Annotated in this window: 35 protein-coding genes (2 of these 35 cut by a window edge); 12 read left to right on the top strand and 23 right to left on the bottom strand. The window is 39.3% G+C overall.

Translation table 11 applies throughout. The features are described from left to right. A protein-coding gene (locus PVK63_RS15050; RefSeq protein ID WP_130087718.1) for a retention module-containing protein crosses the window boundary here: on the bottom strand, positions 1–7,015 show its 5' portion. The gene continues 5,552 nt to the left of window position 1, outside the view; the window shows 7,015 of its 12,567 coding nt (coding positions 1–7,015); it begins with the start codon at positions 7,013–7,015; its stop codon lies off the left edge, out of view. 221 nt (positions 7,016–7,236) lie between these two features. On the opposite strand from PVK63_RS15050, the gene PVK63_RS15045 reads away from it, so the two are divergent. After that, a complete protein-coding gene (locus tag PVK63_RS15045; RefSeq protein WP_130045630.1) occupies positions 7,237–7,587 on the top strand; it encodes a DUF2750 domain-containing protein in 351 nt (116 codons plus the stop codon). A 65-nt stretch (positions 7,588–7,652) separates the two neighbouring features. On the opposite strand, the gene glpT is transcribed toward PVK63_RS15045, so the two are convergent. Continuing rightward, positions 7,653–9,008: a glycerol-3-phosphate transporter gene (gene glpT / locus PVK63_RS15040; RefSeq protein WP_130087717.1), complete on the bottom strand. Its 1,356-nt coding sequence runs from the start codon at positions 9,006–9,008 to the stop codon at positions 7,653–7,655. A 325-nt stretch (positions 9,009–9,333) separates the two neighbouring features. On the opposite strand from glpT, the gene PVK63_RS15035 reads away from it, so the two are divergent. Beyond that, positions 9,334–10,428: a YdcF family protein gene (locus tag PVK63_RS15035; protein WP_130087716.1), complete on the top strand. Its 1,095-nt coding sequence runs from the start codon at positions 9,334–9,336 to the stop codon at positions 10,426–10,428. A 78-nt stretch (positions 10,429–10,506) separates the two neighbouring features. Here the strand turns inward: PVK63_RS15035 and PVK63_RS15030 are convergent, their stop codons facing one another. Next, a complete protein-coding gene (locus PVK63_RS15030) occupies positions 10,507–11,148 on the bottom strand; it encodes a thiopurine S-methyltransferase (protein ID WP_130087715.1) in 642 nt (213 codons plus the stop codon). A gap of 254 nt (positions 11,149–11,402) precedes the next feature. Between PVK63_RS15030 and PVK63_RS15025 the strand changes: the two genes are divergently transcribed. Then, positions 11,403–12,773, top strand: a complete 1,371-nt coding sequence (locus PVK63_RS15025; RefSeq protein ID WP_130087714.1) for an L-cystine transporter — start codon at positions 11,403–11,405, stop codon at positions 12,771–12,773. A gap of 393 nt (positions 12,774–13,166) precedes the next feature. Here the strand turns inward: PVK63_RS15025 and PVK63_RS15020 are convergent, their stop codons facing one another. Beyond that, entirely contained in the window at positions 13,167–13,697 is a 531-nt protein-coding gene (locus PVK63_RS15020) for a 3'-5' exonuclease (RefSeq protein ID WP_130045626.1), read from the bottom strand. A gap of 90 nt (positions 13,698–13,787) precedes the next feature. Further along, positions 13,788–15,305 carry a sensor domain-containing diguanylate cyclase gene (locus PVK63_RS15015; RefSeq protein ID WP_165371210.1) on the bottom strand — a complete coding sequence of 506 codons (1,518 nt, stop codon included), beginning with the start codon at positions 15,303–15,305 and terminating at the stop codon, positions 13,788–13,790. Between the two features lie 247 nt (positions 15,306–15,552). On the opposite strand from PVK63_RS15015, the gene PVK63_RS15010 reads away from it, so the two are divergent. The 4 genes from PVK63_RS15010 (at position 15,553) to PVK63_RS14995 (ending at position 21,397) form a co-directional block, all read left to right on the top strand. Then, a complete protein-coding gene (locus tag PVK63_RS15010) occupies positions 15,553–16,185 on the top strand; it encodes a DUF2760 domain-containing protein (RefSeq protein WP_130087713.1) in 633 nt (210 codons plus the stop codon). After that, positions 16,185–18,005, top strand: a complete 1,821-nt coding sequence (locus PVK63_RS15005; protein WP_130087712.1) for an Hsp70 family protein — start codon at positions 16,185–16,187, stop codon at positions 18,003–18,005. The genes PVK63_RS15010 and PVK63_RS15005 overlap by 1 nt, the downstream gene beginning before the upstream one ends. Positions 18,006–18,139: 134 nt before the next feature. Further along, on the top strand, positions 18,140–20,956 hold the full coding sequence (locus PVK63_RS15000; protein WP_130087711.1) for an Hsp70 family protein: 2,817 nt from the start codon (positions 18,140–18,142) through the stop codon (positions 20,954–20,956). A gap of 138 nt (positions 20,957–21,094) precedes the next feature. Further along, complete coding sequence (locus tag PVK63_RS14995) at positions 21,095–21,397, top strand: hypothetical protein (RefSeq protein WP_130045622.1); 303 nt, start codon at positions 21,095–21,097, stop codon at positions 21,395–21,397. A 75-nt stretch (positions 21,398–21,472) separates the two neighbouring features. Here the strand turns inward: PVK63_RS14995 and PVK63_RS14990 are convergent, their stop codons facing one another. Then, positions 21,473–21,946, bottom strand: a complete 474-nt coding sequence (locus tag PVK63_RS14990; protein ID WP_130045621.1) for a DUF2947 domain-containing protein — start codon at positions 21,944–21,946, stop codon at positions 21,473–21,475. 231 nt (positions 21,947–22,177) lie between these two features. Here PVK63_RS14990 and PVK63_RS14985 point away from each other — a divergent pair, with 231 nt between their 5' ends. After that, positions 22,178–23,329 carry a DUF1887 family protein gene (locus tag PVK63_RS14985; RefSeq protein ID WP_130045620.1) on the top strand — a complete coding sequence of 384 codons (1,152 nt, stop codon included), beginning with the start codon at positions 22,178–22,180 and terminating at the stop codon, positions 23,327–23,329. A gap of 83 nt (positions 23,330–23,412) precedes the next feature. Here the strand turns inward: PVK63_RS14985 and PVK63_RS14980 are convergent, their stop codons facing one another. From PVK63_RS14980 to PVK63_RS14940, 9 genes are read right to left on the bottom strand one after another with little or no spacing between them, the layout of a single operon-like run. Next, positions 23,413–23,766 carry a c-type cytochrome gene (locus PVK63_RS14980; RefSeq protein ID WP_338000103.1) on the bottom strand — a complete coding sequence of 118 codons (354 nt, stop codon included), beginning with the start codon at positions 23,764–23,766 and terminating at the stop codon, positions 23,413–23,415. Then, entirely contained in the window at positions 23,766–24,272 is a 507-nt protein-coding gene (locus tag PVK63_RS14975; protein WP_274440724.1) for a TlpA family protein disulfide reductase, read from the bottom strand. Before PVK63_RS14975 ends, PVK63_RS14980 begins: the two co-directional genes overlap by 1 nt. 4 nt (positions 24,273–24,276) lie before the next feature. Beyond that, the gene (locus tag PVK63_RS14970; protein ID WP_130087709.1) at positions 24,277–24,867 is read right to left on the bottom strand and encodes an SCO family protein; all 591 of its coding nucleotides are present in this window, start codon (positions 24,865–24,867) and stop codon (positions 24,277–24,279) included. A gap of 8 nt (positions 24,868–24,875) precedes the next feature. Next, positions 24,876–25,973: a WD40 repeat domain-containing protein gene (locus PVK63_RS14965; protein WP_242511082.1), complete on the bottom strand. Its 1,098-nt coding sequence runs from the start codon at positions 25,971–25,973 to the stop codon at positions 24,876–24,878. A 49-nt stretch (positions 25,974–26,022) separates the two neighbouring features. Further along, positions 26,023–27,702 (bottom strand): Lcl domain-containing protein, encoded by a 1,680-nt coding sequence (locus PVK63_RS14960; RefSeq protein WP_130087707.1) that lies wholly within the window; start codon positions 27,700–27,702, stop codon positions 26,023–26,025. After that, a complete protein-coding gene (locus tag PVK63_RS14955) occupies positions 27,695–28,321 on the bottom strand; it encodes a cytochrome c3 family protein (RefSeq protein ID WP_130087706.1) in 627 nt (208 codons plus the stop codon). The genes PVK63_RS14960 and PVK63_RS14955 overlap by 8 nt, the downstream gene beginning before the upstream one ends. Continuing rightward, positions 28,321–28,794: a copper chaperone PCu(A)C gene (locus tag PVK63_RS14950; protein WP_130087705.1), complete on the bottom strand. Its 474-nt coding sequence runs from the start codon at positions 28,792–28,794 to the stop codon at positions 28,321–28,323. Before PVK63_RS14950 ends, PVK63_RS14955 begins: the two co-directional genes overlap by 1 nt. 25 nt (positions 28,795–28,819) lie before the next feature. Beyond that, a complete protein-coding gene (locus PVK63_RS14945; protein WP_242511081.1) occupies positions 28,820–29,305 on the bottom strand; it encodes a porin in 486 nt (161 codons plus the stop codon). Between the two features lie 38 nt (positions 29,306–29,343). Further along, positions 29,344–29,796, bottom strand: a complete 453-nt coding sequence (locus tag PVK63_RS14940; protein WP_242511080.1) for a hypothetical protein — start codon at positions 29,794–29,796, stop codon at positions 29,344–29,346. Positions 29,797–30,074: 278 nt separating this feature from the next. Between PVK63_RS14940 and PVK63_RS14935 the strand changes: the two genes are divergently transcribed. Continuing rightward, positions 30,075–30,992 carry a LysR family transcriptional regulator gene (locus PVK63_RS14935; RefSeq protein WP_130087704.1) on the top strand — a complete coding sequence of 306 codons (918 nt, stop codon included), beginning with the start codon at positions 30,075–30,077 and terminating at the stop codon, positions 30,990–30,992. Positions 30,993–31,055: 63 nt separating this feature from the next. Here the strand turns inward: PVK63_RS14935 and udp are convergent, their stop codons facing one another. Beyond that, complete coding sequence (gene udp / locus PVK63_RS14930; protein ID WP_130045612.1) at positions 31,056–31,814, bottom strand: uridine phosphorylase; 759 nt, start codon at positions 31,812–31,814, stop codon at positions 31,056–31,058. 420 nt (positions 31,815–32,234) lie between these two features. On the opposite strand from udp, the gene PVK63_RS14925 reads away from it, so the two are divergent. Then, positions 32,235–39,575 (top strand): VCBS domain-containing protein, encoded by a 7,341-nt coding sequence (locus PVK63_RS14925; RefSeq protein WP_130087703.1) that lies wholly within the window; start codon positions 32,235–32,237, stop codon positions 39,573–39,575. Positions 39,576–39,694: 119 nt separating this feature from the next. Here PVK63_RS14925 and PVK63_RS14920 read toward each other — a convergent pair whose 3' ends face one another. The 3 genes from PVK63_RS14920 to PVK63_RS14910 are packed head-to-tail and all read right to left on the bottom strand — an operon-like array spanning position 39,695 to position 44,669. Then, entirely contained in the window at positions 39,695–40,987 is a 1,293-nt protein-coding gene (locus PVK63_RS14920) for an HlyD family type I secretion periplasmic adaptor subunit (RefSeq protein ID WP_130087702.1), read from the bottom strand. Then, complete coding sequence (locus PVK63_RS14915; protein ID WP_130087701.1) at positions 40,984–43,047, bottom strand: ABC transporter transmembrane domain-containing protein; 2,064 nt, start codon at positions 43,045–43,047, stop codon at positions 40,984–40,986. The genes PVK63_RS14920 and PVK63_RS14915 overlap by 4 nt, the downstream gene beginning before the upstream one ends. Next, positions 43,047–44,669 (bottom strand): ABC transporter transmembrane domain-containing protein, encoded by a 1,623-nt coding sequence (locus PVK63_RS14910; protein ID WP_130087700.1) that lies wholly within the window; start codon positions 44,667–44,669, stop codon positions 43,047–43,049. The genes PVK63_RS14915 and PVK63_RS14910 overlap by 1 nt, the downstream gene beginning before the upstream one ends. A 140-nt stretch (positions 44,670–44,809) precedes the next feature. On the opposite strand from PVK63_RS14910, the gene PVK63_RS14905 reads away from it, so the two are divergent. Both PVK63_RS14905 and PVK63_RS14900 read left to right on the top strand, forming a co-directional pair. Beyond that, a complete protein-coding gene (locus PVK63_RS14905; RefSeq protein ID WP_274440725.1) occupies positions 44,810–47,332 on the top strand; it encodes an HD-GYP domain-containing protein in 2,523 nt (840 codons plus the stop codon). A 271-nt stretch (positions 47,333–47,603) separates the two neighbouring features. Beyond that, complete coding sequence (locus PVK63_RS14900; protein ID WP_130087698.1) at positions 47,604–50,162, top strand: HD-GYP domain-containing protein; 2,559 nt, start codon at positions 47,604–47,606, stop codon at positions 50,160–50,162. A gap of 58 nt (positions 50,163–50,220) precedes the next feature. Here the strand turns inward: PVK63_RS14900 and PVK63_RS14895 are convergent, their stop codons facing one another. The 4 genes from PVK63_RS14895 to ydiJ all read right to left on the bottom strand — a co-directional run. After that, positions 50,221–52,533, bottom strand: coding sequence for a zinc/cadmium/mercury/lead-transporting ATPase (locus PVK63_RS14895; RefSeq protein ID WP_130087697.1), 2,313 nt, complete (start codon positions 52,531–52,533; stop codon positions 50,221–50,223). A gap of 148 nt (positions 52,534–52,681) precedes the next feature. Further along, the gene (locus tag PVK63_RS14890) at positions 52,682–53,098 is read right to left on the bottom strand and encodes a CBS domain-containing protein (protein ID WP_130045608.1); all 417 of its coding nucleotides are present in this window, start codon (positions 53,096–53,098) and stop codon (positions 52,682–52,684) included. 128 nt (positions 53,099–53,226) lie between these two features. Next, on the bottom strand, positions 53,227–54,819 hold the full coding sequence (locus PVK63_RS14885) for a hypothetical protein (protein WP_130087696.1): 1,593 nt from the start codon (positions 54,817–54,819) through the stop codon (positions 53,227–53,229). A 162-nt stretch (positions 54,820–54,981) separates the two neighbouring features. Beyond that, positions 54,982–57,671 carry the 3' portion of a D-2-hydroxyglutarate dehydrogenase YdiJ gene (ydiJ, locus tag PVK63_RS14880; protein ID WP_130087695.1) on the bottom strand. It continues 343 nt past the right edge of the window, so the window shows 2,690 of its 3,033 coding nt (coding positions 344–3,033); the start codon falls outside the window, past its right edge; its stop codon occupies positions 54,982–54,984.

Genomic DNA, 57,671 nt, shown 5'->3' with positions numbered 1-57,671 from the left:
CACCGGTAATTTCAGGAAGATCGTTCGTACCTTGAATAGTAATAACTACATTATCAGTTGATGCGACACCTTGTGAATCTGTTACTGTTACCGTAAATGTTTCGGTAAGAGTATCGTTAGGCCCAAGAGCTTGAATTGCCAGTAATGAATTCGTTAAAGAGTAAGTCCATTTACCACTTGAATCCATGGTTAGCGATCCATATTGACCAACGCCATTATCAAGATTCCAACCATGGGTATCTCCGATATCAGGATCCGATGTTTGCAACTGTCCTTCAATAACGGTTGTTTGGTCCTCAACTGCCGTACCTGTCAATGCACCACTTAATACTGGCGCATCATTCGTTCCTTCTATAGTAATTTTGACTTCAACTTCTGATACTTCACCAAATGAATCTGTAACTTTTACCATGATGGTATCTACAAGTTCTGCCCCTTCTTTTAACCCATTAACAGAACCATTGCTGTTATTCAGTGCATAAGTCCAATTACCGTCTTGATCAATGCTAAATTGACCATATTGACCTGCTGCACCAATAATTTCCCACTCGAGAACATCCGTTGAATCAAGATCGCCAGACTTCAATTCTCCTGTGATTTCATTGTTTATAGCGTCTTCTTTAATCTCACCGGAGGTATCACCAATAATACCCGGTGAACTGTTTGTTCCTGCTATATCAATAATCACTTCAATTTGATTGGTGCCGCCATTTCCATCGTCCACTTCAACGACAAACTTATCTTGAACGATTTGCCCTGAAGAGATCCCGATTGTTGCAGGTCTTGAATTATCTAGTTGATATGTCCACATTCCAGTGTTCGGATCAATACTTAACGCACCGTAAACACCCTCAGGTGTAAGGATTGACCATGTATGATCATCTAAACTATCAATATCTACAGCGGTTAACTCTCCGGTTGCGACATCTTTTCCAGCTGTGCCCTCAATTGTACTGCCCGTTGTTGCACCCGCGATCGATGGTTTATCATTATCACCAATAACATCGATAATAATTTCTTTTGAGGTTGAAGAACCAAACCCATCAGTAACGGTTACCGTAAAGGTATCCTGAACTCTTTCCCCTTCAGATAATGACTGCACTGAACTTTTATCATTATCAAGAACATAAACCCATTTACCATTAGCATCTAATGTCAATGTTCCGTACGAACCTGTACTTGAATCTAACGACCATGTATGAGTATCACCAATATCTTGATCATCTGGATACAGTTGCCCATCAATCTCAGTAATCACAGAATCTTCTTCTATAATTCCAGTTAACTCACCAGATAGCTCAGGGGTGTCATTTGTCCCTTTTACTTTTACTGTCACTTCAACGGTATCAATTGCACCATATTGATCTTCGACTTGAATAATAAATTTTTCTTTTTCGGTTTGACCAGAAAGCAAGCCTTGAGTTGCTGCAAGAGAATTATCTATCGTGTATGTCCACTTACCATTAGTATCTAATGACAATGAACCATATAAACCTTGTGAATCGGTTAATAATGTCCATTCATGGGTATCTGTCGTATCAACATCACCATCAGTTAATTGCCCAGAAACTGACTCTTTATTACCATCTTCAGTAATCGTTTTTGTTGTTTTACCGCCAATAACGGGAGCATCGTTGGTACCTAAAACTTCAACAGTGATCATGATGGCGTTCGTTCCACCATTGCCATCATCAACCGCGATGGTAAATGTTTCAAATTCTTGTTGGTTCTCAGCTAATGCTTGAGTATCAGGATTTGATGGGTCTAATGCGTAAATCCAATTCCCATCAGCGTCTACCGTCATGGTTCCGTATTTACCGACACCACCCCCCTCGACAAGCCAAGTATGGGTATCTGTAAAATCAACATCAACTGCAGTTAATGCGCCCGTTGCTGTCGGTATAATGTCTTCGACTGCCGTACCTGTTGTTCTACCTGTAATCTCGGGTCTATCATTAGTGCCTATGATGGTAACTTCAACAGTATGCTGAGCATAACCGTTATTTCCATCACCAACGACTACAACAAAACTTTCAACAACCGTTTCATCTTTTGCCAGTAGCTGAGCTTCATCATTTTTAAGAACATAAGTCCATTTACCAGTAGCTGCATCAATAGAGAAATTACCTAATTTAGACTCATCTGCACCGATAACAAACCAATTATGAGTATCTGAATCATCTACATCATTAACTATTAAGGTATCTGAAATCGTTTGAACTCCGTCCTCTATGACAGTACCGGTATCATTACTATCTACAACGGTAGGTAAATCGTTAGTTCCTTCTAGCGAAATGACGATTTCTTTTTGAGCCGTTCCACCTTGCCCATCATCAACCGTGACAATGAACTTATCTTCACCCGCCTCTCCCTCAGCCAATTTTTGCGTAGCATCTAATGCATTATTTATGGTGTAAACCCATTTACCGTTTGCATCAACAGTAATAGAGCCATAGGTTCCACTAGCTGGTTGAACATCCCATGTATGAGTGTCACTTAAATCAACATCATCAACAATTAATTGGCCTTCTGTAGTTTCAATTGAATCTTCTTTTACTGATCCTGTAGCTTGTCCCGATAATTCAGGTAAATCATTGGTTCCGTTAATAGTAATTTCAATCGTTTCTGTAATGACACCACCAGCACCATCACTTAATTCCACAGTATAGTATTCTTTTATCGGATCATCACCAGCACCAAGCGATTGAGCGGCATCGTTATCTAAAGTGTATAACCAAACACCAGTAGCAGCATCAAGCGTAAACTTACCGTAAGTACCCGTATCTGAGCCAACGATATTCCAATTAAATGAACTTGTAGCGTCTTCATCTGTTGCTGTTAACGTTCCTGTTGTAGTTAGTGTCATATCTTCTGTCACATCACCAACAGTATCGCCACCAATTACAGGAACACCATTTGTACCAACCACAGTAATGACGATTTCAATTGTGTCAGTTCCACCTTGGTTATCATCAACCGTTACCGTGAACTTATCTTCTACACTTTGGCCTTCAATCAATTCTTGAGTAGCAGATAATGTGTTGTCTATGGTGTAAACCCATTTACCGGTTACAGGATCAATCGCAATCGAACCATAAGTACCGTTATTACTGTCTACACTCCAAGCGTGAACATCGATTAAGTCGACATCTTCAACGGTCAATTGACCTTCTGTTTCAGTTTGGGTAGCCGTATCTTCTTTTACTAAGCCTGTGGCTTGACCAGATACCACGGGTTCATCATTAGTGCCTGTTATTTCAATAGAAACTGTTTCAGTGGTTAAACCACCTTGGCCATCATCGACTTGAATTTGATATTCAACAGTATGAGTCTCACCATTAGCCAGCGCTTGAACTTGTGAAGCGGTATTATTCAGGGTGTATTCCCATTTGCCTGAACCGTCAGCATTCGTCGAAACAACAATAGAACCATAAGGATCTGTATTTGAAGAAAGCAGTGTCCAAGTGTGTGAATCTAGTGTATCGACATCATCAACAAACAGATCGCCGCTTGCACTCAGAACAGTCTCTTCGGTTATATATCCAGAGGTTACTGATGATCCTGCAACACTCGGAAGATCATTGGTGCCAGTCACTTCAACAGTAACGGTATGTATTACGGTACCGCCGTTGCCATCATCGGCAACGATCTCAAACGTTTCTGTTTTCACTTCGCCATTAGAAATAGCTTGGGTCACATCTAAGCTATTATCTAAGGTGTAAGTCCACTTACCTGTTGCATCAACAGTTAATGTGCCATATGTGCCTGCACCATCAGTCACTGACCACGCATGCGTATCGGTGGTATCTGCATCGGTTGCTTCTAATTGACCTTCTGCAACCCCTACGCTGTCTTCAACAACCGCACCTGTATCGGTGCCGCTAATGGTTGGGCCATCGTTTGAGCCTGTAACCGTAATAGTGACTTCTTGTGTATCGATGCCACCGTGGTTGTCTTCAACTTGAACCACATAGACGATGTCCATCGTCTCGCCAACGCCCAACGCAATCACACTCGCTGACGCGGTGTTTAAATTAAATGTCCACTTACCATTCGCATCGACGCTGAACGTACCCAACTCGTCATTACTGTTCGCTTCCACAGTCCACGTGTGCGTGTCTAATGTATCGACATCTTCTAGAGCTAAATCGCCGGTCGCACTTTCTGTTGCTCGGTGCTCTACCGCACCTGAGATAACAGAGGTATTCGTAATTTCTGGAATGTCATTGGTGCCGGTGACTTCAACAGTAACGGTATGTGTTACGGTACCGCCGTTGCCATCATTGACCACAACCTCAAACGTTTCGGTTTTCACTTCGCCATTAGAAATAGCTTGAGTCACATCTAAGCCATTATCTAAGGTGTAAGTCCACTTACCTGTTGCATCAACAGTTAATGCACCATATGTGCCTGCACCATCAGTCACTGACCACGCATGCGTATCAGTGGTATCTGCATCGGTTGCTTCTAATTGACCTTCTGCAACCCCTACGCTGTCTTCAACAACCGCACCTGTATCGGTGCCGCTGATGGTTGGGCCATCGTTTGAGCCTGTAACCGTAATAGTGACTTCTTGTGTATCGATGCCACCGTGGTTGTCTTCAACTTGAACCACATAGACGATGTCCATCGTCTCGCCAACGCCCAACGCAATCACACTCGCTGACGCGATGTTTAAATCAAATGTCCACTTACCATTCGCATCAACGCTGAACGTACCCAATTCATCATTACTGTTCGCTTCCACAGTCCACGTGTGCGTGTCTAATGTATCGACATCTTCTAAAGCTAAATCGCCAGTCGCACTTTCTGTTGCTCGGTGCTCTACCGCCCCCACAATCACGGATGTGTCTGTAATTTCTGGAATGTCATTGGTGCCGGTGACTTCAACAGTAACGGTATGTGTTACGGTACCGCCGTTGCCATCATCGGCAACGATCTCAAACGTTTCGGTTTTCACTTCGCCATTAGAAATAGCTTGAGTCACATCTAAGCCATTATCTAAGGTGTAAGTCCACTTGCCTGTTGCATCAACGGTTAATACGCCATATGTGCCTGCACCATCAGTCACTGACCACGCATGCGTATCAGTGGTATCTACATCGGTTGCTTCTAATTGACCTTCTGCAACCCCTACGCTGTCTTCAACAACCGAACCTGTATCGGTGCCACTGATGGTTGGGCCATCGTTTGAGCCTGTAACCGTAATAGTGACTTCTTGTGTGTCGATGCCACCGTGGTTGTCTTTAACTTGAACCACATAGACGATATCCATCGTCTCGCCAACGCCCAACGCAATCACACTCGCTGACGCGGTGTTTAAATCAAATGTCCACTTACCATTCGCATCGACGCTGAACGCACCCAATTCATCATTACTGTTCGCTTCCACAGTCCACGTGTGCGTGTCTAATGTATCGACATCTTCTAGAGCTAAATCGCCAGTCGCACTTTCTGTTGCTCGGTGCTCTACCGCCCCCACAATCACGGATGTGTCTGTAATTTCTGGAATGTCATTGGTGCCGGTGACTTCAACAGTAACGGTATGTGTTACGGTACCGCCGTTGCCATCATCGGCAACGATCTCAAAGGTTTCGGTTTTCACTTCGCCATTAGAAATAGCTTGAGTCACATCTAAGCCATTATCTAAGGTGTAAGTCCACTTACCTGTTGCATCAACGGTTAATGCACCATATGTGCCTGCACCGTCAGCTACCGACCATGATACCGAATCACCAGCATCAGCATCGATTGCTGTTAATTGTCCATCAGCAGAAGCGATTAAGTCTTCAACAACACGACCTGTACTTGTACCGCTAATCACAGGCTCATCATTAGTACCATTAATTGTAATAATAACTTCTTGTTGAGTAATACCACCATTACCGTCATCAACTTGAATGGTAAATGTTTCAGTTACCGAGTCGCCCACACCAAGCGCTTGAGTCTCATCACGCGAATTATCTAGCGTATATTCCCAAACACCATTATTGATAGTTAATACACCATACGTTGCATTACCACCTTCTAAAATAGTCCAAGTATGAGTATCAAGCGTATCTACATCAGCAACGGTTAATGTTTCACTCACTGTTGGATCTGCATCATCAACATCACCTTCAGTTAACTCTCCAACCGCAATGCCAGAAATAATAGGATCGTCATTGGTACCAATAATGGTTACTGTAATTTGTTGGGTTGATGTTAGGTTTCCACCAGCAGAAACGGATACTTCAAACACATCAGTAATAACTTGACCGTTAGCTAATGACTGAACTGATAAAGCACTATTATTGAGCGTGTATTCCCATTGACCAGTGGCTGGATTTAGAGAAAGCGTACCAAACTCACTTGTTGGGCTGCCTGTAATTGACCAAGTATAAGAAAGATTACTTTGAGGATTAGTAACAGCCAATTGACCTGAAGAGTCTAAAACTTCATCTTCTTTAGTAAGGCCGGAATTATTAGGACTAATGATTGGAGTTGCAGGTGGATTGCTCGCATCGCCACCACTTAAATTATCAATGTATTCTTGATTATCATAAGAAAAGGCGTTTGAAGTAGTGAAATTGGTTGTTGCGATATCTGAATAATAGCCATACTCAATAACAACAAAGCCGTTATTTGCAGAGCCGCCACCTTCACCAGCCGCCGTCGCTTCTAAGATTTCAGTCGGATCTTCCCCTGCTAAAATTGCCGCCTGAATTGCGGCAATATCTAAACCATCTGTAGGTTGTGTAGGATCGAGTTCAACCTTTCCATCAATGGGTTGTATTTGAAGGGGGTCTTCAGGTTTCGTTTCATCGAGACAGCTCATGCAATTTTTGTCAATCGTGACCAGTTTACCGTGTATTTGCACAGTAACTTTCGCCTCATAGTCAGTAAACAAGACCGAGTCTTTCTCAAGATTTTGTCCAACATTAACTTTTGTTGGAACCCCTGATTTATTTAACGAATAAGCATCGCCTTCAATTGTTTTTATTTCTACTTGAGAAGGTATAAGCGTCTCTTTCATGTTACCACCTAAAATCCATTTAACCGCATCAACAAATTAATTTCACTTTAGTATCTTAATCATAGGATACTATTTATTAGAAAGACAAAATCACCAGAGTTAATTTGTTGTTATAAATTTATTACCTGTCCGTTTTATAGCATAGTTTTTGCCAAATTTAAGTATCAAAAATCTCATATTCCTTTATTATTTACAGTGTTTATTTTAATCGAGACATCATCATGAGCAAATTAACGTCAGATACTCAAGCAAACCTAGATCTTTTCATTGCAGAAACGAAAGAAACACAGCTAGTTTGGAGTCTTTATAACGAAGAAGGTTGGATCTCTGTTGAGTCTACTGAATTCGAAAACTCTGAAGTAATGCCATTCTGGTCTAACAAAGCAGACGCTGAATTTCATAACGTTGAAGAATGGGCTGATTTTGAAGTAACAGAAATTCCACTAGATATCTTCGCTGAAGATTGGCTAGTAACATTATCTGAAGATGGTGTTTTAGTTGGTACAAACTGGAACCAACAACTTGAAGGTAAAGAAGTAGAAGCAAGTGACCTTGTGAAGCTTTATCTATAACGTTTACCTCTTAAACGAAAAGACTAAAGGGCTGTAATTATTACAGCCCTTTTTATATTTTCTAATTACATTGCAATTTTCTCTTTTACTTTATGATGTGCCTTTTCACCTATGAGAGCATAAAGCAAACATATAATAGACAAAATACAAGAAGCCACTAAAATCATGAAGCCACCATCCCAACCAAAGTGGTCAACGGTATAACCTAAGATAATATTTGCCGTTACTGCACCACCAAGATAACCGAATAATCCCGTTAAGCCTGCCGCTGTACCTGCTGCTTTTTTAGGAACGAGCTCAAGCGCATAAAGTCCTATAAGCATAACAGGACCATAAATCAAGAAGCCAATCGCAACCAAAGCAATCATATCAATCGTTGGATTACCTGCAGGGTTAAACCAGTAGACCAACACCGCAATAGTTACAAGAGCCATAAATAAAATACCGGCCGGAGCTCGGCGCCCTTTAAATACTTTATCTGAAATCCAACCACACAATAATGTGCCTGGGATGCCTGCCCATTCGTATAAGAAATATGCCCACGATGATTTATCAACCGTAAAGTCTTTCGCTTCTTTTAAATATACTGGGGCCCAATCAAGTACGCCGTAACGAATGAGATAAACAAAGGCATTTGCAATGGCAATAGACCAAAGTAACTTATTTTTGAAAACATACTTAAAGAAGATCTCTTTCGCCGTCATCTCTGTTTCATAAGATTTATCATAATCATCTGGGTAATCATTTTTATATTCTTCAATCGCAGGAAGCCCACAAGATTGAGGGGTATCGCGTAATGTCGCCCAAATAAACACAGCAACTAACGTGGCAAAAATTGCAGGAACATAAAATGCTGAGCGCCAATCGTCATTAAATGCCCATAAACCTAATAAGAAAAGAGGGCCAATCAAGCCGCCACCCACATTATGCGCTACGTTCCAAACCGAAACCAGCTCGCCTCGTTCTTTACGTGACCACCAATGCACCATCGTTCGACCACAAGCTGGCCAACCCATACCTTGAAACCAACCGTTCAAAAATAGCAGAATGAACATAGCTGTAATGCTGTTTGTTGCCCATGGCATAAAGCCAAAACAAAACATAACAGCGGCAGACATTAATAAGCCAGCACTTAAAAAATATCTAGGATTAGAACGGTCAGAAACACTGCCCATCAAAAATTTAGAAAGGCCATAGGCAATAGATACCGCAGCCAAAGCGACACCAAGATCACCACGACTAAAGCCTTGTTCAATTAAATATGGCATTGCCAAACTAAAGTTCTTACGAACAAGATAATAACCAGCATAACCAACAAAAATACTGATAAATAATTGCCAACGTAAGCGTGTATATGTGCCATCTATCTGATTAGAAGGAAGGCGTCCTATATGTGCTTGGGGTTTAAATATACCAAACATAGTTAACTCCATTATGATATTTGCGATGGGAGATAAAAGCTCGAACGAATAAATTAAACACTCGTTCGAAAGCAAGCGCATTGTGATGCCCAAGGAGAATTGTTTCTGTGACTAACCTTACAAGTTGAGGAATTATCAAAATTAATTAAGTAAAAGTTAGAGAGTAATTGATTTAATTTTGGCTGGATTTCTTATTGCTTGTGACGCTAGTTCATACAATTAACATTTGAGTCTGATAAATAAAAATAAATACGATTGCGCTCACAGCACACCATTTTATCAAGTCGTAGGATGACTTCTTCTTGTTGCTAACTTTGGAATCATTATGAAACGCACACTCTTAACCCTTTCTTTGGCGGCTATCCTTTCTAGTTCTTTCTACTCGGCACCAAGCGTTGCTGCATTAGATACGGTTCAACCACAGATTAATTACACAGAGATGACCTCTCAACGTCAGGTTGTTGACCAATTACTTAATGATGCTTACCAAATCTTTAAAAATCCGGCTCGTATCTCTCATGCTGGGTTTACGGCTAAAATGCCAAGCAACATGGAGATGATCACTAACAATTTACTTGATGCTTATAAACTTGAACCGTATCGTGTCGATTTATTGTTTTCTGCCGCGAATGCTCAAATTTATAACAGCAATGTAGACCGAGCGATTGAACTATTTACTCAAATTTTAGATGTTGCTCCTGATGATGTAGACGCCCATTCATATCTTGTTATTTGGCAAAACTTTAAAGGCAACAAAAGCGAAGTAACCAAACATTTAAATGCCCTAGAGCAATTAAACAAAGGTCGCGTTGCAGATTTGAAAAAAATCATGTCGGCCATTGATAGAATCGTTGATACTCCATTAAGCGATACAATCAAGAAACCAACCAAAGGTAATAACGCAATCATCACCCTAGGTTATGCTTTAAACCCAGATGGCAGCATGAACGACATCTTAATTGATCGACTTAATGCAACATTGACGATGGCGAAACAGAACCCTAACACTTACATCGTCGTAACTGGCGGCGTACCTAAAAACCATAAAACCGAAGGTAAGTTAATGGCCGATTGGTTAGTGAAAAATGGGATTAATAAATCGCGTATTATTGAAGATAACTACGCAAGAAGTACGGTAGAAAACGCACTATATAGCAGCTATGCATTAGCTCGCCATGATATTGACCACGCTACCATTATTAGTTCAGCAAGCCATGTTCGCCGTGGACAAGCATTATTTGAAGTCGCTAGTTGGCAGACTGGTCCTAAAGGGATCACATTTGATACGTATGCCGCTAACGATCGCCCACTCGAAGAATTAAAAATCCCAACGGATGGTGAGTTATTAGGTATTTATCGTGATGCATTACGTGTTTATGGTATGTGGAGTTACCGCTCTTATCCTTTAGAGCAACGTTAATTTCATTTACTTTCTATATAATAAATAAACAAAAGGTGACCAATTTTATATAGCCACCTTTTGTATTCTGACTATTTTCTAACTCTCAATCAACCACACTTCTTCCGCAAAGCGTGATAATCCTTTTTTGATTTTAGGATGGTTTGCATCAGCTTCATCACGCTGCAAGCGAGTAACTGTCATACCAGAAAATAGTGTACGAACTTCATCTTCTGGCACAGAGAATGGAGGCCCTGCCATTTCAGTTTGGTCATAATCTAACGTTACCAATAAGATGCGTCCGCCTTCTTTTAAGCGAGAACGTAATACTTGTACATATTCTTCACGCATCTCTTTAGGGAGTGCGACTAATGCTGCGCGATCATAAATCAGATCTGTAGCGTCAATTGGCGCGGTAAAATAATCACCAGAATAAATGGTTAGCTCATCAAATTCATATAACTCAAGAGTGCTAGTTAATGCGGTAACGGTTGGTGTATACAAGCGCTCAGCAAAAAAAGCACGTACGGCTATTTTACTTAGCTCAACACCCGTGACTGAATTATGTTTTTCAGCAAGCCAATCGAGATCCATCGATTTACCACATAAAGGAACAAATACCGTATCACTACGTTGCGGCTTTAACGCTGACCAATATTGAGTCAAAATTGGGTTTGTATCTGATAGGTGAAAACCAATTACATTACTTGCCCACTTACTTTCCCAGAATTCATGTTCCATTTACTTTTCCTTCCACTCACTTTTTATTATTCAGAAATGGTACCTCATCCCCCTATTCTGTTCTACAAATACTCAATTTATCAGCACATTGGTTTATCTATAACCGAAAAGTTAATTTATATTCCATTTCGTTATATATGATAACTTTTATCACTTATCTTACCGACAGGCTTACCGTTATTATGCCTTTAAATACAAAGGGCTTGTTTCAAATCGACACATAACGAGCGCACTAAATAAACAGGAAAAGCAGTATGTCATTAGCCGTTATCATCAATTTGATCGTCTTTATCGGTCTTATCTTCTTTCTTAATACCCAACAGCGCAAAGAATATACGTTGTCTCGCCTTGTTCTTATTGGTTTAATTGCTGGTAGTCTTTATGGTTTAGGTCTTCACGTCATTCATGGAGAAGGCAGTACTGTAATCAAGACTACTCTTGATTGGGTGAATATTGTTGGTAGCGGTTATGTTGGTCTATTAAAAATGGTTATCATGCCATTAGTATTAGTCTCTATGTTCTCTGCGGTTGTTAAACTCGATAAATCAGGCTCTTTAGGAAAAATTAGCGGCGTTACTATTAGTGTACTTTTAGTCACAACAATGATCTCTGCCTTAATTGGTATTGCAGTAACTCACACTTTTGGTTTAACTGCGGAAGGCTTAACTGAAGGCGCTCGTGAAACGGCTCGTGTTGCGGTATTAGAGTCTCGCATTGGTAGTGTTAGTGACCTGACAATTCCTCAAATGCTAATTAGCTTTATCCCTACAAATCCATTTGCTGATTTAACAGGTACTCGTTCAACCTCTATTATTGCTGTGGTTATCTTTGCAATTCTTGCAGGCATCGCTGCACGTAAAGTGAGTCAAGAGAAAGAAGAGTTAGCAGCCCCAATTAATACCTTTGTTGATGTTGCTCAATCAATTGTTATGCGCTTAGTCAAAATGATAATGGCACTAACCCCTTATGGCATCTTGGCGCTACTAACTAAAGTTGTTGCTACATCCAATGCTGCCGATATCTTAAATCTACTTGGTTTCATTGTTGCCTCTTACATTGCTATTTTATTGATGTTTGTTGTTCACGGTTTATTGGTTTCGTTTGTTGGTGTAAACCCTGTTGATTACTTCAAGAAAATTTGGCCTGTATTGACGTTTGCATTCAGCTCTCGTAGCTCTGCTGCAACAATCCCACTAAATGTTGAAGCTCAAATCACAAAACTGCGCGTTCCACCTGCAATTGCGAATTTATCTGCCACATTTGGTGCTACTATTGGTCAAAATGGGTGTGCGGGTATCTACCCTGCGATGCTAGCGGTAATGGTTGCTCCAACAATGGGGATCCCAATTGATGCTCACTTTATTCTGTCTTTAGTTGCCATTATCACGGTAAGCTCGTTTGGTATTGCTGGTGTTGGCGGGGGGGCTACATTTGCAGCATTAATCGTTCTTCCTGCAATGGGCTTACCTGTTACGATTGCTGCCCTACTTATTTCTATCGAACCGTTAATTGATATGGCACGTACTGCTCTTAATGTAAGTGGCGCAATGACAGCGGGTACAATTACAAGTCGAGTTCTTGGTGAAAAAAGTACGGATGAACAAGTAGAAAGTGCGCAAGCGTAAACAAAAACATATACTCTAGCTACAATAAAGGAAGCCAAAATGGCTTCCTTTTTTATGGTTTAAACCTAATGAATATCCCATTTGTATTCATGTTAAATATGACGAAGATTGCATTAGAAAAACTAATCTTAAAAAACAATTTTACTTGCTAGAAATAATAAAAAATTTATCTATAATGCGCGCCATACAGAGACGAAATACCTCGTTCTAATAATCAAGTTAAAAGGTGACGCTGCTATGGCTAAGAAAATCATAACTAAAATCGCAACTGCTTATCAGCGTTCATTTGTTGAATTATACAAACGTGATAATAAATAAGTTCGATTGAATCAAACAAAAAAAGGAGCTAATCAGCTCCTTTTTTAATGTATCTATTAAATAACCTATTACAATCTATAATATTTTCAATGCTAATTGCGCAAGGTTATATGCATCAACATAACCAGAATGCTGTCTGCCTTCCCATTCAATATCTAACTCTTCCATCGCCTTTCTTTGGCCCATTCGCTCATTTTTCTTACGTGATTTAATACGATAAATGGTTGCCAGATTTAAGAATTCACTGAATGGAACTTCTATGCCTTTTGCTCTACATTCAGCATCAAGAATTTGCTCATCGTGTCCCCATGCTGCATAAATTTTATTGGTTCCACCGAAATTCTTAATCATAGACTTCAATACGTCAGCTAATGGTCTACCCTGTTTTTCTATTTTTCGAGGGGAGATCCCTGTTAACTCAACACAAAACTTAGATATTTCGTCTTTTTCTGGCTTCACATAATATTGAGCACGTTTAACAACTTCACCTTTAATTAAGTCGATCTCCGCTAATCCTACTTCAATGATCTCCCCTGTTGTTCCTTTGCCATCAACATTCCAACAGCACATTTCTAAGTCAAAACAGACGATACGATTAAAGTTCATGGAGATCCTTGGTACTCAAATAAAACGGAGGCGCTATTCTACCTAAACAAAATGATAAGCGCGATACTATAAAAATCGATTGCTGAAAATTCAATCGTAAATGGTCACTTGGTTTCGCCCCTTCATCTTACTTTGATATAAAGCCTGATCAGCGGCTTTAATTAATTCCTTTTTGTCTTCACCATTCCATAAAACTCCGCCTATACTGATGGTTTGCGAGATCTCAAATTCATCAAACTGTGTTGGTGAGTTTTCAACAAGATGATGAATTTCATTTGCGATTTTCGTTAACGCCTCTTTGCTTTCAACTTTAATCACTATCGAGAATTCATCACCACCTAGCCGAGAGAATGAGGCTTTATCTTCTAAGTATTTAGATACTAATTGGCTAATATGCCGTAATACCTCATCACCTTCTGGGTGACCATAAGTGTCATTTATCTGCTTAAATTTATCTATATCAAAGCACAGTAATGCAAATGAAACGTTTTCATTAATATGGCTATTTATGATATTTCTAATTGCTCTTCGATTTAGTAAACCAGAAAGATCATCATGCATAGCCAAATAATGTAATTCTTTTGTTCTTATCGCCAATAATTTTTCAATTCTGTATTTATCTCGCGTAACCATAAAGGTAAGAGTCGCTATTAAAATAGAGATTGCGACTGAACCAATAAGCATCCAAAAGAGAGTTAGGCGTTGATAATCAGTTAATTTGTTATTGGTCTTATATTCAATTTTCCAAACACGATTTTCTATTTTTATGCTATTTGTATAAATTTGCCCACTAAAATCATCCCACTGCGCACTTCGGTGCATGATAGGATCATCTTCAGCATCAAATCCGGTATCAATAATACGCACAACTAAAGACTCACCTAATGACGTCGATGAAATAAGTTGTTCAAAATAACTCGTAATTCGGAGTACGCCAATCATCACTCCTTTTAAATTTTGTTTATCAGCAGTAAATACAGGGTGATAAACAAGCATCCCTGTTTTTATGGCATTACGATCTAAACTGTCTTGTAAAAGCCTAACCTTATCAGAGACACTTGGTTTCCCTGTTTTGATAAATTCATCAAGAACCAATTTAAAACGCTCACGAGATGAGTAAAAACCGAGTAATGGAATATTGGCTTCATCCCTTGGGTAAATATCAGTAGCGACATAAATCGGCTCATGATTTTTCATCACATATCCATAGGTTTTAGGCTGTTCTTTAGGAACGGTATAAAGCTTAAATGAGGGGAAAACATGCTGAACATTTTTAGTATGCTGCTCAATCTCACTTTCTTGAACTTTCTGCATCCATTGTAATGATATAAGGCTTTCTGAACTTGAGAGAAGAGAACTAGCAAATAGGGGAAATTGTAACCAATCTTGTTTGGATCCGGATTGATAAAAGTTAGCTCCAGCACCTATAAAATCAATGTCTTTTTCGATAAGAAGAGAAAGTAATACTGATTGACGGTCTGCTTCTTTAAAAAAATTCTCTTTATTATTGTCTAAATCAGATTTATAGACCACCCTCATTGAGAGCAAACTAAAGAAGAGCGCTAAGATAAAGCTGGTGGTTATATAGAAATAACTATTTTTAAGCACGCTTATCCCTCAAGCAGTTGATATATTGTTAATTCTAATCTTTATTAAGAGAGAGCGAAACTCATTAACCGATAAAACTAAAATTTTATTAACTTAGCGACAATCTGTTCAAAATAGCGCCAAACGGTGTCTGTTATCCATTTTTAAAGCGCTTCTTTTATCTCTTATCCCTTGAATATGCTACTATTCACCACAATTTAGTTAAAAACGTTTGGTGTATTGCACCCAAAAATATAGAGAATTAATTATGAATTTTGACGTAAATGCTATTCCTTCTACCTTTGATCTAGGTCACATTGTCCTATTCGGTACTTCTGCTTTGTTTGTATTACTTTATGCAATGAAAAAAGGGAAAACCGTAGAAGTTGAAAAGATTGTTGAAATTGAAAAAGAAAAGATCGTTGAAAAACCTGTAGAAAAAATCGTCGAAATCGAAAAAGTGGTTGAAGTTGAAAAGATCATTGAGAAAATCATCGAAGTTGAACCAAAAGTAAAAGCATCTACTCCTGAATCTGCTCTTCAATTATTATCTCTTTTACAAAAAGAAGCACGTTTTATCGACTTTATGCAAGAAGACCTTAAAGGCTTTGCTGATGCAGAAGTTGGCGCAGCGGCTCGTGTTATTCATGAAGGTGGCCAGAAAGTATTATCCGACTACTTCACTCTTACTTCAGTTCGTACTGAAGAAGAAGAATCTCGATTAACTATTCCTGCTGGTTTTAATCCATCAGAAGTTCGCCTAACAGGTAATGTAGTAGGTGAAGCTCCATTTAACGGCACACTTATCCACCGTGGTTGGAAGGTAGCCGAAGTGAAACTGCCAAAACTGGCTGATGGTTATGACGCAACAATCGTTGCTCCAGCAGAGGTTGAACTATAATGGAACAAGCTAAATACAGCATTGGTATCGATTTAGGTACAACTCACTGTGTTCTTTCTTATGTGGATTTACATGATGAAGATGCAAGCGTTCAAGTGATGCCAATCCCTCAATTAACCGCTCCTGGCCAAGTTGAAGAGAAATCACAGCTGCCTTCTTTCATGTATCAAGCGCATGACGCTGAACTATTAGAAGGTGATACAAGTCTTCCTTGGACAACCAAACCAAACGCAATTGTTGGTAGCATTGCTCGTAACCTTGGCAGCAAAACGCCAATTCGCTTAATTGCAAGTGCAAAAAGTTGGTTGTGTCATGGTGGCGTAAACCGTCGTGAAGCATTCTTACCGCTAAATAGCCCAGAAGAAGTGATCAAAGCATCACCTCTTGAAGTGACTAAGCGTTATTTAGAACATTTACAAAACGCATGGGATTTTCAAAACCCTGAACATCCTCTAAATGAACAAGATATTACGATTACCGTTCCTGCATCATTTGACCCTGCAGCTCGTGATTTAACGGCAGAAGCGGCAAATAATCTTGGCTTTCGTAACCTTACTTTATTAGAAGAACCACAGGCGGCAGTATACAGCTGGATCAAAAATAACGATGATTCATGGCGTGACCAGGTTTCTGTTGGTGATGTGATTTTAGTGGTTGATATCGGTGGTGGTACTACCGATTTATCATTAGTTGCAGTGACTGAAGAAGAAGGTAATTTAAGCCTAAACCGTGTTGCGGTAGGTGATCATATTCTTCTTGGTGGTGACAACATGGATTTAGCCCTAGCTTATCGTTTAAAAATGAAGCTAGCGCAAGAAGGTAAACAACTGCAACCTTGGCAAATTCAAGTAATGACTCACGCTTGTCGTGATGCTAAAGAAGCCCTTCTTAATGATTCAGAGTTGCGTGCAGTTCCAATTGTGGTTCCTAGCCGTGGGTCTAAATTGTTAGGCGGCACGCTGCAAACGGAATTAACTCAAGAAGAAGTACAACAGACATTGGTTGAAGGTTTCTTCCCTGTTGTTCCTGTTACTGAACACCCTGTTCAATCAGCTCGTGGTGCACTGACTCAAATGGGTCTACCTTACGCACAAGATGCAGCAGTAACTCGTCACCTAGCTAGCTTCTTAACTCGTCAACAAGCGGCAACTGATGACGTATTTGGTCAACAGAATGACGCTGATTTTATTAAGCCTACTGCAATTCTTTTAAACGGTGGTGTTTTAAAATCAAATCTTCTTGCTGAGCGTTTACTGGGCATTATTAATGACTGGTTAATTGATGCTGAAGCAGAAGATGCAAAACTGCTTGAAGGTCTAGATCTTGATTTAGCGGTTGCTTCAGGTGCTTCTTACTACGGTTCTGTTCGTACTGGTAACGGTGTTCGTATCCGTGGTGGTATCGCATCAAGCTACTATGTTGGTATCGAAAGCTCTATGCCTGCGATTCCAGGAATGGAACCACCAATGGAAGCGCTGTGTGTTGCTCCATTTGGCATGGAAGAAGGCTCTCATGCTGATGTTCCTAGCCAACAATTTGGTTTGGTAATTGGTCAGCCGGTGCAGTTTAAGTTCTACGGTTCAACGACTCGTCGTGACGACCAAGCTGGTACACACTTGGATTTCTGGATGCCAGAAGAGCTAGAAGAGTTACCTGCAATTCAAGTGACGTTACCTGTAACTGAAGGCCGCACAGCAGGTGAGGTTGTTCCTGTTCGTTTAGCGTCTAAAGTGACAGAACTTGGTACTCTTTATCTTGAAGCCATTGCTGCTGATAGCGGTGAGAAATGGCACGTTGAATTTGATGTTCGTGAAGCGTAATTTGGATATTATTCTTCGCTAGTTGCGCATCTTAAGAGTTCAGTCACCGTTATGGAGGCTGAACTCTTTTACTATATGCCCCTATATTTTATCGCTGCCGCTTTCTCTTTTATTGCAGCTTCAATGGAGTTTCTATGAGTTCTTCTAATCGTTATTTAATTGGTATTGATCTTGGTACTACTCACACTGTTGTGGCTTATACTGATATTTCTCTTGGTATTGAAACTAGCCCAATTGAAATCTTCAATATCGACCAATTAATTGGACCGGGTGAAGTTGCTCGTAAACCCCTACTTCCATCATTTCGTTACCATGCTTCACAAAGCCAAATCACTGAAAATGACCTAACACTGCCTTGGAATGTAAAAGCGATTGATGGTGAAATAAAAAACGCAATCATTGGTGAATGGGCACGTGAATTAGGCTCAAAGGTAGAAGGTCGCCAAGTAGTCAGTGCTAAGAGTTGGTTATCTCACACTAAAGTCGATCGTACCTCAGATATTCTGCCTTGGGCAGGTGCAGAAGATGTTGAAAAAGTCTCTCCTATTGTTGCCAGTGCGAGTTATTTAAATCACGTTCGTCAATCTTGGAATTACCACCACCCTGATGCGCCAATGGAACTTCAAGAAGTAGTTGTTACGGTACCCGCTTCGTTTGATGAGAGTGCTCGTTCATTTACTATACAAGCAGCAAAACTGGCAGGTCTTGATAAGATCATTCTATTGGAAGAACCACAAGCCGTTTGTTATGACTGGTATCACCATCATCAAGACACAGCAAAAGATATTCTAAAGAACATTCCGTTAATGGTGGTGTGCGATGTAGGTGGCGGCACTACCGATTTAAGTTTAATCCAAGCGCGTTTTAATAAAGACGAATTAGCACTTGATCGCATCGGCGTGGGTGATCACCTAATGTTAGGTGGTGACAACATTGATTTAGCCTTAGCGCATTTAGCTGAGCAACGCTTAGACAGCGGTAAGAAAATGACGGCAGCCGCGTTAACTAAACTTATTCAACAAACGCGTAAAACCAAAGAACGTTTACTGTCAGCTAATGCACCAGAATCTGGCCATATCACTCTATTAGGGTCTGGCTCAAAATTATTAGGTGGTAGTCGTAAAGTTGAGTTAACCAAAGAAGAAGTTCATCAAATTGCGCTTGATGGATTCTTACCACTGACTGACTTTAATGACCGTCCAAATCAACGTCAAACCGCTGTTGTTGAATTTGGCTTACCTTACGCTTCTGATCCTGCTATCAGTAAGCACTTAGCTCAGTTCTTGGATAATCATAAAGAAGTGTCAGCAAAAGCACTCGGTTGGGATGATAATGATTTAGCTGCTCATCAAGATCGTGCTATTCCTGTTGGCCTATTATTAAACGGTGGCGTATTTAATAGCCCTCTCCTTGCTGAACGTTCACTTGAATTGATGAATAACTGGAAATGTGACACTGTCACTCAGTTATCTAACCCTCATCCAGATTTAGCTGTTGCTTATGGTGCCGTAGCTTATGGTAAAGCACGTCATGGTGCACAATTAAAAATCGGTGGTGGCTCTGCGCGTTCATTCTATTTACAGTTAGAAGAGAAAAATAAACAGCCACAAGGTTTATGTTTATTGGCAAAAGGCAGCGACGAAGGTGAAGAAATTCGCATGACAAGCCGCCGTTTCTCACTAACATTGGGCGAACCTGTTCGTTTTAATTTGCTTTCAACAACAAAAGATCAGCTTGCTACCTCAGGTATGATCACTGAGTTAGCCGAACCAAGTTTTGTTAGCTTACCGCCTTATGTCGTAACACTTGAATCAAGTAAATCAAAAGATGATCTACACGCAAACCAAAAAGATCGCGTTGAAGTAACCCTAGCCTGTCAATTCACAGAAGTCGGCACCATTAAGATTGAATGTGTTTCTGTTGAGGACGATTCACAGCGTTGGTTAGTCGAATTTGAAGTACGTAATCAAGCCTCCAATAAAAGTGCTAACCTTGCGGATCAAATTAGCCTTCCCCCTCGCCTACCGAATGCTATAGCAAGTATTAAAGAGGCTTATGGCGGCAGCAAACAAAACCCAAATGCCATTAAAGCCTTTTCTAAAAACATAGAGAAGCTGATAGGTAAACGTGAATCATGGGATTTAATTACCTCACGGGAACTAGCAACCGCATTACTTGACAGTAAAAAACGTCGCCGCCGCTCTGATAAACATGAACAAAACTGGTTAAAAATGACAGGTTTTGCTCTGCGTCCTGGTTTTGGCTACCCTGCCGATGAATGGAAGATATCTCAAGCATGGGAAACCTATCAACAAGGCATTCAATTCGAGTCGAAACAATCTTGGAACGACTGGTGGACATTCTGGCGTCGTATCTCTGGTGGTTTAAGCCTAGAGCAGCAAGAAACCATTTTGGCTGATATGGCAAAATACCTACACCCGGGCTCTTTGCGTAATCCAAAAACATTAGAAGAGGCCAGTAACAAAAGTTATGAAGCTATGGTTCGTCTAGCTGCTGCACTTGAGCATCTGGATGTTGAAGATAAGACACTGATTGCCTCTTGGGTATTAGGCCATGCAAAAAATGACAACCAACCGCAAGTCCATTGGTGGGCGTTAGGACGTATTTGTTCTCGCTCTCCATTCTATGGTAGTCAGCATAATTTAATACCAGCAACCCAAGTGGCTCAATGGTTACCAACACTATTAGCTCAAGATTGGAAAATACAACCAATGGCAGGTTTTGCCGCAGTTATGATGGCACGATTGACTGGTGATAGAACCTTAGATGTCTCAGATGAACTACGTGAAAGTATTATTGATAAACTGAAGAAGAGTCGCTCTCCACAAAGTTGGATAGATCTCGTCTCTAGTCAGCAAGCATTAAGCGAAGCGGACTCTAAACGACTTTTCGGTGACGCTCTACCAGCTGGGTTACGTTTAATTAATTAAACTGTTGGCATGACAGAAATAAAACAAATGACGCTTTTTGCTTCTTTTTTGTCAAAGCTTCGCAAACTAACTAAAATTGTCTTCAAAAAAATGATGGATTGAGTATACTGAATTCATCACAATTTTTAGGTAACCTTAATGTTCCATATCGTTATTTTAGCGAGTATGGTGTTACTTTATTTTGTTGGTTGGTTTCGCTTCGGTACTCGAGAATTACGCAATGCAGCCAAGAGGTTCAGTGAAATAATTCCTGCCCCTCAAGAGCTAGTTATTGAATGGATTATGTATAATAAACAGATATTGGATATCAATGAGTTTCAACGTTTTATCATCCATTTAAATAGAGCAAGCACTGAAGATTTAAAAGCAGAGCTAGATAGTTTTTCACATTATCTTGAAATACACGCGCCAGAGTACGTGATTACAAGAACTCCTTCTTAAACTATCAGCGATATTAAACAAAAAGGCTCAAAGTTAATAACTCTGAGCCTTTTTTAATTTTATCGCTAATCGTAATTAACTTCTTGAGCCTAACTTCACTTTACCTTTCGAATTAAACCACAATGCTTGTGCTTTCTTCTTTCCGATAAGTATTGGTAAGTCATCGTAAAATAAAAAGTTTTTCCATGTTTTCTTAAATGTGCCCCAAGAGGTTTCAATCAGATTGTATTTCTCATAACAAAAATAAACCGTTACATCATCAGCCCAATCAATAAACTCTAATACTTCATCTGGCAATGCTTCATTATCACTATCCCAGCGATGCTGCCAATCAATCTCATTGCTCCATGAGCTTTGTTTCATTGGCCATTCTTTCGAACCAAAATGATCTGCAGTTGGACTGTTCGCACTAATAAAATCATTCCAAACTTGAGCAGATTTTGCTTGAGTGAATGGCTTAATTAATGACAATAATTCATCATCAACTGGCATTGATTGATGAGTAAAAATCCATTTGCGATTGTATTCATCTAAAGGTAAATAGCTCATAGTTCATTCTGTATTTAAGGCATGTGGCTCTATTCTATCGTCTTTTTTATTAAGCCCAAATAAGAATATTTAACAATGGGTTGATTTTTATCATTAAGCCCCTCATTACAATAGTATTGAATAGAAAAACCATACTAATTCTATAAACTAGTATGTACTTAAAATTATAATTATTCGGTTACGCATGCCTTCTGCTTCATTATGTGTAATCACCATTACAAGGATTATTTCATGATCACGCATGTTGGCATATTAGATCAAGACCCCGTCCGTCTTGTAACCCCTCTCCTTGATCTCTCCGTAAAAGGCGAGCATATGATTTTTATTGGCGACGAGACACAGAAAGATATGTTTCATCGCTTAGAAACCATACTTCAATATAAGGGAATTACTTCTGATTTTTATGAAATCCCAAATATTGTAGACACTCATTTAATTAAAGAATCTTTGCAAGCATTAGCCGCCGAAATGAAACATCATTTTAGCGACATTAAATTAAATGCAAGCTGTGGCCTTCGACATCGTCTTCTTTCTGCCTATGAAGTGTTCCGCTCTTATCATTGGCCAATTTTTGTTGTCGAACCATTCAGCGATAAATTATGCTGGCTTTACCCTGATGGTCGCAAACAAAAACACGTAGCTGATAATATCCGTTTAAGTGATTACCTTGCTATCTTTGGCGCACGCTGTGAGTTTTCTGAATCTGAACTTCCAGAGAGCATTGATAAACGTCTGCGTGAGCTTTGTCAGCGTTGGGCAAGTAATGCACTAGAATTAGGCCCAGGTCTTGCTACATTGAACTACTTAGCGACAACTTGTCGCAAAGAACAACGCCTTGATGTTGAGGTGACAGAGAAGCAGCAGAGTTATAAAGAACTTAATATGCTACTGACTGATCTTGTTGAAACGGGTTTAGCTACCTATGAAAACGGCACCTTAACGTTTGATTGCGAAGAAGCTCGACGTTTAGCTAACGGTGAATGGTTAGAGATATTAGTTCATAATACTGTGGTCGATATTCAGCAATATTTACCAACACTTCAAGATCACTCTTTGAATGTTCAAGTTCACCGTGAAATTGGTGATAAAGACGTTCGTAACGAGCTAGATGTGGTTAGTATCGTGAACAATAAGCTGCATATTATTGAATGTAAGACCAAAGGCATGCGTGATGATGGCGATGACACTCTCTATAAATTAGAGTCGTTACGTGACCTTCTAGGTGGCTTGCAAGCGAGAGCTATGTTGGTGAGCTTCCGCCCTCTACGTAATAATGACATTATGCGAGCGCAAGATTTAGGCTTAGCGATTATTGGTCCAGATGAGTTAGGCGATCTTAAAAAGCATCTTCTCAATTGGTTCTTAGCCGCTGGTGGTCATTGATTATTACAGCAAAAAAATAGATAAAATATTTATTATACCAACTCAAAGAAAACGTTGATTTGGTATAATAATCCAACCATTTATCAAAACGCCTTTTGTTTATTTAGATAAACCGCCATCGCCTTAATCTCCTCATCACTAAATGGTTTCATTGCAACTTCCATTGGGATATATAGTCCATTTTTACGACGATTTTCTCGATAATCAATCATCTGGTTATATAAATAGATTTCTGATTGCCCGCCAATTTTAGGATACAGTGGCATCACGGGTAGGTTCCCCTCTTTGCCATGACATTGCGTACAACCACCACGACCAGGGTTCATATAAAGTGATTCACCCAAATCGTATTGTTTTGATTCTTGCCCTGCAGCGAAGGTTATCGTTGAATAACATAGCATCGAGACAGATACAGCAATTGATAACAATATTTTCATTATAAACTTTCCTCTAAACAAACAAGCCACTGTTTATACACAGCAGCAGTATGATGTAGATAACCACTAGCGATAAATTTCACTTCCCCTTTAACCGCAACCATTGTTGCTGGCAATCCATAAATGCCCATTACAGACATTGACGACATATCCGATAAGAAACCTTTGTTAAGTTGCTGCAAACCAACATCAGCAATCACTTGAGCCACTTCTGGTGTTTGCTTGCCTATATGCACTGTATTAACCGTAATATTGTGCATTTTACTTTGCTCAAGCGTAACTAACATCGGCAACTCTTTACGGCAGGGAGAGCACCAAACCGCCCATAAGTTTACTAAGCTAATCGGTGATTGATCTAAGCTGTGTTGCATAACCATTGGTAACTGTGATTTGTCCACTATTGCAGGTTGAAATGACTCAACTAAGGGGCATTGTTGAGCTTTTGTTGGCATAGAGAAACCAAACAAGTGAATAATTACGAAAATATTTAATAATCGCCTACTCATTTATCTACTTCCTTATATCAAGCTCAATTTGAATTGCTTGGCTAATTTTCTCGGCTCCATCACCATACCCATACACATCTATCAACTCACCTTGAGGGCTATAGAAATACAAGTAAGTAGAATGAAATACTTCATATAATTCGGGAAGTGGCGGATAAATGGGTTTACCATCGCGAGAGTAGCCATACGTTGCTCGTAGAGATTTACTGACTGCTTTAGTTTGCGCTTGAGTTCCCACTAGCCCTTTAAGTTTAGGGTGAAAATACTGCACATATTTTGCTATGTTCTCTGCACTATCACGATGTGGATCGATAGAAATAAACAAAGGGGTGACATCCTTTGCTGATTCACCTAATCGATTCATTACGCCAGCCATATCCAATGTTGTTGTTGGGCAAATTTCAGGGCAAGATGTATAACCTATGGCAATAAATAGATACTGTGTTGGCCAACTTTTCTCTGTCACGGTCCCCATGTTAGCCTCACTTAATGTAAAAGTAAGCGGAGACGCTTGTAGATAGACAGAAAATAAACTGCTCCAGCTTAACAGAAAGGCACACCCACCTTTTAGCATGCTTTTGATAAACAATTTCATTATTACTCCTAGTGGCAAATAGTATTAGTTAAACCCATCGCTATTAAGTGAGGATTTTTCAAGCCGGTTTTAACGGTAGGCAGTAGCGTTTCCTTACGAAGGTCTAGCACCACTAATTGGTCACTATTACGCTGAGTTGCAAATAACGTTTTCGAATCTGCCACAACAACGACATCACCTAAAGGAGCATCCATTGGAAAATGTTTCGGTGGTTGCTTATCGGTTAAATTGAATATGTTAAGCCCGCTTTGCGTAGCAACAACACCAATCGACTCTAACCAACCTGTACGTATCTCAGTCGTTTTATCTTTAAAGTCAATGCGTTTTACTACTTCGCCACTCCAACTATTAACAACTAGCCCGTGCCCATTCTCACCGGCTAAAATAATATGTTCGCTATCAGAACTCACATAAGGCCTCCAAGGTTTAGATTCTAATGCGATTTTTGCAAACTCTTGCTCCATAAATAAATCCCAGATCGTAACACTGTTTTTTCCAAGATCACCGACCATAACTAAACGAGCATCAGGAGAGAGTGTTACTTCAGATACTTCACCACCACTTCCTAACTTGATTTCTCTCGTCGCTTCATCATGCACCCGCCACACTAACGTTCGGCCACTGTTTTGCTCTGTTATATAGAGGTTATAACCACCGGCATCAAAGTTCACACTGTAAGGTTGCTCTAGGTTTAAGATTTGCTCTAAATAGCGACCCGTTAGTGGTTCAAGCATCACTAATTTATCTTTTAGTGCCACGGCTAGCCTCGCCCCATCAGGTGCAATGATGATTGCTTGAGGGATCGATTCTACCGCCATTTTCCAATGCTTTTTTTTAACTAAATCGTACACATAAACTTGAGGCGTTTTCCCATCGATATAAAGCAACATATCTTGTACATCGGAAACTTCCATTGCAGTTGGAACTACTTGCATCTTTAACGTATCAACGTAAGCGTGCTTAAAAGTATCAATAACTGCTACATTTTCTGTGGCTTTATCGGTTATAAATGCCCAGCGTGCACCGTCGTCATAACGACCAAGCTCATAGGAATTTCCGCTAACACTTAGAAATATAAGTGATAATGCCATTATTTTTTTCAGCATAATAAAAGCTCCAAAGCCCCTAATAAATAGGGGCTAATCTATGGATTGATTAAGGATTTCGAATACAACGAGAGTAAAATTCTACATCTTTACTCATTCCTAACCCCGAGCCAATTTGATAACCTTGAGCCCAACCTTTATTCCCTTTATCTTGACGGTGATCTAACATTTCCGGCGTTTGATCTTTCTTACGCGGGGGTAATGGTCGAACAAACAACGTTGGTCCCGGCAAATCTGTCGAGCTACTCCAGAAGAAATACTTAATTGGTGTATTTGGGAAAAACTCTTCATCAATTGCTGGTGACGTCTTGTTATAGTTCACAATAGAGACGAGTTCACGAATGTTAGGCAAGCGCCAATCATCATAATTCGCATAATTAAGATTTTCACAATACTTAATTGAATCTAACCAATTACGTCGTTGGTAATCAATTTTCTGCTGCCACATACGGTCTGTTACTTTTTCCGTTACCGTACCATCTTTGTTGTCGACATAACTCATGTTGTGATATGCGGCACCATTATCTGCACGCACACAACGAACCAGCTTAGTTGATGCCGTGTGCTGACCCATGATATGACCTTCAGGGAAACCTATGTGCCAAGCGTGATCAGGATGGTCACTTACAGGGAAGCCCCACACACCTGATTGAAGACGTGGCATATTTAAGAATGCATCAGTATTAATTGCTGGGCGGAATTCACCCAAATCAGCGATACTTTGCAATTCTTTCATTAATGGATAACGCCAATCGTCATAGCCATCTAGCTCTAAGTTACTGCAATATTGCTCACCTTCTACTGCCGTCATCCAGATACGTGATGAGTCACGTTCCCACATTAGCTTGGTATTGTTATCCACCACTATTTTTCCTGAATTACTAATCGTGTAATCCATCGGGTTTTTCGGGTAATCATTATCTTCACCATGCATATCGATGAAGTTTTGAATTAGACCAGTATCTGGTAACACAAATCCTTCAACAGGTGGCATACCTTTACCTGTAATAAATTCACGCTGTTCAATTGGTGTATAGAACATTCCTGTCACGTAGGCAACAATATCAGCATAGTCATCTTCACTAAGCATTTTAGCAAACGGGACCATAACCGCAGCTTGACGGTTTGTTCTCTTACCATCACGATAAGCTGTCATTTGCTCAAATACATATGCAGGCATTTGACCTTTTAGCGGTGGATAAGCCGGGTTGGTACTTGCTCCTTGTTCACCATGACACATCTTGCAGCTTGCATCGTATTTCGTTTTACCACGGGCATATGCATCACTCGCAACCACTTCTGAACGAGGGTTCCATTTCATTGGACGCTCACTTAATACCAGTGAAACATCAGCGATTTCTTTTGGCGGAACGGTATATACCATCTCTTTCATTTGTGATGACACACCTGCTTGGCGTTCCATATCCATATCAACAAATTGGTTATAGAAATACTGCGCATCAAACCCTTCTAGTTTAGGACTCAAGGTTTCAGGAACCTCCTCGATTGCCGGACGGTGACAGCCTAAATAACAAGCATAGATAATACGATTAGCAACTTGACGTTCTTGTGGCGTTAAATCAGCAGGAGTACGTTTAATGGTATAATCTTCATAACCATTATTAATATCCTGTACCGGTGTTTTATCTGTAGCAAAACTCGGAGTAGCCATAAGGCCAAGAGCTAACAGCGTTGTTGCCAGCGTATATTGTTTACGGTGCTTATCCATGACTTACTACTCCTAGTTGAGACATCAACTCACGCATTCTCTCTTCATCTTTCATTCGCATATTACGTTTCAGATCCGGATGGGCGATATCGTAATGACAGCTTGAACATTTCCAATCTGAGTCTGTATCTTTACGAGAAAACGCCAACTGATGAGTTTGATCAGATACCGGAGAGGCCTCTGTCGCATTTTCTGCACGTTCTTCTAATGTTCGATGACAATTTACACAACCAGAATCAAACACATACTCGGTACGTTTTGGATGCAATTTGTCATAATCTAATGAGTCCATTTGTAAAACATACTCACCAAATAAATGACGCATTCCTGAAGTGCCCTTCACCCAAAGCTCATCAACCACATTTGAATCTGGAAGGTGACAAGATACACAGTCAGCAACAAAACCTTGCGAGTTGTTGCCACCGTGCACACTGTTCGCAAAAGTTTCTACTGCCGGTTTCATTGTGTGGCAAGTACCACAATATTCATTGGTACTAAAAGCATGCATGACTTCGCTAGCAGGTAGCGCTGCTAACAACCCTATACCTACACCTACCGTCAATAACACAGCAATCACAGCACCTTTAACACTACGAATAGACTTAAATAATGCTTTCATTAGTGACTACCTGCTTGTTGTAATTCTGCTGATGTTTTCACCATCGCATCACATTTAACTTCTGGCGCAAATGCTAACCAAAGCTCTACTGGATAAATTTCCCCTGCAATTGGTCGTTTTTTAAGATTAAATAGCATCACATGATTACCCCCCGGTTTTAACTCCACAGGGTGCTCTGGTTTAAGGGGTATTTGTGGAATACGTTGCATTGCCATTACGCCATCAACATGAGTCATTGTATGTAGCTCAGTGTAACTAGTTAACGTATTTACCGTTGCACCATACAAAGCTTCAGGAGCAGGAAGTCGAAGTGAATCTGTTTGCGCATCTGGCTGATACGTTACCGTGAAATAAAGTCCCGTTTTATCTGAACCTGGTGCTGGCTCACGTATTACACAATCAGAAACAGAGACAGCAGCATAAGCAGAACAACAACTCAAGCCTAGTATTAAGGCACTTATTGTACGTTTCATAATAGGGTTCCTATTTAGATTGAAATTAGAAAGAGACGATCAAACCAAGATTAATATTGTCGCTTTTTGTTATAGACTTAACGTTTAGGTTCTGATTCGGCTCTTCACTAAAAAGTGCACCCTCTGCAAATACCGTAAAGTGTTTATTGATAGCGTGACTTACATTAGCAAGTACAAGCGATTCATTATCATGAGTATTTTTCCAATCAGCATACTGGTAGCCCAAGCTAAATGAGGTCTTGTTGTAAGTGTATTTACCTGAAATCCCATATACATTGCGTTTATGGTAAGGTGCATCGTAATCGAACTCAGCGACACCGCCTAAATAGAAGTTCTCCCATTGGTAACTCGTAGCGACAACGGTACGTTGACTGTCTTCTTTAGCCCCATTCATCATCTCTTTTGATGTCAGTGATTGGTTTACTACTAAACTAAAATCACCTTGGTTATAAAGTGCACGCAAACCAATAATGTCAGCATCATTATCATTGTCATCCTTAGGTGAAACCACTGCAGCTTTAAAGTGGAAAGGTCCAAAATGAGGGGTAATCAATGCCAGTTGGTTGAATAACGTTGGCCGCCAAACAATAAATTATTACTGTGGCGCTCCATATTATTGCTTTCAAATATATCGGCCTTGCTATATAAATCGGCCCATGTACCTGTTGTACCTGAACCAATAAACATCCCACCCCATTTTTTATTCATCATGATGATGTTAGCTTCACGTACAATCAGATCGTTATCTGACGCATTTTCGACCATAGATTCTGAGTACTCTGCCTCTAACTGGTAACGTACACGGAAATCATAAACAGGAACAAAACCAATCAAACCTGCTTCTGCTTGATAAATATCCGTGGTGTAATCAGTATTCTCTTGAAGTGCAACTTGAGCACGAATGGAACCATAAAATTCAGGCTCCAAAAACGTCACCTCTTCAGCAAAAGAATAGCTAGAGCTCAACATTAACAATGCCACTGAGATTTTATTTATTTTCATATTTTTTTCCACAACTTGAAATATATCGTTGTGCGCGAGTATATAACTCAAATAATGGAAGAAAATGGGGGATTTAAAATTGCAGTTATTCAGAAAATGAATAATGTGATTAACGTAACTGGAATCGCTACTAATCATTAGATCTAGATCATAAACGAATTGAAAAAACAAAAATTCTATTCATTACTAATTACGCGTTAGATTACTTAAAACTAAGCGATCTAGCTCATTGACGTAATTTTGCTATACTAGCGAAAAAATTGTGTGATACCTTCATCATGTCTTTTCAAATCAATACCCTACGAATGTTTTGCTTGTTAGCAGAAAAACTCAGTTTTACCGAGACTGCTGATATTCTAGAAATGAGTCAGCCCACATTAAGCAGAAAAATCAGCCAATTAGAACAAGAGGTTAAGTTGCGCTTGTTTCATCGCGGTGGAAATCAAATTCATTTAACCCCTCAAGGGATCGTATTTTTAGAATCATGCCAGCGTATATTGCAAGATCTCGATGATACTATTGATGGTTTATATGACACTTCTGAGAGCATTCGTGGCGAGATAACGGTAGGCTTACTTCACCCTATGGGACGCTGGCTCAGTCAATATTTCTTTTATCAATTTAAAAAATCACAACCAAAAATACATATTAACCTAGTCACTCTTCACCCCACTCAACTACGTGAAATGGCTAATTGCGATATTATGATATCTCCATTATTACCGACAGACTTATCATTGATAGCAAAACCAATCTTAAAATATCGTCGTGTTTTCTGTGCATCACCGAAATATATGGATCGCTATGGTATACCAGAACATCCTGCGCAGCTTATTAATCATCAATGCATCACTAATACCAATTCAATTAAGCGTGAAACTGAATGGATCTATGAAGATTTACACGGAAAAATAGATATCGTTGATGTATCAGGAATCATCACAACTGACTCTGTTGATATTGCCACTAATTTAGCTATATCAGGAATGGGAATTGCGCTTATTCCAGAAGACCAAATTTCTAGGCAGCTTGCTGAAGGACGTTTAATTCAACTGTTTAATGGTAATTTTGGACAGAATGGACAAATTTATGCCGTCTATCGCTCTCGAAAATATTTGCCAACTCGCATTCGTGTATTTATGGAAGAGCTACAAAACTTTCTAAACCGTGAAGACGCATGTGACCTATTATACTAATCAAAAAAATGCCGCTGATTCATTTGAACCAACGGCATCTTAGTAGCTTTTTATGTTCTTCTATTACAGAAGATTACGAGCAGCTTCAATCACAACTTTAATTGAACGTGCTTCAGTTTCTTTTAGTGTTGCGTGATCTGGGATCTCTTTTTGTGTACGGTTAATAATTACACCCGCAACACAACCAGCACGTAAACCAGAGCTTGCACACATTGTTAATAATGTTGCTGATTCCATTTCAAAGTTCAGTACGCCCATGTCTTGCCACTCTTGCATAGAACCCTGGAAACGCTTAACAACACGACCAGAGAACGTATCGTAACGTTCTTGACCTGGGTAGAAAGTATCACTTGATGCTGTCACACCTGTGTGAACCGCTGCACCTTGATCAACAACCGCTTTACGCATTGCCGTTGCAACATCAAAGTCAGCAACTGCAGGAAATTCCATTGGAGCAAAGTGAAGACTAGCGCCATCTAAACGAACAGAACCTGTAGTCACAATCATATCACCTACATTTACATGAGGTTGAATTGCGCCTGTTGTACCTACACGTAGGAAAGTACGAACACCCAATTGCGCTAGCTCTTCAACAGCAATTGAAGTCGATGGACCACCAATACCCGTTGAACATACTACAATTTTCTTGCCATCTAGCTCAGCTAGATACACTGTATATTCACGGTGGCTTGCTAGAAATTTAGGGTTTTCCATTTGCTCTGCAATTTTTTGAACACGCGCTGGGTCACCAGGAATGATCGCCATTTCTGCACCTTGAAGATCTGCCTGTGTTACGCCTAAATGGAATACTGCTGCTGTCATGGTTAGCTCCTTGCGATTGTAGGGTCGCGTTAATTTAATTAGTTATAATTGATTCGATGAAGTTACTTTACCCAAACACCTCTTGCATTAGTGTGATTAAGATCCCGAAAGGAATGTTGATAACATGCACTCTTGCAAGGAAAATCGATTGGCATCACAGAAAATAAAGGTTGTCGATTAACTTATACTCAAGATTAACTCTACTGACAGAGCCTTACAATAATTTCAAACTCAATAAGTATAATTGTATGCCCAATATTTGAACTCACAGATGTTCTAGAAAAAACAAAATACGAACAACAAAGTTAATTTACCTCCCTCAATATCACTTTTTTAATAATTAATAACCTTAGGATTGGCTTTTTACCCTCTCATATCCTTAACTTATAATAAGTTATATATTGTATATTGAGGTCACGGATGAATAAGCAGTCAGAGAAAAATAACTCAAATAATAAAGCTGAATCACTTTTAAATTCGGAAAATGAAAAGTCACCGTTTAAACATAAAAAAAATAAAAGCCAAACCTATCTAGCAAAGAGACTCTCTCTATATCCTCAATTAATGTTAATTTTACCCAGTTTTTCTTTGTCTCAAACTCTTACATCAGAAGACAATATTGAAGAAAAAGACTCAAATATAGAAAGCGGTACATTAGATGTGTCGAATTCTCATCATAATGAATCACTCATTTCACCTCTAGATCCTATTGTTGAAAACAAAATGAGTAATATTCAACCTAACCAAGATGATGCGAATGAACACACTCCAATAGCAACGCCCAGTGCACGAAGTAGTTCCCATTTAGCCTCACACGCAATAACTCCTATTGGGATTCTTCCTACGCCAGTGCAAAACCATACAATCAACCAAGCCCCTGCTATGTTGGTCACAGCCCCTACAACATTAAGCACACCTCCTCTACAACACTTACAGCAGCAAGCTATTATTTCAGGAAAAGACTCTGCGACAACAACCGAAGACGTGACAACTCATGTTGCCGGAAAAATGACAGTAATAGACCCTGATCTTGGTGAGGCTCATTTTTCAAACACTGATATTACTGGCTCACTAGGCACTCTGCACCTCACTAACTCTGGTGCATGGACGTACGATCTTGATAATACTAACCCGACGGTTCAAGCATTAGGTAAAGGCGCGACAGCTACCGATACCATTATTGTTCATTCGGCCGACGGCACGCCTCATCATGTGACTATCACAGTAAATGGCACTAACGATAAAGCTGTTATTGCAGGGATAGACTCTGGGGCGGTCACCGAAGAATCTCAACTTCATACCTCCGGCACACTGACTGTCACCGATGTGGATACAGGCGAAGCGCACTTCTCTAATAGCAACATTATTGGAACTTTAGGCACACTACACTTAACAGATAATGGTTCGTGGACCTATGATCTAGATAACTCAAACCCGACCGTTCAAGCTCTTGGGCAAGGTCAGCAAGTAAAAGATATTATTACTGTTCAGTCAGCCGATGGAACACCCCACCAAATTGCAATAGTGGTAAACGGTAGAAACGATGCAGCTGTCATTACGGGGACAACCACAGGTGCGGTAACAGAAGATCGTATCAATGGTATGCAATGGTTGTTAACCGATGGGAAAATGCATGTCTCCGATAGCGATTCTGGAGAGGCTAAGTTTGATCCGGTGATACATGCGCATAATTATGCGGGCATTGGCTATACATCCATACTTGGTGCAGAGGTAATTGTAACTCCAGATGGCGATTGGCATTACCAACTGGATAATAATATTCAGCAGGTTCAATCTTTAGGGCAAGGTCAGTCCTATGTCGATAAAGTCACAGTGCATACCGTCGATGGCACAACGCAAGAATTACAAATCACCATTACTGGGACAAACGATAATCCAACGGTCACAGGTTCTAGGGTATTACCCGCAGGTTCCGAAGATCAAACATTGCATATCACTCAAACTCAGCTCCTAGCTGGTGCGAGTGATATTGATAAGAACGATGCTAGCACTTTGTACGTTGATGCTGTTACCGCTGATCACGGCACGGTTACGCATAATACCGATGGTTCCTTTACTTTCCATCCGGACAAAGACTACAACGGCCAAGTCCACTTCACTTATGATGTAAAAGACGCTCATGGTGGTTCAGCACAAGCAACGGCATCGACAATGCTTACTGCAACATCAGATTCAGCCATTATTAGTGAGGTATCGACTGATCATGTCACTGAAGATGGTCCGCACAGCAGACACAATGCAGGAGTAACAACCGAACTCGCAAATGGGCGGCTACAAGTTGTGGATCCTGATAGTGGTGAGAATAAATTCCAGTACAGCCAGTTTGGTGAAACAGCAGTTCACGATCCGTTTGGTGGGATGTTACGTATTGATAGCATGGGCAATTGGGGGTACAGCGTTAATAATGCTAATTTGCAACATCTTGCTCAGGGGCAAACCGAAACCGTTGTCTACCGTGTTCATAGTTATGATGGAACAGCATACGAGTTACACATTGACGTTGTAGGCACCAATGATGCGCCAGTCGTTACCCAAGTGGCACTCAGTAACGGCACTGAAGACACGCATTATCAAATGCAAGCGAGTCAGTTTGGATTTACGGATGTTGATAGTGGCGATACGCTACATTCAGTTGCAATCACAGATCTACCACCAGCAGCACAAGGTAAGTTTGTACTTGATGGACATGATGTTACATCGGGACAACAGATCCCTACAGCTGACATTAGTAAGCTTCAGTTCGTTCCTGCACAAGATTTTAATGGCGATGTTCAGTTTAAATATACTGTTAACGATGGACATACCGACTCTACAGAGGCTACCAACACACTTCATGTTGATGCGGTTGGGGATAAAGCCGTTATTACAGATGTTGATACTGGCGATGTCCATGAAGGACATGGCTATACTGCACCAGATGGCAGTATGTCCGTTGGCAGTGTTGATGATCGTTCACCTGACTATATGCACGGAAATATCGGGAAGTTGTGGAACGATGAAATCCATACCGATGGCCACCTATCGATAGTGGATGCTGATGCAGGAGAAAGCCAGGCCCAAACAGGCACTTATTACGGCACTCATGGTCGTGTCATACTTCAAACTAACGGGGACTGGAGTTACTTTGCCTCCATCGGCCAAGATGCAACCGGCAGAGCTATTGATCATCTGGGCAAAGGGGAATCACTAACCGATACTGTCACCGTTAAATCTGCAGATGGTACCACACACGATATCGTTATCACCATTCACGGCGATAACGACCGTCCGTATTGCTCTGGTGAGGTGCAACTCAACAGCGGTAAAGAAGACCTCGCGCAAACCATCACTACAACTGAGCTATTGGCAAACACCGTAGATGTAGATACGAACGACACAGGCAAACTGACGATTACGAATCTTCATGCCGATCATGGTTCTATTCTAGATAATCAAGACGGTACCTTCACTTTTACCCCAAGCAAAGACTATAACGGTCAGGTTCATTTCACTTATGACGTGCTAGATGCACATGCCGGTGTTACTGCTACGGGCGCAACGTTGCAACTTGCTGCGGTATCAGATGCTGCCCAAATTATTGCAGCTGGTGTGACTTTAAAAGAAGATCATGTTCTCAGTGGCACTACTTCTCTGCATTCAGAAGGGCAGTTTCATGTTATCGACCCTGATGGCCCTTCCGAGTCTCAATTTGCCATGGCTCCGGGACAGATAACGTCTTTCTATAAAGGCTCATTCGGTGGTGACTTACAAATAAACTCCAACGGAAATTATTTCTATAACATTGATAATAGTACCGTTGATCATCTAAGAGATGGTGAGCATGTAACAGACCGATTTACAATAAAAAGCGTTGACGGTACAACGAAGGAAATTGAATTTGTGATTCAAGGTACGAGTGATACACCGACGATTGCCCGCTCTAGTTTACACGAGTTTTCCTTTGAAGATGGAAGCGTTCTACATGGCAGTCTCTATGGACTCGATCCCGATAAAGGTGATAAACAAACTTTAACGTATGAAGCGTTAGGGAGTGCCGCTGGATTTCATTTAGATCCAGATGGTAGTTACACCTTCGACCCATCTAATTCGGCATACCAACACGCTTCATTAACTTATGGGAGTGATTTACAAATCTATGTCCCAGTCAAAGTTACGGACAGTGAGGGCTTGTCGAGTGTTCACAATATGCGCTTTACTGTTATGCCCACCAACGATGTGCCAATTGTAACCAGCTCTGTTTCCCTAAGCTCAGGCACTGAAGATCATTCCGTCGTACTGCATAGCCGCGAGTTGTTGGCTCATGCCAGTGATGTCGATGATTATGACCGATTGCATATATCCAATCTTCACGCAGACCATGGTTCGATTGCTGATAACCATGATGGGACATTTACCTTCACGCCTGATAGCAATTATAATGGTGCCGTTAAGTTTAGCTACGATGTGACGGATAACCATGGCGCATCGACGCATACCAGTGCCTCTATGACGCTGGCTGCTGTGGAAGACAAAACTGAGTTTATTGGCGTTAACCACGGGGTTGCTACAGAAGACATCCGCACCCCAATGAGTACAAATGTTTCGCTGTTAGATGCCGTTGATTGGCAGGCATTGCAGATTACCGATGTTGACAGTCCCAATACACAAGTCACGGTCGAATTTGCGGGTAAACAATACACATGGGATTTAGGATCTGATCTCGACGTTACAACACCCTATGGTAAATTCCAATTCCACACCATTACCAGTGGGCCCCATCAAGGTGAGCATTCTTGGAGTTATATTGGCGACAATAACAATGTTCACGTGCAAGAATTAAAGCACGGTGAGTCATTAACTGAATCAATAAAGCTAATAGCAACCGACGGTACTGAATTTCCTATTACGGTTAAGGTTAACGGCACAGAGGATGGGGTCGTTATCGATTCCAAATCAGAACTTGGTCATGTCGTAGAAAATGCCCAAACAGGTGCTTCAGTTTCCGGCAATGTGGTCGCACACGATGTTGATCTCCACGATACGGTGAGTTGGACACAAACACCAACCGGTGGCGTCAGCGGTCAGTATGGCACGTTCCACCTAAGTGCCGATGGTCAATGGCATTATGACGTTGACCAAAGTAAAGCTACAAAATTAGGAGACGGTGACGAGTATTGGGAACACTTTACAGTTGAGGCAGTATCTACTGATGGTAGCCACGTCTCGAAAAGTGTCTCCGTTGTTGTGTATGGCAATAATGATGTACCAACCGTCAGTGGAGAAGTCACTTTACCTTCAGGCAACGAAGATACTTCAATACATATTACTCAAGCTGAATTAATCGCTAATACTACAGATGTTGATACTAACGATAGAGGTTGGTTACACGCTCAAAACTTGACGGCAGACCACGGCAGCTTGGTATCAAATTCAGATGGCAGTTTTACCTTTAACCCTGATCCTAATTACAACGGAGTGGTCCACTTTACTTACGATGTTGCCGATAGACACGGTGGCATCGCTCATACTGGTGCGAACACAACACTTGCTGCCGTCAATGATGCTGCTGTTTTTAGTGGTGTCGATACGGGAAGTGTTACTGAAGATCACAACGTCCACGCTTCTGTACAAGGAAACTATTCTTATAAGCTTGAGACAAGTGGGACATTAACGGCGACAGATACGGATACCGGTGAGTCAGGCTTCGATTTTAGAACATTGATAACAGCTTCAACTCATCCTGAATGGGCACCTTACCAATCAAAACTGGGAGGACAGCTGGAAATAGATCAACATGGCAACTGGAACTATTACATTGATAACCGCAAGCCTGAAGTTCAGGGTTTAGGTGCAGGTGAGACTCTAACTGATACCGTCACTATCCACTCTAAAGATGGGACTCCATATGTCATTACAGTCACAATTCAAGGCACCAACGATGCTCCAATTCTCGGAGTCAACCAAACATCATCGACTACGGGTACATTAACAGAGACTGATGTAGATGTTACTGACTCTCATACCTTCTCTGTCGTCAGTTCTGCAGGTCAATTCGGTTCACTGTCCGTCGATCCAACTACAGGTGATTACGTCTACATACCAAATACGTCTATCGCAGGGATGAGTTATAACTCTGCCACCAACACCTATCATGGTGTCGATGTGTTCGAAGTAAAAGTCAGCGACGGCCATACGGAGGATTCGAAATTCATCACCTTTGATGCCTCAGGACATGTCACCATGTCCCCAACAGGTAGCTTGACCACATCAACCACAGTGCCTCAACAACCTACAGTTACAACGACACTACCAACCTTGCTGATGGTCAACACCGTCGCACCAACCAACACCGTCACTCTGGATCTTGCATCAACAAGCGATTCAGGTTCATCGAACACTGACAACCTTACCAACGACGCTACCCCAACGATTACCGGACACACTGATATTCCGTATTCGCAAGTGACCGTTTACGATGGTTCAACACCCGTTGGACACGCGCTGTCTGATGCATCTGGACAATATAGTGTTGCGGTAAGCAGCTTATCGGACGGCGATCATAATCTATCCGCCAAAGCACTGGCTCCCTCATCAGTGCTACCGGCTACGTCTTCGCTTCTTTCTGTCCATATAGATACACAGGTTAGCGTTCCTACGATTACTTTTGAAAACGCAGGGGCAGACAACTTATACAGTAAAGCTGAAATCGCCCGAGGCCATGCAAATACGATCACAGCAACCGTGACGCCTCCTGGTGATGCCAAAATCGGAGAGCATCTTGTCGTTAACGGTCAGGATCATGTATTAGATGTTCATACTCTACAGCATGGAATACAAATTGAAGTTCATCCGGGTTCTAATGTACAAGCAACAATGACTGACGAACACGGTAATACCGCAGGTAGCCAAGGTTTTGCTGCAAGCGCTATACCTGAACCTATTATTGTCAGACCACCATCGGGAAGCCACCAAGTCTCTGGCACGCTTGGGGTTCCACCTCTATTACCATCGTTAACTCCGGTACCAACAGCACAAAGCGGTTGGCGAATCCACTTACCAAATGGGCAGTATGTCACAAGTCATCATGGGCAATATGGGACATTAACCATCGATCCTCAAACCGGCCACTTACATTACCAAGAGCAAGCCCAAGTTCACACTGGTCCTCATGGCAGCGCTTCGGGAGTCGGCCAGCATGAAGACAAGTTTGAAGTGGCACTGCAAGGGACAAACCAAGATGAAGTAGTCGCCCATGTGAACGTTCAAATACTCAGTCACGGACCTGGGAATAGTGGTAAACTTACAATTGGAACCGAAGCTGTTGATATGACGATCACGCCTGTAACCCATGCATCACACCCTGCTCCACCACCACCGCCGCCAGTACAACATAATGAGCCAGACATGACTTCACAAGCGGACTTTACGGTTACACTAAGCGATGACAATTATCTAGATTTAGCCCAACACGCTTACCATGAACCAGATCAACAAAACAGCCACCATGGTGCTGCAGCTTATCTGAATGTTCTGGGCATTAAACCTGACACGGCATCGACAACGGTTCACGATCAACCTACCGATATGGACATCGTGCTTGCACAAGTAGACCAATCAGATGCAACAACACATGACCAAGCGCACTTGGATATGTCGGATGCGCTTGAACACCATGATACGAACATCAACCACAACCAAGATGATGAACATCACCATCACAATGATATAGATGGACTTCCAGATATCGACCCAAACTCATAACTTAAAACAAGCAGAAATAAAAAGGGATCACATAACGTGATCCCTTTCTATATATTGTTACTTTCTATTCGCTGATAAATCATAAGAATTAGGGCACTATATATGCACCTACTCTGTCACTACCTTTCACCAAACGCCATACTTACGTTGGTGTAAATCGGTTTCCATAGGTATTGGAATACTGACTTCTCACCAGTGGTAATGTTTACTTCACCAGTCATGCCCGGCAGGATAGAAAAACTTTCAGGATTATCTCTAAAGTATGCCTTATTAACCGAGACTGTAACCTCATAATAAATATCACCCCGTTCACTTTTACTGGTTGTCGGTGATATTTTCTCTACTACTCCTTTTAACGCACCAAAGCGACTGTAATCAAACGCATCGACTTTAATACGTGCGGGCTGCCCTATGGACACAAAGCCAATATCTCTAGGAGATAAACGAGCTTTAAAACTTGCCTTTCCATCGACAGGAACAATTTCTGCTATCGTTCCACCGGGAGTAATTACCCCCCCATTTTGAGTAGAAGGGATACTTTGAACCAACCCCTTAACTGGTGACTTAATTACAGTATCCAACACCTTTTCTTTACCAGAACGAATACGAGCTCTTAATCCGCTTAAATCAGCTTCGGCTTTAGATCGTTCTATATTAGCCTGAACTCTGGCCTCTGCCCCTAACTGTTTTAACTGAGCGCCAACGGTTTCTGCTTTACGCTTTAACACATTCTCTTGGCTCTTTGCTTTTTGGATTTCCTTTTCAATCGATGCTAGTTTCTGCTTCATTTCTAGCACTCTTAGCTTAGAGATATTCCCTGCTTTCTGCCCCTTGATTAATATATCCAACTCTTGTTTAGTCGCGTTTAATTGACGTTGATAAACGGGTAATTGCGTTTGTAATCCCTCCAATTCCGCGGCGACCTGAGCTTGCTCCTTAATTACAGCGCTTCGCTTTTGAAAAAACAATTCTTTCTCAGCTGCAAGTTGTTTTAACTGCTGTGATACTTGCCTAGGATAAAAATCGGCGTATTTCGAAAAATCAGGATCTCGTGTTTCGACTAATGAATTCAAACGTTCAATCGTTAATTCTAACGCTGCTCTTTGGGCATTCAATTCATCTAATGCGGTATTTTGAAACTTAGAATCAAACTCAACTAGAGTTTGGCCTTTTTCAACCAATTCCCCTTCGGATACCAAAATTGATTTAAGTCGACCACCAGTCTCACTTTGAATGATTTGACGCTCTCCTTCAGGGATAACAGACCCCTTTGCTTTGGCAATCTCATCAACATTAGTAAATACCGACCATCCAATAAATAAAATCAAACATATAGCAATAAAATAGGTACTTAATGACAATAAACGAGCCGTCACTTTTGATTCAACAACATCCACATTTTGCTTATTCATAGAGAGGCCTCCATTGCTATCTCTGTAGTTGAATTATCTGGTAGTGGTCCTGCATATACAAGTATCCCACCATCAAGCACTATTACTTGATCCGCCAGCTTTATTAATTCAGGATCATGAGATGAAAAGACAATGGTCGATCGCCCTCTGCGTTGCGAAAGCCATTGCTTGAAAAGATCTCGAGATGGAATATCCATTACCGGATTATCTAATAAATACAATGGATATTCATGAAGGTACAGCTTCGCTTGTGATAACACCTTTGCTTCATATCCAGATAAAGCGTGAGAGATATTCACTACAACAGATTCATTTAGCTGAGTATCTAAACCGCTAGGTAATGTTCTAAACCATGCTTCACCACCCACCTGCTTAATTGCATTAATAATAAGACCATCATCAATGCTTTTGTTATCACTCACAAATTCACGAACAGTTAGTAATAATAATTCAGGCTTTGCTGAGTAGTACCCTAACCATTGTCTGTATATTTGAGGGTCATATTGTGACAAATTATGGTGATTAACCTTAATTACCCCGTTCTGTGGTTGGCTTAAGCCTGCCAATAATTCAAGTAACGCCGTTTTCCCACTTGCCATTGGTCCTGTAATAGCCACGACTTGACCTGGTTCTATTTTCAAAGAAAGTCCTGAAAGTGCAGGTTTCATTTGTTGTGGAAAACGCAAAGTAATTTGATCTAACTCTATGGTTGGATTATCTGATGGTAATGAGTGATGTTGAAAGGAAAAGTCACCTTCCACTTTTTGATTCATTGATTGATTGATTTGTAATTTTGCTTGCTTAATTTGAGTAAAACGAGCACTACTATTAGCGAGCATTTGAGCTGGTCCCGTGACCCTTGATATAAGCATCATGGTGGCAATTAATCCACCAGAGGTCATCACTTGATTAAAAATAAGATCAATACCAAGAGCCACTACCGCCAATGTGCTGAGTAGGCCTAATGCATAATAAATTGACGTATATTTGGCTTGATGCGCATTATGAAAGAAGCCGTTCTTTGCCGCTAAAACATTCGCTTTTTCAAAACGTTTTATCCAAAACTTACTCATGTTAGCACTACGTATAAAAGCTAATTTACTATTTAATTCAAATAGTAACGAATAACGTGTTGTGCCTGAAACTGTTGTTTGATGGGAAGATCTAGCTAATTTTTTTTGACTGTGGTGAGCTAATCCATAATAACAAAGTAAAGAAATGACAGGAACGATAACGAGCCAACCACCTAAGAATCCAATCGCAATAAGAAAAAGCAAAACAAAAGGTAAATCAAATAAAGCTCCGCCTAGTGGACCTTGAAGTAACCCTTTAAAGCTTTCAGCAGTTGTGAGTCGAGACATTAAAGCAGATGATGGTAATGAGCGATTAGCTAATAATGAAGATCGAAAAACTCGATATAATACAGTTTCTGATATTTCTCGACTGATCCGATTTGAAATCGTTGTAAGTAACTGACTTCGAATTACCTTTAACAAAAGCATCATTAAAAATAATAAAGCGGCTCCAATAGCTATCCCAAGCAACTCATGCTCTGCATCGCCACCAATAACATGATCATAAATTGACATCGTAATAAAAGGAATAACTAACGCAAATAGATTAGCAAAAAAACTAACCAATAAAAGCTTAGGTAACAATGGCTTAAATTTACTAATCCGTTCACCTACCCAATCTGGTGCATTTTTCTCTTTAGGTTGTTCATGAATAAGAACGACAAGAGAAGAAAGCTGGTTTTCAGGCCAGATTTCACTTTCAAACTCACCTTGTTGATAAGCTTGAAATTCATTCAATAAAAATCGACATACTTTAATTTCATCATCATTTATATACAGTGCCGCTAAATGTGACGTTGATGCTAATGCCTTTGAATAAGGATGAACAGTATAAGCAATTCCTAACCGCTCCAATAAGGTAAAAATATCATTAACATCTTCAAGCTTATTTGATGCAATCCACTCTCGACTAAAAGCATGGACATTCGTATTTACGTCCATCGCCATCAATAAATTAATGACTTCAGATTGATAATTCTTATCCATTAACTTTCTCCTTGTAATGGCATAAGCTCAGCTCGTTTTTGAGCTAATTCAACTAAGCTAGGATGGTCTGTATTTAAAATAATGGTTTTGCCCTCTTTTGATAACAATGACAGAACTTTTGCTAACCTTGTTACAGACTCAATATCTAGAGCTATTTCTGGTTTATCTAAAAACAGTAACGGTGTCGGCTTTGCCAATTGGCACACTAACGAAACCAATTTGATAGCACCTTGGCTTAGTTGCTCTCCTAATTGAGCACCGACCTTTGTTTCCAAACCATTAGGAAGATCCGCTATGATGTTATTTAAGCCAAGCGCTTCTATTAAAGGTTCAATATCTCCTACTCTATCGACGTTGAACCCCGTCAAATTATCTAATAAAGATCCTGAAATAAGAATTGGACGACTGGTTACAAATGCAGTTTGATGGCGGTAATCATAATAATCACCGACAGATACATTGTTATTCCAACATAATTGGCCACCTGCCTTTGCATCTAATCCTGATAGGTTAGCCATCACTTGACTAAGTAGGTCGGTATCCTTACCGTTTAAGGCAATAATTTCTCCTTTCTGCACACAAAAATCTAATTGGTAACAAGAACCAAAGCGTTCAATCGTATAACCTTCAGCTGTTAAGGATTCAAACATCGGTAATTTTTCTGATTTAATTGTTTCATGTGATGCTATGTTCTCAAATAAATCGTTGACTGAATGATTTGCAACTTGAAACGAACTGTATTTCAATCTCAATCCAACCAAAGCACTCATAGGAGCAACCGCTCTTCCCGACAAAATAGAACAAGCGGCGAGTCCACCAGTGGTTAAATCGCCAGATAGCACAGACAAACTACCAATAATAACCATAACCACTGAGGTTCCTAACGCGGCGATTTGAATACACTCCTGAGCAATAGCTGTATTTCGTTCAGATTCAGCGACGGACAGCCATCGATTCTGATTTAATTGTTTAAAGTATTGAAATGTTCTCGACTCTGCTGCCTGTTTTTTCACACCTTCAAGCATAGTAAATACCACAACTAAAAAGTTCATACGGCTAATCTCATTCTCCGCAGCTATTTTTGCATGTTGATATGATTTACTTGAAAACAACCACACCAAAAGGGCCGCAGCTATCCAAACTATTATTGGAATAAAAACAAGCCCACCACCAACATAAGCAACCAATGAGAGAAAAATCAAAACAAAAGGTACATCGATTAGCCCACTTAATAATCCACCAGAATAAAATTCTTTAATTGAAGAAATCCCTTTTAATCCTTCTTGCAAATTACCGGGTTTTAGACTTAACAGTTCTTTTGCGGGCAACTCAGTGAGCTGATGCAATATATAAGAGTACATACTTTTTTCTGTATTTATTGAAGCGGCAGCTAGAATCCAAGAACGAACAAATCGTAGAAATGCATCAAGTAAAATAGCAACACTGGCACCGCAAACTAGCAATACAGCAGTGCCATAACTCTGATTTGGTAGGATTCGATCATAAATTTGTAGCACCACTAACGGGATCGCTAATGATAAAATATTGATAAGCAATGACGATGGTAAAACCTTCAGCATCACTTTCTTTTGAGTAGAGTAGTAAGAAGACAACAAATCCATTTATAGTCACCCAATAATAAAGAATATAAAACAAGTCTTGGACAAAATTCTTTAATTATCAAGTAAACAGTTGGTTTTATGTGCTTTTATGCACTAAATTAAATGTTAGATGGTCAAATCAATTTTTAAAGGAAGATATAATGAGACGGATATCATTAAAAACGTACTTATTTATTATTTTTACGACTATTTTCGCCCTGTTTTCCGCACATTTATATACCAATATAAAAAACGCCGTTACGAAACTATCAAGTGAGCACATCTCTGATGTTGCCGAACTTCACCAGCAAATAATCAGTAATAATGTAAACTTCACTATCTACCAAATAGACGCATTAGCAGAAGAGATATCTGATCTAAGCTCATTGGATATTAATAATATTCCCCCATCGCTCATCAAATTTATCTCTTCCGCTTTCTCTCACTCTCCTGCATTAACTAATGTATATATCTATGACATTGAGAATAATGGTATTAATTTAAAAAATATTGATGGCGGCATCGAAGCAGAAATAGCAACAAGCTTATCATTGGAGGAGATGTGGAAAACAAATGAAACATATACCTTTAATAATGAATATCTATATTTAAGTCGCTCTAAAAATACGAATCTCAAAATTATTTTACAAATTTCAACAGCCATTTTTTTTGAAACCACAGATCACGAACTTGTAAATAAAAGAAATGTCGGGTTTTATCTCTACGATTACCAGCTAAAAGAAATAATTTACTCTGACCATGTCCCTACACCTTTATCTTATTCGCAGCTGCAAGGCGTGCTACATGATAAGCATGAGACTGTCTCCCTAGATGGTTCTTCCTATACGGCTTTTGTCCACAAATTAAATCGTAGATCTCTGTATTTTGTATCTCTCATTCCTGAAAGTGTTATTAATCATAATTTTGATATTATATCTAATGATTTGTTTTTGAATGTCATCGCCTACATATTTCTCGCGATATTGATTATATTTTTATCCTCTTCTTACATATCAAATCGATTAGTTACATTGTTTAAAAACGCGCAAAAAATAAATCACTTCCAATTCAATCAACAAAAGAAGCAAGATTCGATTGTTAAAGAAATTCATAATCTGAGCAGCACGCTTGAAACGATGGATCAAACTATTGATGATATTTTAAAAATGGTCTTCATCATTGCAAAAAGTGGTAATTTATTTCAATTAGGAGCGATTGTTGATAAAAAAATCCATAAGATTACGACAGGTCACAGTTATCTTTATATAACGGATAACGACAATACATTAAGCAGTATCGAAGGTAAGAAAAAGATCCCTATCAAGAATCAAGATCAATCTTATTACTGTGAAGCCTCTGTCCATTACTTCAATTTACATAATGATAAGAAAAAGCTCATTGGCTGCCTAGTCATTGAAGTTCCACTTAATCATACCGTCCCTAAATACCGATTATTATTTATTGAGCGTTTAGTGCAAATAATCGCAGTATCCATTGATAAACATAAACTTCTAGAGCAACAAAAATCTCTTTTACTTTCTTTTACTAAATCGATTGCCTCTGCCATTGATGCAAAATCTCCTCATACCGCAGGCCATTGTCAACGGGTACCAGAATTAACATTGATGCTAGCAAAAGCAGCACAAGAAAATCAAAATCAATGGAGTAAATTTTCATTGAGTGATGAGGAGTGGGAAGAATTATACCTTGCTTCCTGGCTGCACGATTGCGGTAAGCTAACCACCGCTGATAACGTAATAGATAAAGCCACAAAACTGGATATGTTTACTAACCGTATTCATGAAATACGAACTCGTTATGAAGTACTCAAAAGAGACGCTGAGATCACATATTTAAAAAGCCTTATTGATGGCGAGTCAAATGCTACTTTATTACAAGAAAACTATCTCAAAACAATAAAAGAACTAGAGGAAGAATTTGCTTTTATTGCTCAATCTAACCTAGGTGATGAGTTTTATCACGATGACAATGTTGATCGTTTACATAACCTTGCTACAAGAACTTTTACTCGAACTTTGGATAAACGACTAGGGCTATCATGGGAAGAAACACAGCTGCTCTCGGATAATGATAAGCAAACACCCTCAATTGAAACGGTTTTACAAAATAACAGTAGCCATCTTATTCCTTGGGATCTAAACAGAAAAACAGATGAACAATTTAATCTACAACCGCACCCATTCAAATTTAATCATGGTGAAATATATAATCTCGCAGTTCAACGCGGCACTCTAACCAATGAAGAGCGTTTTTTAATTAATGATCATATTATTCAAACTATTAATATGCTCAAAGCGCTGCCCTATCCTGACCATCTAAAAAATATACCTCTCATTGCAGGAGGCCATCATGAACAAATGTCAGGAAAAGGATACCCTTATGGTATTCCAGCATCGGAACTGCCTATCACAGCAAGAATGATGGCTATCGCAGACATATTTGAAGCATTAACCGCTAGTGATCGTCCTTATAAAACACCTAAAACATTATCTGAATCCTTAAAAATATTAGCTTTTATGGCAAAAAATAAACATATTGACGCTTCCTTGTTTAACTTATTTTTAACAGATGAAGTTTACCTGAACTATGCAGATAAGTTTTTAAGCTCTGAACAAATTGATGAGGTAAACATTCAAGAATTAATTGAAATTTCAATATCTTGATAGTTATATTTGATTAGATGAAGTTACCTTATCCAAACGCCCTTACATTAGTGTGATTAAGATCCCGAAAGGAATGTTGATAGTATATATTCTCGCAAGAAAAACCGATTGGCATCACACTTTCTATGTAAGGTCAGAATTTTCACATACTATTTATTCTAGTGGTATCGTAAATAATATTGATGGAACTATAACCTAAAATATATAAAATAATATTTTTAGTTGTTTGAATACTGTCTTTAAAAAGATAAGGCTTTTGAAGGTGAACTCTATGCGTAGTCTTTCGTTAAAAAACTACTTGATCATTGTATTTGGTGGGTTATTTATTATTGGGTGCACCCATTTGTATTTTGTCATTAAGACATCTTCATCAGAGCTATCTCAACGTCATGTTAAAGATGTCATCGAGTTACATTACAAACTTATTAGAATAAATATTGAATCTACAATCAATCAGATTAATGATATCTCAGAGGAACTAAAAGAAAATCCAACTTTAACGTTTAACAATCCCTCACCACAACTAAGGAAAAATCTAATTAATGATTTTCATCAAGTACCTTCATTAGTTAGTATTTATTTATATGATTCAAATGATCAAGGTATCCGTATAACCTACATTGATAAACTATTAAATATCACTCCTGTTGACCAATCCTTTTTACAATCTCACTGGAGGTACGCTGAAGATAATCATTATTTACATCTAAATAACCACATCTACTTAAGTTACTTAGGAAATCATGGGAATCATCAACAAAAAATAGTGATTGAGATATCAACGGCTAATGTGTTCAATACTATTGACAGGGAGTTATTAAATAATACGGATGTTAGTTTTCATATTTATGACCGTATGAATAGTAGCTTTTTATACCATTCAAATAAAAACATCCCATTTAATGATAATGAAATCACCTCTTTTATATTGGAAAACAAGAGTAAGGCTTCTAAATATAGCGTTGATTACAACATTCAAACAAACTCTTTTAGAAATTCAAACCTTGAATTTATTACTTTAATTCCTAACCACGTAATTTTAAAAAATCTAACACCAATTCTGGATTCACTTATTAAACAAATAATTATGTATTCAATTTTTTGTTTTATTATTTTAGTCTACATTTCATACAACCTATCATCAAAGATTAACAATCTCATTGAAAATGCACATAAAATAATGAGGTTTGAATTCAAGAATCAAAAGTATAAAAAAAGCAATATCAAAGAAATAAAAAAACTTAGTGATTCTATGAAATTAATAAGTTTAACTACTGACAATATTCTTTCTCAAATAATAATTATTTCTAAAACTGATAACATATTTCAACTTGGACTTTCTGTAGTTAAACAAATTGATAAAATCACTAATGGTAAAAGTAAATTATTTACTATAAATATAGATGGAGAATTTATTTGTTATGAAGGGATTAGCAAAATAAACATTGAAGACAAAGATAAAAATAAAACTTATTACAAAAAATCATTAGAAAATGAACATATTGTGCATAATTTTAATTTATTTAATGATAGAAATAAAATTAATGGATGCTTACAGATAAATGTTACTCCTGAGAATAACCTGAGCGATGATACTCTTGCATTTATAGAGCGATTAGTTCATATAATTTCTATTTCTACCCGAAAACATAACCTTCTTGAGCAACAAAAAGCATTATTTACCGCCTTTACTCAATCCATTGCTTCCGCCATTGATACAAAATCATCGCATACCGCAAATCATTGCCAACGAGTACCAGAGTTAACTCTTATGTTAGCTAAAGCGGCTCAAAAGAACCAAGTCGAATGGAAAGACTTTGCTTTAAGTGAGCAAGAATGGGAAGAACTCTACCTCGCAGCTTGGCTCCATGATTGTGGAAAATTAACAACAGCTGATCACGTTATTGATAAAGCGACAAAATTAGACATGTTTACTAACCGTATTCATGAAATACGGACTCGTTATGAAGTGCTCAAAAGAGACGCTGAGATCACATATTTAAAAAGCCTTATTGATGGCGAGTCAAATGCTACTTTATTACAAGAAAACTATCTCAAAACAATAAAAGAACTAGAGGAAGAATTTGTTTTTATTGCTCAATCTAACCTAGGTGATGAGTTTTATCACGATGACAATGTTGATCGTTTACATAACCTTGCTACAAGAACTTTTACTCGAACTTTGGATAAACGACTAGGGCTATCATGGGAAGAAACACAGCTGCTCTCGGATAATGATAAGCAAACACCCTCAATTGAAACGGTTTTACAAAATAACAGTAGCCATCTTATTCCTTGGGATCTAAACAGAAAAACAGATGAACAATTTAATCTACAACCGCACCCATTCAAATTTAATCATGGTGAAATATATAATCTCGCAGTTCAACGCGGCACTCTAACCAATGAAGAGCGTTTTTTAATTAATGATCATATTATTCAAACTATTAATATGCTCAAAGCGCTGCCCTATCCTGACCATCTAAAAAATATACCTCTCATTGCAGGAGGCCATCATGAACAAATGTCAGGAAAAGGATACCCTTACGGTATTCCAGCATCAGAACTGCCTATCACAGCAAGAATGATGGCTATCGCAGACATATTTGAAGCATTAACCGCTAGTGATCGCCCTTATAAAACACCTAAAACATTATCTGAATCCTTAAAAATATTAGCTTTTATGGCAAAAAATAAACATATTGACGCTTCCTTGTTTAGCTTATTTTTAACTGATGAAGTTTACCTGAACTATGCAGATAAGTTTTTAAGCTCTGAACAAATTGATGAGGTAAACATTCAAGAATTAATTGAAATCGCACATTCATAAAAAAAGCCAACTGAAAACTGTTGGCTTTACCTATTTCATGATTAATCTCGAAATAATATTATTTCTCTTTAAATCGCAGTAAACGAAGTGCATTTAAGGTAACTAAGGCTGTTGCACCACTGTCAGCTAGTACAGCAACCCATAAACCAGTAATACCAAATAAACTAGTCACTAAGAATACTGCTTTCAAACCAAGCGCTAGAGTAATGTTCTGATGAATGTTACTCAGTGTTGCTTTTGATAGTGCAACCATTGGCCCTAGTTCTTCTAATCGATTATGAGTTAATGCTGCATCTGCGGTTTCAAGGGCAACATCTGTTCCTCCACCCATTGCAATACCAATAGAAGCAGTCTTCATTGCTGGTGCATCATTAATACCATCACCGACCATTGCTGTTTTTGCCTGTGCAGTTAACAACTCAACGTATTTCACTTTGTCTGATGGCAATAAACCCGCTTTATAGTCAATATTCAACTCTTCAGCAATCGCTTTTGCTGCACGTTCATTATCACCAGTAAGCATGATTGGTTTTATACCTAATTTAACTAACTTTTCTACAGCCATTTTAGCATCAGGACGAAGTTCATCGCGCCATGCAAGTAACCCTGAGATCTGCTTATTAATCAGCACAAGTACAACCGTTTTACCCTGTTGCTCTAAGAACGATATTTGACTTTCGATTTCAGGAATAACCTCACCATCAAACTGCTGCGGGGCATACAGTTCAATATGTTGATCATTAACAGTTCCTTTAATGCCTTTCCCAACAACTGTCTCACGCTCATCGGCTTCAATAACAGTTAACCCTTGTTCTTGCGCTTTTATTACTACGGCTCTTGCTAATGGATGAGATGAGCCCATTTCAACCGCTGCTGATTGAAATAAAATACTTTCTTCAGTTTCAGCTTCAACTAAAACACGAATATCAGTTAATACTGGCTTACCTTGAGTTAGCGTCCCCGTCTTATCAAATGCGATGTTTTGAATATGACCAAGCTCTTCTAATGCAGCGCCCCCTTTAATTAATGCACCACGTTTTGCCGCAGTTGCTAGACCAGATGTAATGGCTGCTGGCGTAGAAATCACTAACGCACAAGGACAAGCAATCAATAGCATTGCTAAACCTCGATAAATCCATGTATCCCATGACTGACCAAACATCAGCGGTGGAATAATGATAACTAATAGCGACAGTAGCATCATTGCTGGTGTGTACCAACGACTGAACTTATCCAGAAAACGCTCTAATGGGGCTTTACGTGATTCTGCTTCTTCTATTAGATGAAGAATACGATCAATTGCATTCTCACCTTGAGCTGATGTTATCTGAATTTCAATGACACGATCATTAACAATAGAACCTGCCATCAATGGATCGTTTGCCTTCTTATCAACAGGTACAGATTCACCTGTTAAAGCACTTTCATCAAAAGAAGCGAATTCAGAAAGTAAAATCGCATCTGCGGCTAAACGATCGCCTGGAGAAACTTGAACTTTATCTCCTACGTTTAATTCTGATGCTGCTACTTCTTCTTTTGTACCATCGTTATTGATTCGCAATGCAGTATCTGGCACTAAATCCATTAATGCTTTCACGCCACTTCTTGCTTTCGCCGATGCGTAGCCTTCTAATTGTTCACCTAACATAAACAATAAGATAACCATTGCTGCTTCAACCGTTTCACCTAAATACACAGCACCAATAGCTGCTACTGTCATTAACGTTTCAATTGAGAATGGGGAACCATTTTTTGCTAAACGAATGGCTTTACGGCCAATAGGAATTAAACCAAACAAGCCAGCAACAGTGAATGCGATAGTTCCTAGCTCTTTATTGACTAAATTAATACCCGTTGCAATAACTAAAAAGGCAACCAAGATTAATAGCAGTAAATTTTTTTTCCAAAATGGCTGAGATTCGATCTCAGATGTACTTTTCGAACCCATATCGGACAAGGGAAATCCCGTAGTCTTAGCAACGCTAATAACCTGAGCAAATACAGCTTCACTATTTGTTCTTACGGTCAGTTTTTCTGTCGCAAAGATTACCTTTGCATCAATAATTTCTGGGATGGCAAGAATGGCCTTTTTCAATTTAGCAGCACAGCTTGGACAATCCATATCTGCAATAAGCCAGCTGCGAGATAACGAACCGTTATTCGATGTTTTAGCGTTGACAACTAGGGGGTCCGACTCCCCAGGATCACTTCCACAACATGAGTCCGTATCTGTTGCTTTATCAACGCTGCTACAGCAATCAACTACCGCGCTTTCTGCTTTTATCGAAGTGATTTTTGGTGCAGCACAGCATGAGCTTGATGGGTTATGCTTATGATCTTGGCTATGAGTGGTTTTATGAGCAGTACACATGAGAAAATCCTTTCTGTTAGGTTTAGTTTGTCTACACTAACTATAGACCTTAGAGCTAACTCCAGGGTCAAGAATAAATTTACTCACATATAAAAAAAGACACCGAAGTGTCTTATTTTATTTATATCAAATTTTATAGCTATAATTTCTACACTGGATGTTTGAAACAATGTCCAATTGACTCACTCAATGCCTGAAGTACATTTCGACGAGTGATTATCCCAACTAACTTACCTTCCTCTACCACTGGGTAAATTTTAGGTTTATTTGCAGTCATGGTCTGCGCCAAATCAATAATCGTATCTTCAGGTGTAACCGTAAGTACTTCTGTTTTCATAACATCTGCAACAACGTGCGTGTCTTGGCAATGGTAACTTACACCAATTAGCGACTTAATCAAATCCTGCTCTGAAATGAAGCCAATCACTTCACGTTGTTCATTTACAACAGGGCCGCCAATATGCTGCGAAGTAATAAATTGATCCAAAGCCGCTGATAATGACATATCCGCTGTCAAATAAAGAGGTCGTGCGCTCATGTATTGTTTTACTTTTTTATTTTCCATCATAGCCTCCTAACGTGCTATCAATCAGTTTTGATAACTTAAGTGTGGACTATTTTTAGGAAAAAGCTAAATCACTCTTTCCTATCTCTGTGATGGATGAAACCTATTGAGCAAAAAATTACCTAAATCTATGAACCACCCAACAAAACATCAATTAAGATTTTCTTATTTTGTTCAACGGATGACATTACGTTTTCATACCCTGCAGTGTTATTTGTTCTTTCCATTCGATGAATCACCGTCAAACATTGTTTAATGTTTTCAGGATCTTTCATCAAATTTTTACCTTTTAGCGTTAGAGTAAGCAGCATGTAATTTAAGTCTGATGAATAAGGGTACGTTTGACCAATTTTAATCAACTGTGCTTTATTACCATCTGAAGACGTTTGTCCTCTTAGCCATTGGTAAACTTTATTTAATTTTTGAAAATGCGTCATACCTTGCTGTAACAACTGAGGCGCATTCTTTTTTAGGTTCGCTTGATCAAATATTTTATATAGACCAACACACAGTTTTACCTCGCCTGACATTGCTAATACACCAAAAGCAGCAACACGAAACTCATCTGATGCTACTTTTCGCTCAGATAAAAAGCGGTGATAACAAGTCGTCGCTATTGCCTTGGCTTTATAACGCTTACCTTGTTTGTACAATTGACGAGCAATAAAAATATTAATATAACCCTGTAGTTCATCACGCTTATCCATCGCTATACGTTTTTTTAGCGTAATGATAAGTTGCCCAAAATAACGACGATACTGATCTTTATTTAAGGTCATATTTGACTTGTAAACAATGTCTGCAATATCCATGATCATACGATTTAATGTCGTAGGATTAATACCTATATGATAAAAACGTTTCATTACCATATTATGTACTAATGCGGGTTCATTATTTTCAATGATAAATTTTAAATAAGAATAGAAAGCATTGTCATTTTTTGGATTATGTTCAAAAGCTTTTGCTAAAGAAGCTTGGACTTTAGATAGCTGTTTTGCTTCAGTATAAATATCAGCAAGCATTAAGTTTGCTTTGAATAAATACTTTTTCGAACGAAGTAAAAGCTCAAGAACAGGGATTGCTTTTGGTTTTTCTACCACATGACAATACGCCATTAAATTCTGAGGCATTATTTCACTTTTGTCGTGACGCTGATACACTTTTTTAAAAGTTGAAAAATCTTTCGCTTTATACAACTCTTCTAAAGTCATATTGAGTAACATTCGATTTTTATACGTTCCAGGATAAGTCTGTGCGCGCTGAATAAAAGCGGATTGAGATCCTTTGACTTCGCCCACTAACTTTTCTATAAGCAAGGTTAGATTAAAGGATTTTTTAATTAAATCATCTATATAACCAAAATTAATTGGACTATTAACAACAAAATCAGGAAAAAGCTCTCTTGCATTAATATCATCAACTAGTGAGTCATCATTATCAATGTCGATAATAAAAATAGGACGTTTACCAAACTTAGCTTTTTCACGAGCGTGGTTAACTATCTCACAAATTACTTCATGATCAGCATAATGGTATTCAATAAAATAATAGTCATAAACAGGTAATTCTGAAGCTCTCATACTGACATTAAAAGAATCAGCACTCTTAAAGCCTGCTTTCTGAAAAAACTGACGGATCTGAGTACTACGCTCTCTTTTTTCAGTAAAAACCAACACATTCATTTGTGGAATGCGTCTAATTAACTCAGCACTGCTCATTTATCATATAACTCTAACAAAAGTAACACCAACAACATACCAACCCGTAAATATAAAGAAACCCTAAATTACATATAAAATCAACATACATGTAAAATAACGTGAACTAACTCACGGAAATTCTGCGCTACTTTATCACAAAATAACGCAGAATTAAGCTATTTAAATATTCGTCAATATCGCTTGTAAAGGATGCTGCAATTGCTCTCCTTCAAAGCGCTTTACTTGACTTCGGCATGAGTACCCAGTGATCAGACAGCGCTCTTTATCTAAATTAGCTAAGTTACCTTTCCAACTTAAATCATAAATTGCTTTTGAGCTCTCTAATTTATCCGCTTCATGTCCATAAGTACCAGCCATACCACAACAACCTACCGGGACCGTATTTAATGTTAATCCAAAATGAGTAAATATCTCTCCCCATTCCTTTTCAGCATTTGGCATTTTAGTTTTTTCAGTACAATGGGCAAATAATTGCCAAGGCCTTGTATCAAACACCGTCGCTTTATCAAAAGAAGATAGTTTAGGATACAACCACTCATGCACTGTCAAAACTGTAAAATCACCACGGTTATCCGCCAAAATTTCATTGTATTCATCCCTATAGCAAAGAACTAATGCAGGATCTACGCCAACCATTGGTATTTTTAATTCAGAAACTTGATTTAAAAACTCACTTGTTGTTTGAGCTGTGGTTGTAAACTGTTTTAAAAAACCTTTTACATGCTGTGCTTTGCCATTGGGTTTAAATGGCAACAATACGGGCTTTAATCCTAGGCGTTGAATGAGTTCAACAAAATCACTCACGACACCAGCGTCATAATAACTAGTGAACGGATCTTGAACAATCAGTACATGCTTCTTACGTTCCTTTTCAGAAATACCTTTCAATTTTTCTAGGTTAAATGGAGAAATATTTTTCTTCTGACAGTGTTCAGCTAACGTGGGAACAGACAGTAAAGGCATATCAACATAGCCTACTATTTTTTTCGTTAACGTTTTCGTTGCAGATTGTTTTAATATGCCATTAATCACTTTGGGTACTTTAGCCATGAGCGGCAACATAGTTTCAATATTCGCCACCATGTAATCTTTCATTGGTCGTTGATAACGGCTGTGATAGATATTTAAAAAACGCGAACGAAAACTTGGTACATCTACTTTAATTGGACATTGGCTTGCGCAGGCTTTACAAGCTAAACAGCCCATCATTGCGTCATGCACTTCATGCGAATAATCGTATTCTTTATCTTTATTTATACGATTTCGAATACGATCTATAATTTGCTTAATCGAGGGGCGCTTTGTTAGAAGTTCTCGCTCTAACTCAACAGGATCAATTCCTTGTTCTGATAATTGACGCAACCATTCACGAACAAGCCCTGCTCGCCCTTTTGGAGAGTGACGACGATCTGCTGTTACTTTCATTGATGGGCACATTGGTGAGCTTGTTTCATAATTAAAGCACAAACCATTACCATTACATTCCATCGCTTGATTAAAGCTATCTCTTACTTCAATTGGAATTTGGCGGTCATAATATCCACGCTTTGTATCACTTACTTTAACTAATTCATCATTACTGTCTAACGGCGTACAGATTTTTCCCGGATTCATTTTATTGTGAGGGTCAAAAGCACTTTTCACGCGACGTAACTCTAGAAATAGCTCTTCACCAAAAAACTCAGGTCCATACTCTGAACGGAAGCCTTTACCGTGCTCCCCCCACATTAAACCACCGTATTTTGACACTAAAGCAACCACTTGATCTGAAATGGTATGCATTAATGCTTCTTGTTTTGGATCGCACATATCTAACGCAGGACGTACATGCAGTACCCCAGCATCAACGTGGCCAAACATACCGTAGTTGAGCTGATGTGAATCTAATAACTCTCTAAACTCTTGAATAAAATCAGCCAAGTTCTCTGGTGGCACACAGGTATCTTCAGCAAAAGCAACAGGCTTTGCTGCCCCTTTCGTTGCACCTAATAATCCCACGGCTTTTTTTCGCATCGTATAAATACGACCAATGCTAGCTACATCTTGCGTTATTTGATAACCAATAATACCGGCAGCTTCTGATTCAATAAGTTGATCTAACTTTACAATAAGATCCGAAACTTGTCGTTCAACCACTTCTGGCTCTGTTCCTGCAAACTCCACCATATTTAAGCCAAGCATTTCTTTGTTTGGAACATCAGCAATTAAATCACTAACGCTATGCCAAACAATGTCTTGCTTTGCAAAATTCAGTACTCTTGAATCGATGGTTTCTACAGAAAGCGCATTAGCTTCAACCATAAATGGGGCATTTCGTAATGCAGCATCAAACGTATCATATTTTACATTGATTAAAGTCCTGGCTTTTGGAATAGGCGTGATATTGACTTTCGCTTCGGTTAAAAAGGCTAATGACCCTTCTGCACCACATAACACTCGCGTTATATCGAATTGATCGGTTTCTGTATTTAATGCGTTTTTTAAATCGTATCCCGTTAAAAAACGATTCAATGGAGGGAACTTCTCTTCTATTTTTTGACGATTTTGGCGACAAACCCCAGTAGTAACATCTAAAACAGACTGTATAGGATCTGGCTGTTCATCATAAGTGAGCTCTGTATTCAAATACGAGCCATTAGCAAGAACGGCTGTAATTCCTAATACGTGATCGGAGGTTTTTCCATATTTAAGTGAACCTTGTCCCGATGCATCGGTATTAATCATCCCACCAATGGTTGCACGGTTACTGGTTGATAAATCAGGTGAAAAGAAAAAACCATGAGGTCGAAGTGCATCATTTAATTGATCTTTAATTAAACCGGTTTGAACTCTCGCCCAGCCTTGTTCAA

Source organism: Aliivibrio sp. S2TY2, assembly GCF_028765525.1.
Lineage (GTDB): Bacteria > Pseudomonadota > Gammaproteobacteria > Enterobacterales > Vibrionaceae > Aliivibrio > Aliivibrio finisterrensis_A.
This window is presented reverse-complemented; position numbering and strand designations above follow the sequence as displayed.

Excerpts from the sequence above, each read along its gene's own strand:
- udp (WP_130045612.1), bottom strand. The coding sequence starts at position 31,814 with ATGACAGCAGCAGTATTCCATTTAGGCGTAACACAGGCAGATCTTCAA.
- PVK63_RS14900 (WP_130087698.1), top strand. The coding sequence starts at position 47,604 with ATGCGTAGTCTTTCGTTAAAAAACTACTTGATCATTGTATTTGGTGGG.
- glpT (WP_130087717.1), bottom strand. The coding sequence starts at position 9,008 with ATGTTTGGTATATTTAAACCCCAAGCACATATAGGACGCCTTCCTTCT.
- PVK63_RS14935 (WP_130087704.1), top strand. The coding sequence starts at position 30,075 with ATGTCTTTTCAAATCAATACCCTACGAATGTTTTGCTTGTTAGCAGAA.
- PVK63_RS14905 (WP_274440725.1), top strand. The coding sequence starts at position 44,810 with ATGAGACGGATATCATTAAAAACGTACTTATTTATTATTTTTACGACT.
- PVK63_RS14925 (WP_130087703.1), top strand. The coding sequence starts at position 32,235 with ATGAATAAGCAGTCAGAGAAAAATAACTCAAATAATAAAGCTGAATCA.
- PVK63_RS14910 (WP_130087700.1), bottom strand. The coding sequence starts at position 44,669 with ATGGATTTGTTGTCTTCTTACTACTCTACTCAAAAGAAAGTGATGCTG.
- PVK63_RS14885 (WP_130087696.1), bottom strand. The coding sequence starts at position 54,819 with ATGAGCAGTGCTGAGTTAATTAGACGCATTCCACAAATGAATGTGTTG.
- PVK63_RS14955 (WP_130087706.1), bottom strand. The coding sequence starts at position 28,321 with ATGAAAGCATTATTTAAGTCTATTCGTAGTGTTAAAGGTGCTGTGATT.
- PVK63_RS14950 (WP_130087705.1), bottom strand. The coding sequence starts at position 28,794 with ATGAAACGTACAATAAGTGCCTTAATACTAGGCTTGAGTTGTTGTTCT.
- PVK63_RS15035 (WP_130087716.1), top strand. The coding sequence starts at position 9,334 with ATGAAACGCACACTCTTAACCCTTTCTTTGGCGGCTATCCTTTCTAGT.
- PVK63_RS15025 (WP_130087714.1), top strand. The coding sequence starts at position 11,403 with ATGTCATTAGCCGTTATCATCAATTTGATCGTCTTTATCGGTCTTATC.
- PVK63_RS14890 (WP_130045608.1), bottom strand. The coding sequence starts at position 53,098 with ATGGAAAATAAAAAAGTAAAACAATACATGAGCGCACGACCTCTTTAT.
- PVK63_RS14990 (WP_130045621.1), bottom strand. The coding sequence starts at position 21,946 with ATGAGCTATTTACCTTTAGATGAATACAATCGCAAATGGATTTTTACT.
- PVK63_RS14980 (WP_338000103.1), bottom strand. The coding sequence starts at position 23,766 with ATGAAAATATTGTTATCAATTGCTGTATCTGTCTCGATGCTATGTTAT.
- PVK63_RS14920 (WP_130087702.1), bottom strand. The coding sequence starts at position 40,987 with ATGAATAAGCAAAATGTGGATGTTGTTGAATCAAAAGTGACGGCTCGT.
- PVK63_RS15045 (WP_130045630.1), top strand. The coding sequence starts at position 7,237 with ATGAGCAAATTAACGTCAGATACTCAAGCAAACCTAGATCTTTTCATT.
- PVK63_RS14995 (WP_130045622.1), top strand. The coding sequence starts at position 21,095 with ATGTTCCATATCGTTATTTTAGCGAGTATGGTGTTACTTTATTTTGTT.
- PVK63_RS14915 (WP_130087701.1), bottom strand. The coding sequence starts at position 43,047 with ATGGATAAGAATTATCAATCTGAAGTCATTAATTTATTGATGGCGATG.
- PVK63_RS14970 (WP_130087709.1), bottom strand. The coding sequence starts at position 24,867 with ATGAAATTGTTTATCAAAAGCATGCTAAAAGGTGGGTGTGCCTTTCTG.
- PVK63_RS15010 (WP_130087713.1), top strand. The coding sequence starts at position 15,553 with ATGAATTTTGACGTAAATGCTATTCCTTCTACCTTTGATCTAGGTCAC.
- PVK63_RS14895 (WP_130087697.1), bottom strand. The coding sequence starts at position 52,533 with ATGTGTACTGCTCATAAAACCACTCATAGCCAAGATCATAAGCATAAC.
- PVK63_RS14940 (WP_242511080.1), bottom strand. The coding sequence starts at position 29,796 with ATGAAAATAAATAAAATCTCAGTGGCATTGTTAATGTTGAGCTCTAGC.
- PVK63_RS15030 (WP_130087715.1), bottom strand. The coding sequence starts at position 11,148 with ATGGAACATGAATTCTGGGAAAGTAAGTGGGCAAGTAATGTAATTGGT.
- PVK63_RS15000 (WP_130087711.1), top strand. The coding sequence starts at position 18,140 with ATGAGTTCTTCTAATCGTTATTTAATTGGTATTGATCTTGGTACTACT.
- PVK63_RS14985 (WP_130045620.1), top strand. The coding sequence starts at position 22,178 with ATGATCACGCATGTTGGCATATTAGATCAAGACCCCGTCCGTCTTGTA.
- PVK63_RS14960 (WP_130087707.1), bottom strand. The coding sequence starts at position 27,702 with ATGGATAAGCACCGTAAACAATATACGCTGGCAACAACGCTGTTAGCT.
- PVK63_RS15020 (WP_130045626.1), bottom strand. The coding sequence starts at position 13,697 with ATGAACTTTAATCGTATCGTCTGTTTTGACTTAGAAATGTGCTGTTGG.
- PVK63_RS14965 (WP_242511082.1), bottom strand. The coding sequence starts at position 25,973 with ATGCTGAAAAAAATAATGGCATTATCACTTATATTTCTAAGTGTTAGC.
- PVK63_RS14975 (WP_274440724.1), bottom strand. The coding sequence starts at position 24,272 with ATGAGTAGGCGATTATTAAATATTTTCGTAATTATTCACTTGTTTGGT.
- PVK63_RS15005 (WP_130087712.1), top strand. The coding sequence starts at position 16,185 with ATGGAACAAGCTAAATACAGCATTGGTATCGATTTAGGTACAACTCAC.